Annotated in this window: 42 protein-coding genes, 1 tRNA gene, 4 pseudogenes and 1 riboswitch; of the genes and pseudogenes, 12 read left to right on the top strand and 35 right to left on the bottom strand. The window is 74.1% G+C overall.

Features of this window, described 5'->3' with window-relative positions:
• Nucleotides 1-480: 480 nt before the first annotated feature.
• The 6 genes from C2142_RS15295 to C2142_RS15325 all read right to left on the bottom strand — a co-directional run bounded on the left by C2142_RS15295 (nucleotide 481) and on the right by C2142_RS15325 (nucleotide 6,845).
• Nucleotides 481-1,422, bottom strand: coding sequence for a Ppx/GppA phosphatase family protein (locus C2142_RS15295; RefSeq protein ID WP_148643157.1), 942 nt, complete (start codon nucleotides 1,420-1,422; stop codon nucleotides 481-483).
• A complete protein-coding gene (locus tag C2142_RS15300; protein WP_148643158.1) occupies nucleotides 1,419-2,066 on the bottom strand; it encodes a DUF501 domain-containing protein in 648 nt (215 codons plus the stop codon). The genes C2142_RS15295 and C2142_RS15300 overlap by 4 nt, the downstream gene beginning before the upstream one ends.
• On the bottom strand, nucleotides 2,056-2,529 hold the full coding sequence (locus C2142_RS15305; protein WP_241002596.1) for a septum formation initiator family protein: 474 nt from the start codon (nucleotides 2,527-2,529) through the stop codon (nucleotides 2,056-2,058). Before C2142_RS15305 ends, C2142_RS15300 begins: the two co-directional genes overlap by 11 nt.
• A 168-nt stretch (nucleotides 2,530-2,697) precedes the next feature.
• Nucleotides 2,698-3,981, bottom strand: a complete 1,284-nt coding sequence (eno, locus tag C2142_RS15310; protein WP_148643160.1) for a phosphopyruvate hydratase — start codon at nucleotides 3,979-3,981, stop codon at nucleotides 2,698-2,700.
• A gap of 247 nt (nucleotides 3,982-4,228) precedes the next feature.
• Nucleotides 4,229-5,125 (bottom strand): transglycosylase family protein, encoded by an 897-nt coding sequence (locus C2142_RS41570; protein WP_162002477.1) that lies wholly within the window; start codon nucleotides 5,123-5,125, stop codon nucleotides 4,229-4,231.
• A 5-nt stretch (nucleotides 5,126-5,130) separates the two neighbouring features.
• Nucleotides 5,131-5,302, bottom strand: a riboswitch (cyclic di-AMP (ydaO/yuaA leader).
• 226 nt (nucleotides 5,303-5,528) lie between these two features.
• Entirely contained in the window at nucleotides 5,529-6,845 is a 1,317-nt protein-coding gene (locus tag C2142_RS15325) for a cytochrome P450 (protein WP_148643161.1), read from the bottom strand.
• Nucleotides 6,846-7,172: 327 nt separating this feature from the next.
• Between C2142_RS15325 and C2142_RS15330 the strand changes: the two genes are divergently transcribed.
• Complete coding sequence (locus tag C2142_RS15330; RefSeq protein WP_148643162.1) at nucleotides 7,173-7,598, top strand: SDR family NAD(P)-dependent oxidoreductase; 426 nt, start codon at nucleotides 7,173-7,175, stop codon at nucleotides 7,596-7,598.
• 115 nt (nucleotides 7,599-7,713) lie between these two features.
• Here C2142_RS15330 and C2142_RS15335 read toward each other — a convergent pair whose 3' ends face one another.
• Both C2142_RS15335 and C2142_RS15340 read right to left on the bottom strand, forming a co-directional pair.
• Complete coding sequence (locus C2142_RS15335; protein ID WP_148643163.1) at nucleotides 7,714-8,748, bottom strand: MazG family protein; 1,035 nt, start codon at nucleotides 8,746-8,748, stop codon at nucleotides 7,714-7,716.
• 138 nt (nucleotides 8,749-8,886) lie between these two features.
• Complete coding sequence (locus C2142_RS15340) at nucleotides 8,887-9,483, bottom strand: hypothetical protein (protein WP_148643164.1); 597 nt, start codon at nucleotides 9,481-9,483, stop codon at nucleotides 8,887-8,889.
• 214 nt (nucleotides 9,484-9,697) lie between these two features.
• On the opposite strand from C2142_RS15340, the pseudogene C2142_RS15345 reads away from it, so the two are divergent.
• Nucleotides 9,698-10,306, top strand: a pseudogene (locus tag C2142_RS15345) (phosphatase PAP2 family protein); the annotation flags it as partial.
• Between the two features lie 159 nt (nucleotides 10,307-10,465).
• Here C2142_RS15345 and C2142_RS15350 read toward each other — a convergent pair.
• The 5 genes from C2142_RS15350 to C2142_RS15370 form a co-directional block, all read right to left on the bottom strand.
• A complete protein-coding gene (locus C2142_RS15350; RefSeq protein WP_148643165.1) occupies nucleotides 10,466-11,191 on the bottom strand; it encodes a response regulator transcription factor in 726 nt (241 codons plus the stop codon).
• Between the two features lie 7 nt (nucleotides 11,192-11,198).
• Nucleotides 11,199-12,647 carry a histidine kinase gene (locus tag C2142_RS15355; RefSeq protein ID WP_241002597.1) on the bottom strand — a complete coding sequence of 483 codons (1,449 nt, stop codon included), beginning with the start codon at nucleotides 12,645-12,647 and terminating at the stop codon, nucleotides 11,199-11,201.
• A 318-nt stretch (nucleotides 12,648-12,965) separates the two neighbouring features.
• Complete coding sequence (locus C2142_RS15360; protein WP_148643167.1) at nucleotides 12,966-14,711, bottom strand: serine/threonine-protein kinase; 1,746 nt, start codon at nucleotides 14,709-14,711, stop codon at nucleotides 12,966-12,968.
• The gene (locus C2142_RS41575; RefSeq protein ID WP_148643168.1) at nucleotides 14,708-15,493 is read right to left on the bottom strand and encodes an MptD family putative ECF transporter S component; all 786 of its coding nucleotides are present in this window, start codon (nucleotides 15,491-15,493) and stop codon (nucleotides 14,708-14,710) included. Before C2142_RS41575 ends, C2142_RS15360 begins: the two co-directional genes overlap by 4 nt.
• 193 nt (nucleotides 15,494-15,686) lie before the next feature.
• Entirely contained in the window at nucleotides 15,687-17,921 is a 2,235-nt protein-coding gene (locus C2142_RS15370; protein ID WP_241002598.1) for an N-6 DNA methylase, read from the bottom strand.
• A 194-nt stretch (nucleotides 17,922-18,115) separates the two neighbouring features.
• Between C2142_RS15370 and C2142_RS15375 the strand changes: the two genes are divergently transcribed.
• Nucleotides 18,116-18,742 carry a DUF4352 domain-containing protein gene (locus C2142_RS15375; protein ID WP_148643169.1) on the top strand — a complete coding sequence of 209 codons (627 nt, stop codon included), beginning with the start codon at nucleotides 18,116-18,118 and terminating at the stop codon, nucleotides 18,740-18,742.
• A 188-nt stretch (nucleotides 18,743-18,930) separates the two neighbouring features.
• Here the strand turns inward: C2142_RS15375 and mfd are convergent.
• A pseudogene (mfd, locus tag C2142_RS15380) lies at nucleotides 18,931-22,555 on the bottom strand (transcription-repair coupling factor).
• 675 nt (nucleotides 22,556-23,230) lie between these two features.
• Between mfd and C2142_RS15385 the strand changes: the two are divergent.
• The gene (locus C2142_RS15385; protein ID WP_148643170.1) at nucleotides 23,231-24,544 is read left to right on the top strand and encodes a nucleotide sugar dehydrogenase; all 1,314 of its coding nucleotides are present in this window, start codon (nucleotides 23,231-23,233) and stop codon (nucleotides 24,542-24,544) included.
• 81 nt (nucleotides 24,545-24,625) lie between these two features.
• Here the strand turns inward: C2142_RS15385 and C2142_RS15390 are convergent, their stop codons facing one another.
• Nucleotides 24,626-25,027, bottom strand: a complete 402-nt coding sequence (locus C2142_RS15390) for a beta/gamma crystallin domain-containing protein (RefSeq protein WP_162002478.1) — start codon at nucleotides 25,025-25,027, stop codon at nucleotides 24,626-24,628.
• A gap of 387 nt (nucleotides 25,028-25,414) precedes the next feature.
• Between C2142_RS15390 and C2142_RS15395 the strand changes: the two genes are divergently transcribed.
• A complete protein-coding gene (locus C2142_RS15395) occupies nucleotides 25,415-26,083 on the top strand; it encodes a hypothetical protein (RefSeq protein ID WP_148643172.1) in 669 nt (222 codons plus the stop codon).
• Between the two features lie 85 nt (nucleotides 26,084-26,168).
• Here the strand turns inward: C2142_RS15395 and C2142_RS15400 are convergent, their stop codons facing one another.
• The 6 genes and pseudogenes from C2142_RS15400 to C2142_RS15425 form a co-directional block, all read right to left on the bottom strand.
• A complete protein-coding gene (locus tag C2142_RS15400) occupies nucleotides 26,169-27,575 on the bottom strand; it encodes a hypothetical protein (RefSeq protein WP_148643173.1) in 1,407 nt (468 codons plus the stop codon).
• A gap of 265 nt (nucleotides 27,576-27,840) precedes the next feature.
• Nucleotides 27,841-30,588 (bottom strand): SUKH-4 family immunity protein, encoded by a 2,748-nt coding sequence (locus tag C2142_RS15405; protein WP_148643174.1) that lies wholly within the window; start codon nucleotides 30,586-30,588, stop codon nucleotides 27,841-27,843.
• A gap of 87 nt (nucleotides 30,589-30,675) precedes the next feature.
• Entirely contained in the window at nucleotides 30,676-31,677 is a 1,002-nt protein-coding gene (locus tag C2142_RS15410; RefSeq protein ID WP_148644804.1) for an SMI1/KNR4 family protein, read from the bottom strand.
• 47 nt (nucleotides 31,678-31,724) lie between these two features.
• Complete coding sequence (locus C2142_RS15415) at nucleotides 31,725-32,300, bottom strand: DegT/DnrJ/EryC1/StrS family aminotransferase (protein ID WP_148644805.1); 576 nt, start codon at nucleotides 32,298-32,300, stop codon at nucleotides 31,725-31,727.
• A gap of 40 nt (nucleotides 32,301-32,340) precedes the next feature.
• Nucleotides 32,341-33,087: pseudogene (locus tag C2142_RS15420) on the bottom strand (NAD-dependent epimerase/dehydratase family protein); the annotation flags it as partial.
• Nucleotides 33,084-34,262, bottom strand: a complete 1,179-nt coding sequence (locus C2142_RS15425) for a Gfo/Idh/MocA family oxidoreductase (RefSeq protein ID WP_241002599.1) — start codon at nucleotides 34,260-34,262, stop codon at nucleotides 33,084-33,086. The gene C2142_RS15425 and the pseudogene C2142_RS15420, both read right to left, overlap by 4 nt.
• 376 nt (nucleotides 34,263-34,638) lie before the next feature.
• Between C2142_RS15425 and C2142_RS15430 the strand changes: the two genes are divergently transcribed.
• Both C2142_RS15430 and C2142_RS15435 read left to right on the top strand, forming a co-directional pair.
• Complete coding sequence (locus C2142_RS15430) at nucleotides 34,639-35,094, top strand: YwqJ-related putative deaminase (protein WP_148643175.1); 456 nt, start codon at nucleotides 34,639-34,641, stop codon at nucleotides 35,092-35,094.
• 101 nt (nucleotides 35,095-35,195) lie between these two features.
• On the top strand, nucleotides 35,196-35,687 hold the full coding sequence (locus C2142_RS15435; protein ID WP_241003202.1) for an SUKH-3 domain-containing protein: 492 nt from the start codon (nucleotides 35,196-35,198) through the stop codon (nucleotides 35,685-35,687).
• A gap of 129 nt (nucleotides 35,688-35,816) precedes the next feature.
• Here the strand turns inward: C2142_RS15435 and C2142_RS15440 are convergent, their stop codons facing one another.
• The gene (locus C2142_RS15440) at nucleotides 35,817-37,085 is read right to left on the bottom strand and encodes a histidine kinase (protein ID WP_148643177.1); all 1,269 of its coding nucleotides are present in this window, start codon (nucleotides 37,083-37,085) and stop codon (nucleotides 35,817-35,819) included.
• A 259-nt stretch (nucleotides 37,086-37,344) separates the two neighbouring features.
• Here C2142_RS15440 and ppc point away from each other — a divergent pair, with 259 nt between their 5' ends.
• The gene (gene ppc / locus C2142_RS15445) at nucleotides 37,345-40,158 is read left to right on the top strand and encodes a phosphoenolpyruvate carboxylase (protein WP_162002479.1); all 2,814 of its coding nucleotides are present in this window, start codon (nucleotides 37,345-37,347) and stop codon (nucleotides 40,156-40,158) included.
• 129 nt (nucleotides 40,159-40,287) lie between these two features.
• On the opposite strand, the gene C2142_RS15450 is transcribed toward ppc, so the two are convergent.
• The 6 genes from C2142_RS15450 to C2142_RS15475 all read right to left on the bottom strand — a co-directional run bounded on the left by C2142_RS15450 (nucleotide 40,288) and on the right by C2142_RS15475 (nucleotide 45,194).
• Complete coding sequence (locus C2142_RS15450) at nucleotides 40,288-40,611, bottom strand: hypothetical protein (protein WP_148643178.1); 324 nt, start codon at nucleotides 40,609-40,611, stop codon at nucleotides 40,288-40,290.
• A gap of 144 nt (nucleotides 40,612-40,755) precedes the next feature.
• On the bottom strand, nucleotides 40,756-41,337 hold the full coding sequence (gene pth / locus C2142_RS15455) for an aminoacyl-tRNA hydrolase (RefSeq protein WP_148643179.1): 582 nt from the start codon (nucleotides 41,335-41,337) through the stop codon (nucleotides 40,756-40,758).
• Nucleotides 41,338-41,472: 135 nt separating this feature from the next.
• Nucleotides 41,473-42,063: a 50S ribosomal protein L25/general stress protein Ctc gene (locus C2142_RS15460; RefSeq protein ID WP_148643180.1), complete on the bottom strand. Its 591-nt coding sequence runs from the start codon at nucleotides 42,061-42,063 to the stop codon at nucleotides 41,473-41,475.
• A 282-nt stretch (nucleotides 42,064-42,345) separates the two neighbouring features.
• The gene (locus C2142_RS15465) at nucleotides 42,346-43,323 is read right to left on the bottom strand and encodes a ribose-phosphate diphosphokinase (protein ID WP_148643181.1); all 978 of its coding nucleotides are present in this window, start codon (nucleotides 43,321-43,323) and stop codon (nucleotides 42,346-42,348) included.
• Nucleotides 43,324-43,524: 201 nt separating this feature from the next.
• A complete protein-coding gene (gene glmU / locus C2142_RS15470; RefSeq protein ID WP_148643182.1) occupies nucleotides 43,525-44,982 on the bottom strand; it encodes a bifunctional UDP-N-acetylglucosamine diphosphorylase/glucosamine-1-phosphate N-acetyltransferase GlmU in 1,458 nt (485 codons plus the stop codon).
• A 141-nt stretch (nucleotides 44,983-45,123) separates the two neighbouring features.
• Nucleotides 45,124-45,194: transfer RNA gene (locus tag C2142_RS15475), tRNA-Gln, on the bottom strand.
• Nucleotides 45,195-45,434: 240 nt separating this feature from the next.
• Between C2142_RS15475 and C2142_RS15480 the strand changes: the two genes are divergently transcribed.
• Together C2142_RS15480 and C2142_RS15485 are read left to right on the top strand one after the other, a co-directional pair.
• Entirely contained in the window at nucleotides 45,435-46,406 is a 972-nt protein-coding gene (locus tag C2142_RS15480) for a fatty acid desaturase (protein WP_148643183.1), read from the top strand.
• A 173-nt stretch (nucleotides 46,407-46,579) separates the two neighbouring features.
• Nucleotides 46,580-47,182 carry a TetR/AcrR family transcriptional regulator gene (locus C2142_RS15485; protein ID WP_148643184.1) on the top strand — a complete coding sequence of 201 codons (603 nt, stop codon included), beginning with the start codon at nucleotides 46,580-46,582 and terminating at the stop codon, nucleotides 47,180-47,182.
• 55 nt (nucleotides 47,183-47,237) lie between these two features.
• Here C2142_RS15485 and C2142_RS15490 read toward each other — a convergent pair whose 3' ends face one another.
• Nucleotides 47,238-48,032, bottom strand: coding sequence for a methyltransferase domain-containing protein (locus C2142_RS15490; RefSeq protein WP_148643185.1), 795 nt, complete (start codon nucleotides 48,030-48,032; stop codon nucleotides 47,238-47,240).
• A gap of 111 nt (nucleotides 48,033-48,143) precedes the next feature.
• Here C2142_RS15490 and C2142_RS15495 point away from each other — a divergent pair, with 111 nt between their 5' ends.
• Nucleotides 48,144-48,641 carry a MarR family transcriptional regulator gene (locus C2142_RS15495; protein WP_148643186.1) on the top strand — a complete coding sequence of 166 codons (498 nt, stop codon included), beginning with the start codon at nucleotides 48,144-48,146 and terminating at the stop codon, nucleotides 48,639-48,641.
• A 69-nt stretch (nucleotides 48,642-48,710) separates the two neighbouring features.
• On the opposite strand, the gene C2142_RS39850 is transcribed toward C2142_RS15495, so the two are convergent.
• The 5 genes from C2142_RS39850 to C2142_RS15510 all read right to left on the bottom strand — a co-directional run bounded on the left by C2142_RS39850 (nucleotide 48,711) and on the right by C2142_RS15510 (nucleotide 52,070).
• Nucleotides 48,711-49,673 carry a polysaccharide biosynthesis protein gene (locus tag C2142_RS39850; RefSeq protein WP_346766437.1) on the bottom strand — a complete coding sequence of 321 codons (963 nt, stop codon included), beginning with the start codon at nucleotides 49,671-49,673 and terminating at the stop codon, nucleotides 48,711-48,713.
• Entirely contained in the window at nucleotides 49,592-49,984 is a 393-nt protein-coding gene (locus C2142_RS39855; RefSeq protein ID WP_241002600.1) for a polysaccharide biosynthesis protein, read from the bottom strand. The genes C2142_RS39850 and C2142_RS39855 overlap by 82 nt, the downstream gene beginning before the upstream one ends.
• A complete protein-coding gene (locus C2142_RS39860; protein WP_241002601.1) occupies nucleotides 49,985-50,263 on the bottom strand; it encodes a hypothetical protein in 279 nt (92 codons plus the stop codon).
• 61 nt (nucleotides 50,264-50,324) lie between these two features.
• Entirely contained in the window at nucleotides 50,325-51,224 is a 900-nt protein-coding gene (locus C2142_RS15505) for a response regulator transcription factor (RefSeq protein ID WP_148643187.1), read from the bottom strand.
• A gap of 264 nt (nucleotides 51,225-51,488) precedes the next feature.
• Nucleotides 51,489-52,070, bottom strand: coding sequence for an NAD(P)H-dependent oxidoreductase (locus tag C2142_RS15510; protein WP_148643188.1), 582 nt, complete (start codon nucleotides 52,068-52,070; stop codon nucleotides 51,489-51,491).
• A 121-nt stretch (nucleotides 52,071-52,191) separates the two neighbouring features.
• Between C2142_RS15510 and C2142_RS15515 the strand changes: the two genes are divergently transcribed.
• Nucleotides 52,192-52,848, top strand: a complete 657-nt coding sequence (locus C2142_RS15515; RefSeq protein ID WP_148643189.1) for a TetR/AcrR family transcriptional regulator — start codon at nucleotides 52,192-52,194, stop codon at nucleotides 52,846-52,848.
• Between the two features lie 61 nt (nucleotides 52,849-52,909).
• On the opposite strand, the pseudogene C2142_RS39865 reads toward C2142_RS15515, so the two are convergent.
• Nucleotides 52,910-53,097: pseudogene (locus C2142_RS39865) on the bottom strand (UDP-glucose 4-epimerase GalE); the annotation flags it as partial.

Consider the following 53,097-nt stretch of genomic DNA (forward strand, 5'->3'; position numbering starts at 1 on the left):
CAGGCCGACGTCCGCCGACAATGAGGATGCGAGGACGCTCCGTGGTGCTCATATCCGAAAGTATCCAGCACCGTCCGGAGCAGCATTCGTGAGCCCGCTCACAAGCTTCTGGACACCCTATGCTACACTTCGCGGCCCTTCTCGCGACCCCGGGGTGTCACCTCACAACCCCCGGGACCCCTCCGTGAGCGCAGGCGTTCGGGCGGCCCGGCTGAGCTGCAACGATCCGTGCTGCGCCTGGGTTCCCGTGTGTGATTTCGATTTTCAAACCCGCACGGGGGCCGCGCCTGCGATCCAGCGGTCGCCACGCCGACCGCGCCTTCAGTCCCACATTTCGGACGTTGCGGGCATGCGGACACGACGATTGGATGGATCGTCATGTGAAGAAATTCACGAACTTTCTCGCCCGGCCCCGGCTGCGCCCCGGCCCCGGGCCCCTCCAGGGGGCTCCGGGGCCGGGCGGGTAAGGACCTCAGCAGATCAGGAGGCCATACTCCAGGCGATCCCGTCCAGGATGTCGTGCTCGCTGACGACCACCTCGGCGGCACCGGTCCGCGTCATGATCTCCAGCAGTTCGAGCGCTCCGGCCGCGATCACGTCCACCCGGCCGGGGTGCATCGACGGGATGGCCGCCCGCTGGTCGTGGGTGGCGGCGAGCAGCTCGTCGGCGATCCGGGCCACCTGCTCACGGCTGATCCGCGAGTGGTGGATCGCCTCGGAGTCGTACGCCGGCAGGTCCTGGGCGATCGCCGAGACCGTGGTGACCGTCCCGGCCAGGCCCACCAGGGTGGCCGCGCCGGTCAGCGGGACGACCTCCTCGGCCTTGTCCAGCTCCGCCCGCACGTGCGCCCGGGCCTCGGCGATCTGCTCCTCCGAGGGCAGCTCGGCGCCGCCGAAGTGCCTCTCGGTCAGCCGGACGCAGCCGATGTCCACCGAGCGGGCCGCCTGGACGTCCGCCCCGCCCAGCACGAACTCGGTGGACCCGCCGCCGAGGTCGAAGACCAGGTACGGCGCGGGGAACTGACCGCCGGTGAGCTCCTTGGTGGCGCCGACGAAGGAGAGGTGCGCCTCCTCCTCGCCGCTGACCACCTCGGGCCCGACGCCCAGGATGTCGCGCACGCCCTTGGCGTACTCGTCACTGTTCTCGGCGTCCCGGGAAGCGCTGGTGGCGACGAAACGGATCCGGTCCGGGCCGACCCCGAAGCCGGAGATGACCTCCGCGTACTCGCGGCAGGCCGCGAACGTGCGGGCCAGCGCATCCGGGTGCAGCCGGCCGGTCCGGTCCACGCCCTGGCCCAGCCGGTTGATGATCATCCGGCGGTCGAGGTCGGTGATCTCCCCGGTCTCCGGGTCGAGGTCGGCGACCAGCAGGCGGATCGAGTTGGTGCCGCAGTCGATCGCGGCGACGCGGGTCGTGGTCATTCGCCGGCCTCCTCGGTGTCCTCGGCCGCGGCCCGCTTCGCGGCGCGCTCGGCCGTCTTCTGCTCCTTGGCGGCGATCACCGCCGCGTGGTCCTGCTCCTTGGCCCGGTTGCGCGCGACCCGCTCACCGGCGGCCTCGACCTCGGCCGCGGAGACGCACGGGCCCTTGGCCCACCAGTCCTCCAGCATGCCGATCGCCTCGTCGCCGAGCGGGTTGACGCCCTCTCCGGCCGCCAGCGAGTGGCCGACCAGCACGTGAAGGCACTTCACCCGGTCCGGCATCCCGCCGGCGCTCGGGAAGCCCTCCAGCACCTCGATGGCGTCACGGCGGGCGATGTAGTCCTCATGCGCCTTCTGGTAGGCGGCGGCCAGCTCCGGGTCCTCGGCGAGCCGGGCGGTCTGCTCCTTCATCACGCCGTCCGCCTCCAGGGTGCCGATCAGCGAGGCGGCCTTGGGGCAGGTCAGGTAGTACAGGGTCGGGAACGGCGTGCCGTCCGCGAGGCGGGGAGCCGTCTCCACGACGTCCGGGTTCCCGCAGGGGCAGCGGTGCGCCACGCCGCGCAGACCGCGCGGGACCCGTCCGAGCTGGGCGGCGATGGCCGCGACGTCGGCGTCGGGAACGGAGGGGTGGTTCTCAGTGGTCATGGGGGGAGCTTGCTCCAGCGGGGGCGGGGGCGGGTGAAGAGGGAGGGGCGAGCGCTGCGGTGTCGGCGGCGTCCACCGAGTCCCAGACGCTGGCGTACCAGGGCTTGGCGGCCTTCGCCGGGGCGGCGGCCGTGCCGTCGGACGGGGCGGGCGAGGACGCGGAGGACTTGGCGGCGCCCTGGCCGGCCGGGTCCACCGCGATGTACGGGGTCTCCCCCGGCATCGCGTAGTGCAGCCGGGAGCGGGCCTGCGCCTTGACGTACTCCGGGTCCTGCCAGCGCGTCTTCTCCCGGCGCAGCTGCTCGACCTGCTGCCGGGCGTGCTCGGCCTTCGCCCGCTGGGCGGAGATCTCGGAGCGCTGGGAGATGAACTGCCGGGTCGGGTAGGCCAGGATCGCCGCCAGTGAGCAGAGCACCAGGACGAGGACGGTCGCCCGGCTCGTGAAGCGAGGCCGGGCCGCCAAGCCCGGAATCCTCCAGCCTGCCATCTCCCGTATCCCCTCCTGGTCGCGACGGTGCCCCGCCGTCCACCCTACGGGGTGAACGGCGGGGCACCGGTCAGACTTGCGCCGGCGGGCGCGGTCAGCCCTCGGACGTACGGCGTTCACCGGTCCCGAGGGCGACCGTGCGCGTCACTCCGAGCGGAAGCGCGGGAAGGCGCCGCGGCCGGCGTACTCGGCGGCGTCGTCGAGGATCTCCTCGATGCGCAGCAGCTGGTTGTACTTGGCGACGCGCTCGGAGCGGGCCGGGGCACCGGTCTTGATCTGGCCGCAGTTGGTGGCGACGGCCAGGTCGGCGATGGTGACGTCCTCGGTCTCGCCGGAGCGGTGCGACATCATGCAGCGGTAGCCGTTGCGCTGGGCCAGCTCGACGGCGTCCAGGGTCTCGGTCAGCGAACCGATCTGGTTCACCTTGACCAGCAGGGCGTTGGCGGTGCCGGTCTCGATGCCCTTGGCCAGGCGGGCCGGGTTGGTGACGAACAGGTCGTCGCCGACCAGCTGGACCTTGTCGCCCAGCTTGACGGTCATGGCCTTCCAGCCGTCCCAGTCCGACTCGTCCAGCGGGTCCTCGATGGAGACCAGCGGGTACGAGGCGACCAGGTCGGCGTAGTACTCGATGAGCTCGGTGGAGGTGAGCGCCTTGCCCTCGAACTGGTAGGCGCCGTCCTCGTAGAACTCGGAGGCGGCGACGTCCAGCGCCAGCGCGATGTCGCGGCCGGGCACGTAACCGGCCTTCTGGATGGCCTCGGTGATGAGGTCCAGGGCCTCGCGGTTGCTGTCCAGGTTCGGCGCGAAGCCGCCCTCGTCGCCGAGGCCGGTGGAGAGGCCGCGCTCCTTCAGGACGCCCTTGAGGGTGTGGTAGACCTCGACGCCCCAGCGGACGGCCTCGGAGAAGGACTCCGCGCCGATCGGGGCGATCATGAACTCCTGGATGTCGACGTTGGAGTCCGCGTGCGAGCCGCCGTTGAGGATGTTCATCATCGGGACCGGCAGGACGTGCGCGTTCGGGCCGCCCAGGTAGCGGAACAGCGGCAGGTCGCTGGCCTCGGAGGCGGCGTGCGCGACGGCCAGGGAGACGCCCAGGATGGCGTTGGCACCCAGCGAGGACTTGTCCGGGGTGGCGTCCAGGTCGAGCATGGCCTGGTCGATCAGGCGCTGCTCGGTGGCGTCGTAGCCGACCAGCTCCGGGCCGATCTGCTCGATGACGGCCAGGACGGCCTTCTCGACGCCCTTGCCGAAGTAGCGGTTCTTGTCACCGTCGCGCAGCTCCAGGGCCTCGAAGGCACCGGTGGAGGCACCCGACGGGACAGCGGCACGGCCGGTGCTGCCGTCGTCGAGGCCGACCTCGACCTCGACCGTGGGGTTGCCACGCGAGTCGAGAATCTCACGGGCTACGACGACATCGATGGACGGCACGAGGCATCTCCTAGCGGAAGCAGGTTCGACTGACGGTGGGTGCTGTCGGACGAACGATTGCGGAGTCGTTACGACCAGAGCCTAACCGCACGGGCTCCCGGGGCCACGCTGACCTCGGTCCCGTCTCAGCGTGTGGCCCTGCTACCCCCCGGTAGTTCACCTGGTTGCCCGACGGAAGCCGACCAGATGCTGACGAAGGGGGCCAAATCCGGCCCCCTTCGCCGAGTCACCGTGAGAGAGGGGGCGCTCAGCCGAGGTTGAGCACCTGTCCGGGCATGATCAGGTCCGGGTCGGCGCCGACGGTGCCGCGGTTGCCGTCGTACAGCGCCTGCCAGCCCCCGGAGAGGCCCTGGGTGGTGGCGATGCCGGCCAGCGTGTCGCCGGACTGGACGGTGTAGCCGTGGCCGGCGTGCTGCTGGGCCGCGGGGGCGCTCTGCGCGACCGGGGCGGCCTGCGCGGCGCGGGCGTCCTGGCCCGCACCCTGGCCGGCGTACTGCTGGTAGACGCTCTGGTGGCTGGTCCAGTACCAGGCGCCGTTGCTCTGGTACCAGTACACCTTCGCCTCGGCGTCCCAGCCGCCGTGGCCGGAGAAGTCCGGGGCCGTGTCCTGCTGCTGGGCGTACGGCTGGGCCTGCTGCGCGTGCTGCTGGGCGGCGGGCTTCTGGGCCGGCTTCGGCTGGGCGGGCTTCTGGGCCGGCTTCGGCGCGGCGGGCTGCTGCGCGGCGGGCTTGGCGTCCGAGGCGGTGTCGACCGAGGCCGGGGCGCCGCCCTTGCTCAGGCCGGCCTTCTGCGAGCAGACCGGCCAGGCACCCGGGCCCTGCGAGGCGAGGACCTTCTCCGCGACCGAGATCTGCTGGCCCTTGCTGGCCTGGCTGGCCTGCGGCGCGTAGGACGTGCCGCCGTACGCCTTCCAGGTGCCGGAGGTGAACTGCAGGCCGCCGTAGAAGCCGTTGCCCGTGTTGATGCTCCAGTTGCCGCCGCTCTCGCACTGGGCGACCGCGTCCCAGGTCGAGACGGGGGCCGCCGAGGCGCCGGCGGCGGTGAGGATCGGCATCGCGAGTCCGACGCCGGCCACACCGGCGACTGCGATGGCCTTCTCGGCCTGGGTGCGACGACGGTGACGGCCAGTTCCAACGAACAGCATGAATGGGTCCCTCTCCGCACGCCTGCGAGGTGAGCTGTCGGGTTCGGACCGGGAGGTGGCCCGGCCGCGTCGCGCGGAAGGCTTTCTGCCCGCGCGGGCGGCTTCACCCCAAGCCGTGGGGGACGGCAACAAACCTGGTTCCCCCGCCCCTGCCCAGGGGTCTGGTCGGTTTCCCGTGACGCGGCGGGCAGGATTCGGCGTTCCGCGCACGAGGTCCGCAGCTGCGAACTTCAGGGAGGGTAGGCAGATCCTCTTACCAATCACAAGCTCATATCGCCGATATCACACAGAAATTACGGTGAGTGGCCGATCGTCTACCAACGAAGGCGGTATGTCCGCTTTGATGGTGATTCAACCCCCGTGTTTCGGCGTGTCGGAGACGTCCCGTCAGCGTGTTGAGACCTCAATCCGTGACGCCAGATGGCCCGGCCGAGGGCTCGTCAGCAGGGACGACGGGCTTCTTCTCGGGAGTGAATTCGACCGGAAGTTCACGAAGTCCACGCATGATCAGACCACCTCGCCAGCGCAGGTCCTCCGGACTCTCGGCGAGCCGCAGGTCGGGCAGCCGGGAGAGCAGGGTGGCCAGCGCCGCCCGCCCCTCCAGCCGCGCCAGCGGGGCGCCGATGCAGTAGTGGATGCCGTGCCCGAAGCCCAGGTGCGGGTTGTCCGCCCGGGCCAGGTCGAGGGTGTTCTCGTCGGCGAACCTCGCCGGGTCCCGGTCCGCCGCCGCGAGCACCACCAGCACCGGATCGCCGACCGGGATCGCCACTCCGCCGATGGTCAGCGGGCTGGTCGCGAACCGCCAGGTGGCCAGCTCCACCGGCCCGTCGTAGCGCAGGAGTTCCTCGATCCCGGTCTCCAGCAGGGCGCTCTCCCCACGGGCGATCGAATCCTGCAGCAGCGCCCGCTGGTCCGGGTTGCGCAGCAGCGCGTAGGTGCCGTTGCCGATCAGGTTGACGGTCGTCTCGAACCCGGCGAAGAGCAGGATGAAGGCCATCGCCGCGGCCTCGTTCTCGGTCAGGTGCTCGCCGTGGTCGCTGGCCCGGATCAGACCGGAGATCAGGTCGTCTCCGAGGTCCGCCCGCTTGCGGTGGATCAGCTCCGCCAGGTAGGCGCGGATCCGCTTCACCGCCCGCCCCACACCACCGCGCTGGCCCCCGCCCTGGCCCGGCCTGGTGTGCCGCACCATCATGCCCGCCCAGTCCCGGAAGTCGTCCTGGTCCTCCGCGGGCACGCCGAGCAGGTCGCAGATCGCGTAGATGGGGAGGGGGAAGGCGAACTCGTGGATCAGGTCGGCGCTGCCGCGCTCCGCGAAACCGTCGATCAGCCGGTCGGTGAGCTGCTGCACCCTCGGCTCGAACTCGGCCACCCGGCGGGGCGTGAACGCCTTCGAGACCAGCCGGCGCAGCCGGGTGTGGTCCGGCGGGTCGATGTTCAGCAGATGCGTCATCAGGTTGGCCTGGCGTTCGCCCGGGATGCCGACCCGGCCCGTGCTGTGGGCGTGCGTGCTGTGGTGGAGCGGGTTCTTGGAGAGCCGGCTGTCGGCGAGGGCCTGCCGGGCGTCCGCGTACCTGGTCACCAGCCAGGCCTCGACCCCGCTCGGCAAGGTGGTGCGATGCACCGGCTCGTGCTCCCGCAGCCACGCGTACGCCGGGTACGGGTCGGCGGCGAAGTCCCAGGTGAAGAGCGGCGGACGGGCGGAATCGGGCTGAACTGGCATGGGTCGACGGTATCCGGTGGGATCCCCCGGGGGCCGGGGGCGGTTCCCGGACGTGCGGGGGCGTCGGCGGGGCGTCGGTCCGGCGGGGGGGCGGGGGCGGTTCCCCGGGGTGTCGGCGAGGCGTCGCGGGACGTCGGTGGGACGCCGGCGGGGCGTCGCGGGGCACCGGTTCGCGGGGCCCTGCCGACGGGTTCCCGGGCGTGGCAGGCGTGAGCCTGGTCACCTGAGGGGTAATCCCTGTTGCGGAGGGTCAGGACAAGCCTACGATCCTCCCGCAAAGCAACACGTGGGCGCCGGTGCGGAGCCGCCCACAGGGAGGAGCGCACCATGCGGGTCACCGGGGCAGTCGTGGTCATCGCCGTACTCGACGGCGGGTCGGGTGCCGATCTCGCACGCCGCTTCACCGCCGCCGGCGCCGTCGGGGTGCTCATCGCCGACCAGCGGGAGGGCATCGCCGAGGACCTCGCCACCGAGCTCGACCGGCCCGGGTGCCCGGTCGTCGGCGTCTGCGGCGACATCCGCCGCCCCAGCGACGTCGCCGCCCTCGTCGACACCGCCGAGAAGCACCTCGGACCGATCGACCTGTTCTGCGTGGCCGGCCCGGACGGCGAGCGCATCGTCTCCCTCGCCGAGCTGCCCGACCACCTGGACCTGGAGCGGCTCGCCGAGCTGCTCGCACTGGTCGGCGAGGCCATCGGCGAGGTCGTGGTGCCGCAGCAGCGCCGTCCGGTGGAGGACGCCGCCACGGTCTGACCCGTCCTGCCCGGACGTCGTCCCCCGGGGGCCGGGAGCCGTCCGAGCCGGGAGCCGTCAGGGCGAGGACTCATCAGGGCCGGGAGCCGTCAGGGGGCCGGGCGGTGCCCGGGGTTCAGTCCTTCGGCTTGAGCCCCTCCGCGGCGCGGACGGCGTCCCGGTAGCCGCGCGCGGCCGCCCGCAACGCGGCGTCCACGTCCACACCCGCGTCGTGCGCCCGCTGCGCCACGGCCAGCAGCAGCGTGCCCGCCGACTCCGCGGTGAGCTCGGCCGGCAGCTCGTACGGCGCGTCGGGCACTCCCGCCACCCCGGCCCGGCGCACCCGCGACACCAGCTTCGCCGTGTACGCCAGCGACGGCAGCCCGGCCGGCACGCCGTCCAGCACCGACTCGCGGTCCGACTTCTCGGCCGCCTTCAGCGCCTCCCAGTTCGCCTCCACCTCGGCGGCGCCCTCGGCCTCGGTGTCCCCGAACACGTGCGGGTGGCGGTACATCAGCTTCTCGACGATGTCCCCCGCCACGTCGTCGATCGAGAACGCGTCGGTGGGGTGCTCCTCGGCGATCCGGGAGTGGAAGAAGACCTGGAGCAGGACGTCGCCCAGCTCCTCCCGGAGCGTCTCGCGGTCCCCCTCCTCGATCGCCTCGACCAGCTCGAAGGCCTCCTCCACCAGGTACTTCACCAGGCTGGCGTGGGTCTGCTCGGCATCCCAGGGACAGCCGCCCGGCGAGCGCAGGCGGTCCATCACCGAGACCAGGTCCAGCAGGCGCGCACCCGGCAGGTCGTACGAGCCCGGCAGCACCTCGATCTCGGGCACCTCACCCGCGTGCTCCACCGCGAGGCGCGCCAGCGCGTCGGTCAGCCCCGGGTCACCGTCCGGGCTGCCCAGCCAGACCGTCGGGCCCGCTCCGGCCGGCAGGTCGGCCGGCAGGTCGGTCAGCAGGCGTGCCAGGGCCGGCGCCGAGCCCGGCGGCACGACCTCCACCTCGACACCGGCCTGCCGCACCGCCGCCAGTTGCGGGTTCCCGGCGTCCCCCGCCAGTACCCGCCCTGCCGAGCGCAGCGCCTCCCATGCCGGCCACGCCAGCAGGCCGGGGGCCACCCGGTGGGTGGTGGTGAGCAGGATCAACTTGGCGCCCGGAGAATTCGTCACACCCCGAACCTACCCGCCCCTGCCGACGCCCCACCTCCGCGCTTCCCGGGGCAACACCCGCCCCGCGCGCACCTCGCCGGCCCCGTGCACCGGAAGTCGGCCCCTCCGACTTCCCGTGTGCGGCCCCTTTCGCTCCGGTCAGGGGGCCAGCCAGGGCGGGGCATCGGGGAGGAGGGCGACCTGGTCCGGGTTCCAGCTGCCGTAGCGGGGGTTGACGTGCACGTGGAGGGCGGTGGCCGCGGCGGCCAGGGCGCGGCGGACGGTGGCGTCGCCCGCCGGGGTGTCGGCGTCCTGGCCGGCTGCGGCGGCGAGGCGGGTGATGCCCAGCCTGCGGCGGTAGTAGTCGTCGATGCCGCTGCCCGGGACGCCCCGGGCCGCCAGTGCCCGGGCGAGCGCTCCGGCCCCGCCGTACCGCTCCTCGTCCGCCGTGCGGGCCGCCGTCACCTCGGCGGTGCCGATGGCCGGCCCCCGCTCCGCCACCGCACGGGCGACCACCGCGTCGAGCACCAGGTCGGAGACGGCCCGCCGGGCCAGCCCGTCCGGCTCCTCCCGGGCGTCCGCCGAGGCGCCGCCTGCCGTGTGCCGCAGTTCCGCGACCCGCGCCTCGACCGTGCCCACCGGGATCCGCCGGCCGTCCAGCACCGCCGCCGTGCCCGGCGTGAGCCCGCCGCCCCCGCACGCGGCCAGCGCCGATGCGGCGAGCAGGACGCCTGCGACGGCGGTCCGACGGTGCATGGCTGGTCTCCGGGGTGACGGCGGCGCGACGGAGGTCCGGTGAGGGGCCGGCGTTGTCCCGAGGGTAGGGCGGACGGGGCCGGGTCGCGCGGACCGTGACCCGAACGGGTCATCCGCGCGGAGCACACCGACTGTCAACCCTGACGATCGTCCAGGTCTCCCCCTGACTTTCGGGTCGGGCGGCCGCCCGGCCGTCGCTCCTACCGTCCTGGTCATGAGGAACACGGGCAGGAGAGAAGCGGTAGGGAGCACCGGCCGTCGGGTGGCCGTCGCCGTGGCGCTGCTAGCGGCGGGCACTGGCGTGGTCGGGTGGCTGGCGCCGGCGCGCGGTGGCACGGGCGCGCCGGTCAGGGTGGTGGACGGCCCGTCCGCCGCCGGCTACCGGTGGGTGGCGGACGCCGTCGCCGACGCCCCGCACTGGCTGTCCTCGCTGCTGGAGCCCGTGACCGAGGCCGGCCTGCTGGTACTGGGCCTGCTGCTGGCGCTCTGCTGGTGGAGGGCGCGCGGGCGGCGGGCCGCCGGGCTGGTCGCAGGAGTCGCGCTCACCGGCCTCGGCACGGTGCTCGCGTACGCGGTGAGCGAGGTGCTGAAGATGGTGATCGACGAGGAGCGCCCCTGCCGGGCACTGCCCGGCGCGGCCGCCGCACGGCGGGCGGTCGCCGAATGCCCGCCGCCGGGCGACTGGTCGTTCCCGAGCAACCACGCGACGCTGGCCGTCGCCCTGGCGACCGGCCTGGTGCTGCTGCGCCCGCGCCGGGCCCTGCTGGTCATCCCGGTCGGCGGTGCGACGGCCGCGCTGCGGGTGGCGGCGGGCGTGCACTACCCGCACGACGTGGTCGCCGGCGCCGCCCTGGGCGGAGCGGTCACGGCCGCGGTGGTCGTGGCCCTGCTGCCGCTCGCCACGGCAGCGGTGACCGCACTGGCCGGCGTGCGCGTCCTGGGGCCCCTGCTGTTGGGGCCCCCGCCGCTCATACCCGCCGGCTCAGGTGCGCGGGCCGCCCGCGCACGTTCCGCCGAGGGTCAGGCCGGCCTCGTGCGCGAGGACGGCGGCGGCCGCCCGGTTGGGCACGCCGAGCCGTACCAGGATGGAGCTCACATGGGCTTTCACCGTCCCCTCCACCACCCCGATCCGGCGGGCGATCTGGCCGTTGGAGAGCCCGGCGGCGACCAGCGTCAGCACGTCCCGTTCCCGGATGGTGAGGGCGGCCACCTGTTCCCTGGCGGAGGCGCGCCGGTCGGCCGGCCCGCCGGCCCCGGCGGAGGCCAGGTGGGCGACCACCCGCGCGGCCACCTTGGGTGAGAGGTAGGCGGCACCGTCCGCCACCGCCCGGACACCGGCGATCAGCTCCTCCGGCTCGCCGGACTTGATCAGGAAGCCGTTGGCACCGCCGCCGAGGGCCCGCAGGATGTAGTCGTCCTCGCCGAAGGTCGTCAACATCAGGATCCCGGTGGCGGCGCCGGTCCGGCGGATCTCGGCAGCGGCACTGATGCCGTCCGCGCCGGGCATCCGGATGTCCAGCACGGCGACGTCCGGCCGGTGGCGGCGGACCAGTTCGACGGCGTCCCGGCCGTCCCCGGTCTCGGCGACGATCTCGATGCCCGGGTCGGTGGCGAGCACCGCGCGGATACCGGCGCGCACCATCGGCTCGTCGTCGGCGATCAGCACACGGATCGGCGCGGCGGCCGCGTCTCCCTCCCCGCCGCTCATCCGGCACTCACGCGATCAGGGCGTCCAGGGAGATCAGCACGTCGCCCTGGAAGCAGAGCCGGTACGCGTCTCCGGAGCGGTCGTCGTTGAACGGCTGGGCCGTGATGGCGTAGTACTCGCACGTCACACCTTCTCCCCGGGGTGGCGGGTTCCCTGCGGACGGATGGTACGGAAACTGATGCTCCGGCAGAAATCGCTGTACCGTCGCGCGGTCCTGGCCGACCCGCAGCAACGCGTAGTCCGCCGGGTCCAGCACGGCGCGGCCGGCGGTGTAGACCGCCCATCCTCGCAGGACGGTGGTGAGCACCAGCACGGTGGCCAGCGGCACCAGGACGACCGCCACCATCATCCGGCCCACGCGGCGGCGGGCGTGGTGCAGTTCGCGGGCCGGCGAGACGGTGACGGGCACGGCGGCGGCGACGGGGGCGCCGGAACGCGGAAGGTACGCGGAGACCTCGAAACCGCCACCGTCGGCGCGGGGCCCGTGGCTGAAGGTGCCGCCCGCCAGCCTGACCCGCTCGGCCAGGCCGATCAGGCCCCGGCCGCCACCGCCCGCCCCGGCCGCCGGACCCACCGCTGACGGGCCCACCGTTGACGGGCTCACCGGCGACGGGCCGTTGACCACCCGGACGCGGGCACCGTCCGGTGTGTGGGCCACCCGTACGGTGACCGCCGCCCGCGGGGCGTGCTTGGCCGCGTTGGTCAGCGCCTCCTGGACCACCCGGAAGGCGGCGTGCTCGGCTGCGCGCGGCAGGCCGTCCGCCTCGCCGGTGACGGTCAGCCCGACGTCCAGGCCGGCCGCGGCCGCCTCCTCGACCAACTGGGCGACGCCCGCGTCGGCCGGGCCCCGGGCGGACGACCCGTCCGCGTCGTCCCGCAGGATTCCGATCACCTCCGCCAGCCGCTCCACGGCCGCCCCGGCGCCGGCCCGGATCTCCTGGGCCGCCTCCCGGTGCGGCCCGGCCAGGTCGGGTGCCAGCTTCAGGGCGCCGGCCCGCAGGGCGATCAGGCTCAGGTCATGGCCGAGCGCATCGTGCATGTCCTGCGCGATCCGGGCCCGCTCGCGCAACCGGGCCTGCTCGGCCACCAGTTGCTGCTCCCGTTCCAACCGCTCCGCCCGCTCCCACCCGGCCCGCACCAGCTCCTGCGACTGCCGCCAGAACCGGCCCACCATCCAGGGCCCCATGCCGGCACAGATCACCAGGGACAGGACCGACGTCCCCGGCACCATCCACCCCGGCACCATCAGCGCCGCCGGTACCCCGACGGCCACCAGGACGACCAGGAGCACCACCGCCGGCCGCGCCCGCTCCATCCGCCACCCGGCCAGGAACGCCGCACCGACCGCCGGCGCAGCCCACCAGATGCTCGTCACACTCAGCCCGATCGCCGCCGAAGCCCCCACCAGCAGCCCGCCGTCGACCCGCCCGCCCCACCGCTGTCCATTGGTCCGCACGGTGACGACCCTACGGAGGCCCGGTGCTGCACCGGATCTGTCGAAAGTCATACCCCCGCGCAGGAACACCGGCGCGGGCGGGCACGGCGAACCCCGGGCGCCGGAGCGCTCTGAGTACCCGGAACGCTCGGAGTGAGGACGCTACGCCCGGTACCGGACGTCGGACCGACCCGACTTCCTGCCCCTCGGGGCCCGGGGTGAGCGGGACGGGTACTGGGGCTCCGCGGGGGTCGCCCGGCCCGCGGGAGGCGTGGGTCCGGGCCGGCCCGGGTGCGGTGCGGGCGGGTGCGGTGCGGTGCGGTGCGGGCGGGCGCGGTGTCAGCGCCAGGGGGTGGTGCGGGGGTCGGGGTTGTTGGTGCTGCGGTGGGCCTGCAGAGTGTCGAGGTTCTGGCGGAGGCGGCGGACGGCCGGGTGGTGCGGGCCGTCACGGCGTTCGCGGTCGAAGAGGAGTTGGAGCAGCCACTGCCAGGCGGCCTCGGCGTCGCCGCCCGCCGTAAGCAGGGTTCCGATCCGTTCGCGGATGTCGAAGGCCCGGTCCGGCTCGGGACCCGGGTCGGCGGCGAGCAGCGCGCGGTATTCGGTGAGCGCCTCTGCGCCCCGGCCGAGCCGCTCCAAGCACTCGGCGGCCCGGTACCGGTGCTCCAGCCCCTGCGGGCCGTGCGGGCCGCCGTCCGCGGTGGCGGCGAGCGACCGGTACTCGGGGAGCGCGTGCTGGTAGCGGCGCTCCTGGTGGAGGGTGCGGGCGTAGATGGTCCGGACGGTGCGGACGAGCGGTGCGCCGTCGCCGAGTTCGGCCTGGGCGCGGGGCAGCAGCGTGGCGGCGAGGTCGAGCACTTCGGCGCGCCGGCCGGCGTCGACCAGGTCCGAGAGCCGGGCGCAGGCGGCCGCCAGGTCCGACTCGCGCGCGGGCACCGCGGACATCAGGAACGGGTGCGGTTCCCCCCGCGGGGCCGGCGGTACGGCGGTCGGCGGTACAGCGGGGGGCGGTACAGCGGGGTGCGGTGCAACCGTCGACGGTACGGCGACCGTCGGCACGGCGGCCGGCGCCGCTGCCGACTCCCCCGGCCGGGGCTGCGGCTGGTGGGGGTGACGGTACGGGCGGGTGGGGTCGGGCAACGGCCCGTACCGGGGTTGCGGGGCCGGGACGGCCGCGGGGAGCAGCGGGAGCAGCCGCGCGTACACCTGCTGGGCGTGGGCCGGGCGGTCGGCGGGCTGCTTGGCGAGGAGGTCGAGGACCAGCCGTTCGAGCGGTTCCGGGACGTCGGGCCGGATCTCGCGCAGCGGTACCGGCGGTTCGTCGACGTGGCGGCGCAGCACGCCGAGCGCGGTGGGTGCGCGGAACGGCTCCTCGCCGGTGAGCATCGCGTGCAGGAGGCACCCGAGCGCGTACAGGTCGCTGCGCGGGTCGATGACGGCGGCGAGCGCCTGCTCGGGGGCCATGTACGAAGGGCTCCCGATGGGGACGCCGGTGAGGGTGAGGCGGGTGGCCTCGGTGTCGAGCGCGGTGGCGATGCCGAGGTCGAGCAGGACGGTCCGGCCGTCGTCGCGGACCATCACGTTGCTGGGCTTGAGGTCGCGATGGACCACCGGCACGGCGTGGACGGCGGCCAGCGCCGCACAGAGCTGGGCGGCGACGGCGACCGCGCGCTCGACCGGGAACGGCGAGTCCTCGGCGATCAGGTCGGCCAGGCTGACGCCCGGAACGCGCTGCATCACGAGGTAGAGCTCGCCGTCGTCCTCGCCCGCGTCGAAGACGGTGACCAGGCCGGGGTGGTCGAGGGCCGCGGTGATCCGGCACTCGCGCAGGAAGCGGCGGTGGAGCTCGTCGCCGTGGCGCAGGCGATCGGTGGCGCCCCCGGCATCCCCGGAGGCCCCGCCGCCGGCGGCGCGACCGCCGCCGCTGGAGGACGGGCCGACGCCGAGGAGGTGGTCGGTGCGGAGCAGCTTGACGGCGACCGGGCGGTCCAGCCGCTCGTCGTAGCCGCCCCAGACCTGGCCCATACCGCCGTGGCCGATCTTCTCGGCCAGTCGGTACCGGCCGCCGATCACCCGGTCCGCGGTCATGGCCGGCCGCCCTCGCGGGCCTGACGGCGCAGCAGTTCACCCAGCTCGCGCAGCTCGTCACCGGTCGCGGGAGCAGGCCCGGCAGCAGGCGCGGGCCCGGCAGCGGGGGGCGCGTACCCGGGGGAGGGCGCGGGCGCCGGGGGCGCGTACCCGGCCGCCGGGCCCTGCCCGTACGGTCCGTACGGCGCCGCGGGCATGGTCGGCGCTGCGTGCGACGCGGCGGGCGGCGCGTAGTAGGCCGCGGGGGCGGGAGGCTTCGGTCGGCCCGCGTTCCACACCACCTGCAGGTCCATCACCAGGAAGTGCAGCGGCGCGCCGAACCACATCAGCACCATCGCCACCATGCCGATGGTGTCCGCGGTGGGCGCCTTGGTGCCGCCGGCGACGCCCGCGCAGACCAGGTACGTGAGGAACAGCGCGACGAAGACCACCGCGCCGGCGATGTCGTACGCCCGCCGCCGGCGGATCGCCAGCAACAGCGAGGGGATCGCGCCGAGCAGACCGACCGTCACCAGCGGGACCAGGGCCCACAGCACACGCCCGAGCACGCCGAACGGGCCGGCGGCCATCGCGGGGCGCAGCGCCGGGACGGGCTGGGTCGGCGGAACGGGGTAGGCCGGAGCGGGGTACGGCTGGGCGGAATACGGCTGGGCGGAGTAGGGCTGGGCCGGGTACGGCTGGGCACCGTACGGGGCCCCGCCCGGTATGCCCCCGGCGGGCGCGCCGCCCGGGAACGCGCCGCCGGACGGTGGTCCGAACTGCCCGGGGTACTGCCCTGACATGTGCGCTCCTGAGCGGGTGAGGACGGCGGTCGCCCGCGGTACGGACGAACCCCGGACACCGTACCGCCCGCCACCGGCCAACCGGGGGGCCTCCCGCACCTCGGACCCCGGTGCAACGGCACCCGGGCCCTGTCCGGACCGGCGCCCGGGTCCGGACTTCACCGGCTCGGGCCGCACCCCGGCCGACGGGAGGTCAGGAGCCCGCCGGTGGCTGGAGCGTGCCGGTCGCCAGGGCGTCGGTGAGGGCCTGGGTCAGGGTGCGGGCGAGCACGGCGGCCTGCTGGAGGGTGGTGTCGAAGGTGGCGAGGCCGGCGAAGGCGGCGCCGAGGGCGCGCTGCTCGGCGAGCGGGAGACGCGGGAGTTCGACGCGGCGGATGTCGAGGCGGGCGGTGGTGGAGGCGTGGCTGGCGGCGCGGCGGGTGGAGGCCGTGGACCGCAACTGGCCGGCCAGGAAGTCGGGGTCGAGCGCGGCCGGGTCGGGGCGCAGCAGGTGGAGCTGGCGGCCGAGCGCGGCGCCCGTGAGCGGGCTGCCGGGTGGCACGACCCGGGCCACCCCACCCCCGAGCGCGGGGACGAGGACGTCGCCGGGACGGACGCGGACGTCCCCGGCCGCGCCCGTCGTGCCGGTCGTGCCGGTCGTGCCGGTCGGGCGCGCCGTGTCGAGGACCGCGCTGGGCGGGTTGCCCGCGATGAGGTCCTGATCCGTCAGCACGGGGGTGCCGACGGGGCCGGCGCCCGCCGGGCGGGCCGGTGCGCCGGAACCGGAGGAGTACACCTCCAACACCCCGCCACGGACCAGTTCCCCCACGGAAACCACGGACACCACGGAGAGCACGGGAGCCACCGCACCCGCCGCCCCCGCCGTACCCGCCCCGGCCATGCCGCCCCCGGAACCGCCCGGCTCCGGCAGCAGTGCGGCCGGGTCCGCGAGCCCGCCCAGCAGCTCGCTCAACCGGCCGGTCAGGTGGGCGAGTTCGGCGGCCCCGCCGACCGGTGAGGCGGGCGGGACGTGCCGGGTGGGCGAGAGGTCGGTCTCGTCGTCGAGCAGGTCGATCGCGGCCATCGTCCGGTGGACGCCCGGCCGGTCCTCCGGCAGCGGCAGGCCCTCGCGGGCCGCGAGGTCGAAGGCGCGCCACGCGTCCAGGACCGTCCGGCGCAGCTCGGCCCAGCGGACCCTGTCGCGCCCGCCCTCCCCCGTCTCCGCTGCGGACGGCGACGCGGCGAGCGAGGCGGAGGACGCGGAGGACGCGTCGAGCATCAGCACCTGCCGGAAGTCGTCGCCCGGCCGGGGCGCACGCAGTACCCAGAGGTGGAGCGGCACCCCGTACGGCGGGGCGGCGCCGGCCGGCAGGGCGACGACGGCGCGCAGGGCGCCCGAGCGCAGCAGCTCGGCGCGGACCCGGCGGCCGGCCCGGCGGCCGGCGACGGTTGGGGGCAGCAGCAGGGCGGCGAGGCCGCCGGGGCGGGTGTGGGCGAGGCAGTGCAGCACCCAGGCGAGTTCGGACTCGCCGCGCGGCGGGACGAGACCGCCCGGCCAGCGGGTGTCGAACTGCAACTCGTCGTGGCCCCAGTCCCGTTCGTTGTAGGGCGGCTGGCAGAGCACCGCCTCGAAGGTGTCGCCCGGATAGCCGTCGGCCCGCAGGGCGTCGCCGGCCCGGATCTCGGCCGGGAGCGGCCCGGGTTCGGCTGCGGGCGTGTGCAGGGCGAGCCGCAGGGCGGCGAGCGCGCCGGTGACCTGGTCGGCGTCCTGGCCGTAGCGGCCGGTGGTGGACGGGAGGGCGAGCAGCAGGGCGCCGAGGCCGGAGGCCGGGTCGAGCACGGTGGCGGGAACGCCGGCGACGGCGGCGAGCAGCTCGGCGGCCTCGGGCGGGGTGGGGCTGAGCTGGCGGCTGTTGGCCTCGGTGTACCGGGTGAGCAGTTGCTCGTACGCGCCGGGGGCGCCGGCGGCGGAGGCGAGGTCGGCGAGCAGGCGGGCCAGGTCCAGCTGGGTGGAGCCGAGCAGGCCGGGGAGGCGGAGGGCGGCGGCGCCGCCCAGGGTCCGGCCGGCGACGTCGGCGAGCGCGCGCGGCAGGGCGGTGGCGAGCCGGGTGTCGGGTTCCGCGGCGAGGGCGGGCCAGCGCCCGGGCTCGCGGTGCAGCAGCAGGAGGACGGCCCCGGCCTGGAGGAGCGGCGCGGCGGGGTGGCCGGCGGGGTCGCGGAGGGTCTCCAGCAACTGCCAGACGCGTTCCAGCAGCGGCAGTTCGGCGATCTTGCCCTGGCCGCGGAGCCAGTCCGCCACCTCGTCGAGCGCGAAGGTCGGGCTGCTGTCGGTGCCGCCGACCGGGCGGGGGAAGTCCGCGTGGCGGCGGCGCCAGTTGCTGACGGCGGCCCGTCCGACCCCGGCCAGCCGGGCGATCTCGACGGCGGTCACCTCGGGACGGTCCGGCATGGGGGGCTCCTTCGGCGGCACGCGGGCTGGGGTGTGACCACACAGCATAGCCAGCACGCCCCATCCCGAAGTTCACACGTGAACAGAGACGTTTGGCGAATGGCCGTTGACATCGTTCACAGCAGATGATGTGATCCTCCTGTCGACAGCGCAGCAGCGCCGACAACCCAGGACCGAGAACCAGGAGCACCTCAATGGCCGTCGCCACCACCCCCCGCCGCAACGCCGCCCTGCTGCTGGGCGCCGCACTGGTCGCCCTCACCGCGACCGCCTGCAACTCCACCGGCTCCAGCGTCTCCACCGAGCCGAAGCAGACCGCTGCCGCCTCGACCCCCGCCGGCGCGGCCGGCTCCACCGGTGCCGCCGCGCCCGCCGAGAGCAAGCCGGCCGACGCCCCCAAGGGCGCGGCCAAGCTGGGGGACACCATCGCGCTCAAGGGCAACGACCCGGCCGACACCGCCGACGTGACCCTGGTGAAGGTCGTGGACAACACCGAGGGCGAGGACGAGTTCACCCACCCGGCCGACGGCAAGCGCTTCGTCTCGATCCAGTTCCGGATCAAGGCGAGCGGCAAGAAGGCCTACAGCGACGTCCCCGCCAACAGCGCCAAGGTGCTGGACGCCCAGGGCCAGGCCTTCGGTACGACGGTCGCCAACACCAAGGCGGGCCCGGGCTTCCAGATCCCCGCCAACATCGCCCCCGGCGAGAGCGCGCTCGGCTTCGTCACCTTCGAGGTGCCGAAGGACGCCAAGCTCGACAAGGCCCAGTTCGGCCTCGACAGCGGCTTCGCCCCGCAGACCGGCCAGTGGAAGCTCGGCTGACCCGGGGCAGCACCCGGCGGACGCACGACGGCGGCCTCAGGCACCTGACCCGAGACCGCCGCAAGGCCCGACCGGCGGCGCCCCGCCCCACCGCAGCCGGCGACAACACCGGCCGCAACCGGCAGACCCGCGCCGCCGAAGCCGCGCCAGGCCCGCCCCGCCGAAGCGGCGCGCGAACCTCCCCGCCGCTACTTCTTCGCCCCCGCCAGGTCGTCGAACATCGCCGACAGGAACTCCCGGCACCACCCCAGCAGTTCACGCCCGACCAGCGGCTTGCCGCCGATCCGGCCGGTGCTCGGCCGGGGCACCAGCAGCTGCTGGGCGGCCGCCTTCACCTGGCTGCGCGGGTAGAGCCGGTTCAGCCGCAACTGCTGCGACTCCCGCAGCTCGACCGGCCCGAACCGGACGTTGGAGCCCTGCAGCGTGATGTCCGAGATCCCGCAGCGCCGCGCGTACAGCCGCAGCGCCGCCACCAGGAGCAGGTTCTCCACCGGCTCCGGCAGCTTGCCGTACCGGTCGACGAGCTCGTCCCGGACCTGCTTGATGTCGTCCTCGGAGTTGACCGCCGCGATCGAGCGGTACGCCTGGAGCCGCAGCCGCTCGCCCGGGGCGTAGTCGTGCGGCACGTGGGCGTCGACCGGCAGCTCGATCTTGACCTCCAGCGGCTCCTCCTCCGGCTCGCCGCCGCCGGCCAGCGACTCCCGGAACTCGGCCACCGCCTCGCCGACCATCCGCATGTAGAGGTCGAAGCCGACGCCCGCGATGTGGCCGGACTGCTCGCCACCGAGCAGGTTGCCGGCGCCGCGGATCTCCAGGTCCTTCATCGCCACGTACATACCGGCGCCCATCTCGGTGTGCTGGGCGATGGTGGCCAGCCGCTCGTGGGCGGTCTCGGTCAGCGGCTTCTCCGGCGGGTACAGCATGTACGCGTAGCCGCGCTCGCGGCCACGGCCGACCCGGCCGCGCAGCTGGTGCAGCTGGGAGAGCCCGAAGGTGTCGCCGCGCTCGACGATCAGGGTGTTGGCGTTGGAGATGTCGATGCCCGACTCCACGATCGTGGTGGAGACCAGGACGTCGAACTCCTTCTCCCAGAAGTCGACGACGACCTTCTCCAGCGCCGTCTCCCCCATCTGCCCGTGGGCGGTGGCGATCCGCGCCTCGGGGACGAGGTCCTTCAGCCGGGCCGCCGCCTTGTCGATCGACTCGACCCGGTTGTGGATGTAGAACACCTGGCCCTCGCGCAGGAGTTCACGCCGGACGGCGGCCGAGATCTGCTTCTCGTCGTACGGGCCGACGAAGGTCAGCACCGGGTGCCGCTCCTCCGGCGGGGTGGTGATGGTGGACATCTCGCGGATGCCGGTGACCGCCATCTCCGCGCGGGATCGGGGTGGCGGACATGGTCAGCACGTCCACGTTGGCGCGGAGCTTCTTCAGCTGCTCCTTGTGCTCGACGCCGAAACGCTGCTCCTCGTCGACGATCACCAGACCGAGGTCCTTGAACCGGGTCTCGGAGGAGAACAGCCGGTGGGTGCCGATGACGACGTCCACCGAGCCCTCGAAGAGCCCCTCCAGCACGGCCTTCGCCTCGCTGTCGGTCTGGAAGCGGGACAGCGCCTTCACCGTCACCGGGAAGTTGGCGTACCGCTCGGCGAAGGTGGAGAAGTGCTGCTGCACCAGCAGCGTGGTCGGTACCAGCACCGCCACCTGCTTGCCGTCCTGCACGGCCTTGAAGGCGGCCCGGACGGCGATCTCGGTCTTGCCGTAGCCGACGTCGCCGCAGATCAGCCGGTCCATCGGGACGGACTTCTCCATGTCGGACTTGACCTCGGCGATGGTGGTCAGCTGGTCGGGCGTCTCCGCGTAGGGGAAGGCGTCCTCCAGCTCGCGCTGCCACGGGGTGTCCGGGCCGAAGGTGTGACCGGGGGCGGCCATCCGGGCGGAGTACAGCTTGATCAGGTCGGCGGCGATCTCCTTGACCGCCTTCTTGGCCCGCTGCTTGGTCTTCGCCCAGTCCGCGCCGCCCAGGCGGTGCAGCGTCGGGGCCTCGCCGCCGACGTACTTGGTGACCTGGTCCAGCTGGTCGGTCGGCACGAAGAGCCGGTCGCCGGGGTGTCCGCGCTTGGCCGGCGCGTACTCCAGCACCAGGTACTCGCGGGTGGCGCCCTGCACGGTGCGCTGGACCATCTCGACGTACCGGCCGACGCCGTGCGCCTCGTGGACGACGTAGTCGCCGGCCGCCAGCGCCAGCGGGTCGATCGCGTTGCGGCGCCGGGACGGCATCCGCCGCATGTCCTTGGTGGAGGACCGCTGGCCGGAGAGGTCGGTCTCGGTGATGACGGTCAGCTTGAGCGTCTCGTCGACGAAGCCGTGCTCGATCGAGCCGCAGGAGACGTACACGACGTCCCGGGTCGGCGCCTCGGCGAGGTCGGCGACCAGCCGGGCCGGGATGCCCTCGTTGCCGAGCACCTCGGCGAGCCGGGAGGCCGGGCCGTGGCCCTCCGTCACCATGACGACCCGCCAGTCGGCGGCCAGCCGCTCCTTGGCGTCGGCGATCGCGCGGGCGGTGTCGCCCCGGTAGGCCTCGACGGCGTGCATGCCGAGGGTGAGCGTGTCGGCGTCGAACTCCAGGATCCCGTGGACGGCCGACCCGCTCGTCGCGAACGGGCTGACCGACCACCAGGGCAGGCCGATCTCGGCGGCGTGCTCGCGCACCTCGGCGAGCGAGCGCAGCGAGGCCGCGGAGACGTCGATCGCCTCCAGGTCGATCGGCCGGTCGCCGCCGGCCGCGGCCGCCACCCAGGAGGCGTGCAGGAACTCCTGGCTGGTCGCCACCAGGTCGGCGGCCCGGGTGCGGACCCGTTCCGGGTCGCAGACCACGGTGACCGAGCCGAGCGGCAGCACGTCGAGCAGCAGCTCCATGTCGTCCACCAGGACGGGCGCCAGCGACTCCATGCCCTCGACCGCGATGCCCTCGGCGATCTTGTCGAGGATCTCGGCCAGGCCCGGGTGCTCGGCGGCGAGCTCGGCGGCCCGTGCCCGCACCTCGTCGGTCAGCAGCAGCTCACGGCAGGGCGGCGCCCAGAGGCCGTGCTCGGCGATCTCCAGCGAACGCTGGTCGGCGACCTTGAAGTAGCGGATCTCCTCGACGTCGTCGCCCCAGAACTCCACCCGCAGCGGGTGCTCCTCGGTCGGCGGGAAGACGTCCAGGATGCCGCCGCGCACGGCGAACTCGCCGCGCTTCTCGACCAGTTCGACCCGGGCGTAGGCGGCTGCGGCGAGCCGACGGGCGACCTCCTCCAGGTCGTGCGACTCGCCCCTGCGGACGGCCACCGGCTCCAGCTCGGCCAGCCCCTTGACCTGCGGCTGGAGCACCGAGCGGACGGGCGCCACAATCACCTGCACCGGCCCGGCCGCCGGGTCGTCCGCCCGCGGGTGCACGATCCGGCGCAGCACGGCGAGGCGGCGGCCGACGGTGTCCGAACGCGGCGAGAGCCGCTCGTGCGGCAGCGTCTCCCAGGCCGGGTACTCGGCGACCGCGTCGGCCGGCAGCAGCGAACGGAGCGAGGCGGCGAGGTCCTCGGCCTCCCGGCCGGTCGCCGTGACGGCGAGCACCGGTCGGCCGCGCTCCCCGGCCGCCTGCCCGGCCATCGCGCGGGCCAGTGCGGCGATGGCGAACGGCCTGGCGGCGGGCGGGCCGACCAGGTCCAGGTGGTGGCGGCCACCGGCCGCGGCACCGGCGGCGGTCGCGGCCTCGATCGCCTCGGCGAGCGCCGCGTCCCGTGCGACGACATCGAGCAGTCCGGTCAGGCTCATCTGGAGTCTCTTCTTCGTCCCGTGGCTGGTGCTGTCCCGGGGCGGCGGAGGCCCGCCGGGGCAACGCGAACGGCCCGGCGCGCCGAACGGCCGGGGGTCTCCAGCCTACGCCGCGGCACCGACACGCACGTGGTGCACGGCCGGGGCACGCACTCGCGCACGCCCGCCCCGCACCCGGACGCGGACGAAGCACCGGCCGCAGGCTGCGACCACGCCTTCGTGATCCGCCACGAACTGGACATACTCCTGTCACTGCCCGTCCATGGAGATCGCGCACCATGGTGAACGTGCCCGCCGCACCCAACCGTGGGGGATGGCTGCGGAAGGCACGGTCGCACACCCGATGGGGGTCGGGAGTGCGAGGCCGGGCGACCCTGGGTGGGGGCGCCCGCCCAAGCGCCGGGAACCGTGGCGCCCTTTCCTGGAGGGCGCCACGGGTCTCGGCCTCTTCGTTCCCGGCACCGGCCCGCTTTTCGTTCCCGGCACCGGTCCGCTCTCGGCCTCTTTCGTTCCCGGCACCGGTCCACAACGCCCGCTCACGGCTCCCGCACATCCGCGCCCTCCATTTGCGCGAACGCGCACCCGGGCCGGACCGCCCTCCCTACCCTGTGGTGGAGACCGTGTGGGGACGCCCGGAGGGGCCAGGGGGCGTCGCGATGGAGGGGGTGCTTCGTCATGCGCGTTGTCATCGCAGGCCAGGGTTACGTGGGGCTGCCGCTGGCGGTCCGGGCGGCCGAGGTGGGGTACCAGGTGGTCGGCTACGACGTGGACGAACGCCGGATCAAACGGCTGGCGGTCGGCGAGTCCTACGTCGAGGACATCCCGGCCGAGCGGCTGCGTCCGTTGCTGGAGAACGGGACGTACCTGCCGTCGGCCGAACCGGCCGACGTGGCGGGCTTCGACATCGCGGTGATCACCGTGCCGACGCCGCTGCGCGACGGCACGCCCGACCTGTCGTACATCGAGGCCTCGGCCGCACTGCTCGCCCAGCACCTGCGGCCGGGGGCGACCGTCGTCCTGGAGTCCACCACCTACCCGGGCACCACCGAGGAACTGCTCGCGCCGCTGCTGGAGGAGGGGTCGGGGCTGGCCGCGGGCCGGGACTTCCACCTCGGCTACAGCCCCGAGCGGATCGACCCGGGCAACCCGACCTGGCGGCTGGAGAACACCCCGAAGGTGGTCTCCGGCATCGACCCGGCGGCGCTGGCGGCGGTCGAGGGGTTCTACGGCCGGCTGGTCGAGCGGACGGTGCCGGTCTCCTCCTGCAAGGAGGCCGAGCTGACCAAGCTGCTGGAGAACACCTTCCGGCACGTGAACATCGCGCTGGTCAACGAGCTGGCGATGTTCGCGCACGACCTCGGCATCGACGTCTGGAAGGCGATCGACGCCGCCTCCACCAAGCCGTTCGGCTACCTCCGCTTCACCCCCGGTCCCGGCGTCGGCGGGCACTGCCTGCCGATCGACCCGTCGTACCTCTCCTGGCGGGTGGAGCGGGCGCTCGGCCAGTCGTTCCGCTTCGTCGAACTGGCCAACGACGTCAACAGCCACATGCCCGACTACGTGGTGCGCCGGCTCGGGGAGGCACTGAACGACCGGCAGCGCTCGGTGAAGGGCTCCCGGGTGCTGCTGCTCGGGCTCGCGTACAAGAAGAACACCGGTGACGCCCGGGAGACCCCGGCCGCCCGGGTCGCCGAGCTGCTGACCCGGATGGGTGCCGAGGTCCGGGCCGCAGACCCGCACGTGGTGGTCGGGGTGCACGTCCCGGAGCCGGTGATCCCCGGGCAGCGGGCGGCCGAGCAGGACCGGCACGGCGACCCGTTCGCCGCCGTCCGCCGGGTCGAGGCGACGCCGGAGGAACTGGCCGCGGCGGACGCGGTGGTGCTGCTCGCCGACCACGACGACTTCGACTACGACACGGTGACCGAGCACGCCCGGTACGTGCTGGACTGCCGCCGCCGGCTCTCCGGCGCGGCCGTCGAGGTGCTCTGATTCGACCCGGTCGCGCCCGGCGGGAACGCGGTGGCCGGGCGACCGCACCCGCCCGGCACCGCGTCGGGGGCCCTGCTCCGGCTACCAGCGGGAGAGGTTGATGTCGTACATCATCACCTCGTGCCCCTGGTGGCCGTTGAAGTCGTACTGCTCCCAGTTGAAGACGGTCCAGGAGCCCAGGCCGCCCCCGAGATAGGTGATGACCCGGTTGTTGCCGGCGTCGATCCGGTCGACGTTGTAGACGCGGACCGCCATCCAGCCGTCGTTCGCGAAGCAGAGCTGTCCGCTGTAGCCGTAGTTGAACACCTTCGCGAAATCGGTGCGGTTCCCGCAATCGACCCGGTTCACCGCGTTCGCGCCGGTGACCGGCAGCAGTGCGGCCGCGGCTGCGGTGAGGACGGCGAGAGCACCGGCCCGGCGGGCCGGGCCATTTTCCGGGCGACGTACTCCACGAGGATTTGCGGGATTTGTGCGGCGAATCATGAAACCCCTCCGTCGGCAGCGGTTGCGACTCCAGAGATTTACACGGAGCCTCGCCGCCGAACAGTTGATTTCAGGCCAAGACAGCCCTTGCGAGCGCCCGTCCGAACGAGCCGAACCGGAATGCGCTAGGGTCCGAACCACCTTGCCACGCCTGAGGATCGGAGCGGGAGCTTGGCACGTCCACCACATTTCGGGCGATTCGCCGCCATCACCCTGGCGGCCTCTTTATCGGCCTTTTCCACGGGTTGTGCCAGCTCACCCGGAAGTGGCCCGGCAGAATCCCCGCCGACCCCGCCGCCGATCGGCACACCGAAAGCCCCGGAATCCGGGCGCGCCGGAATGACCGGACTTCCGCTCTCCGCTTATCAGGCCAATGACCAGGTGGCCGTGAAAGAGATTCAGGCGAGAAATGCGCTGATCGTCTCCTGCATGCGGAAGGCCGGGTACACCGGCTTCGGCGGCGACGGCCTGCAGGCCGCGCAGGCCCCCGACAACGCGACGGCCCTGCCGGCCGGCGCCTGGGGGTACCTCGGGACGGCGGTCGCGGGCGTGCAGGGCTTCCACCCGCCGAAGCGGGCCCTCCCCCGGCCGACCGGGCCGGCGGCCGGTTCCGGAGAGGCCTACGACAGCGCCCGGGTGGACTGCGACCGGCAGGCGGCGGAGCGGATCGGCTCGCCGTCCGACCCGGGCACCGAGCTGGTCGGCCGGCTCTTCGACGAGTCGATCGCGGCGACCGGCCGCGACACCCGGGTGACCGCCGCGACCGGGGAGTGGTCCGCCTGCATGACCGCCGCGGGCTTCAAGGCCGACGCCCCGGCGGCGCTGCCGGACCGGTTCCGGGCCGCCCCGGACGTCACCCCGGCCGAACGCGCGACGGCCCTCGCCGACGCGGACTGCACCGGCCGGAGCAACCTGGCCGGGATCTGGTTCGCCGTCCTGGCCGGCTACCAGCGGCAGCTGATCGACCGCAACGCGCAGGCCCTGACCGCCCAGAAGGAGGCGGTCAGGGCCCAGGACGCAAAACTCGCGCGGCTGCTGGCGGGAGACGGCTCGTGACCGCCACCGGGCGGGCCGGTGCCGGCCGGCCGACGGCCAGGCGTCAGACGTCAGGCGTCAGCCGTCAGCCGTCAGCCGTCAGCCGTCAGCGCCGGTTGTAGCCGACGGTGTTCGGGGTGGCGTATTCGGCGCCGTCGTCCACGATCACGATCTTCGGGATGATCCGGGTCTCCTCCTCCTGGCGCCCCGGCGCCCCCGCGGCACCGGAGGGGGCGCAACCGACCGCGGTCGCCCCGCTCGGCGGCGAGGACGGGCGCGGCGGCACCCCGGCCGGAGCGGCCGTCGCAGCGGCGGGAACCACCGGCCCGGGCGTGACCCTGCCCGGGGTGACCGGCAGGACCGTCGTGGCCGCCTCCACCGGGGCGGCCGGCCGGCCGGCACCCGCGGCGACGTCCTTGCGCAGGTCGGCGACCGCGATCTCGCCGGTGTCCGCCTCCGAGTCCACCTCCGACACGGCCACCCCCGACGCAGCCACCTCCGACACGGCCGCCTCGGACCCGGCCACCACTGACCCGGCCGCCTCGGACCCGGCCGCCTCAGACTCCGGCGGAGCACCCGGCGCGGCCTGCGGCGGCACGGCCTGCGGTGCCGGGGCCTCCTCGGCGGGCTCGACCGCACCCACCGCCGCGCCGGTGAGCGAGGCGAGGGTGGCCTTGATGTGGTCCAGGTGCTGCTGCACCGTCTCGTACCGGGCCGAGAACTCGCGCTGCTCGCGCTCGCTGGCCGCGTTGATCCGCTCGGCCTCGCGGCGGGCCTGCTCGATCAGCTCGTCCGCCCGGGCCTGCGCCTCGGCGTCCGACTGCTTGATCTGCCCGAGCACGGTCTCCCGGTGCTGCTCGGCCTCCTTGAGCCGGCGCTCGGCGGTCGCGGAGACCTCGGCGTCCTCGGCGTCGGCCCTGGCCTCGGCCGCGGCGAAGGTCTCGTCGGCCTTGCGGCGCAGGGTGGCCAGCTCGGCCTCGGCCTGCTCGGACGCCTCGGCGGCGGCGACCCGCACCTTGGCGGCGTGGGCGGTGGCGGAGTCGCGCAGGGTCCGGTTGTCCCGGTCGGTGTCGGCCCGGATCGTCTCGGCCTCGGCCCTGGTCCGCTCGTCGGTGCGCCGGGCGGCCAGGTCGGCCTCGGCGCGGGTGGTGACGGCGTACTCCTTGGCGGCCTGGCCGAGGGCCTGGCCGGCCTCGTAGACCTCGTCGCGCAGGTCCTCGGCGAACCGCTCGGCGGCCTCCCGGACGGCGCGGGACTCGTTCTCGGCCATCCGGGCCAGGCCGGCGGCCTGCTCGCTGAGGACCAGGTAGTCGGGTTCCGGGGCGTCGGCCGCCGCCTGTTGGATGTCGGCCAGGCGGCGCTCCATCTCCCGGATTCCGGCGCCGAGCACGCTCAGCCGTTCCCACGCCTCGTCGCGGTGGACGGTGAGAGCGGCCAGCGCTCGGTCGACCTGCTCGGGCGCGTAACCACGCCGGGCAGCGGTGAAGCCGTACTGGGGGACGGCGTCGCTCATGGGCTCTTCCCCTCGGGTCGCGGGCTGCGGAGCCCATGATCGGACGGATCGGACGGATCGGGAACCGGATCGAGGACCCGGTCTCCATATCGACGGGGTACTGATCGGAACGTGTCGAGGACCGGACGAGTGGACCGATCCTCTTGACCTATTTTGCGCAGATCAGGGCGAAACCCCAACGAGGCAGAGCCGCAGCGGCATGCCGAAGGGGTCGTTCCGGACACCGGAACGACCCCCTCCACCTGCGCGGATCCGCGACGACCTGCTACAACAGGCCGTCCCAGAACTGCTCCAGCAGGACGGCCCACCAGGTGTCCGCCGACTGCAGGGCCGCCGGGTCGATCGCGGCGAGCTGGGCCTGGAAGTCGGTCGTCCAGCGACCGGCCTGGTCCGGCGTCAGCCCGTACCGCAGCCGCCACATCCTGCCCAGCAGGGCCAGGGCGCGGACGAACTCCGGTACACCGCTGTTGACGAACCGGGGTGGCTCCCCGGTTCCGTCCATGTCCACCGCGACCACGTGCGCCGTGCCGTACTGCACACAGAGCTGGCGGCCGTAGTCGTTGCCGAGCACCAGGTAGCCGCCGAAGTCCGGGCCGCCCGCCAGGCCGCGCTCGGCGGCCAGCTCGGCGAGCGTCGGGATCGGCCGGCCCTCCTGGGCCTGGGCCCAGAAGAACGGGCCGAACTCGCGCGGCAGGCCCGCCCACATCAGGGTCTGCGCCACCGGCTCGGGGACGCCCTGACGCGAGACGGCGCGCTGCTCGAAGCGGAACACGTTCTGGGCGAAGGCGTGGCCGAGCTCCTGGGCGAGCTGCTGCGGTGCGATCGGCGGCAGCGGCGGGACCGTCCCCGGGGCGGGCAGCGGCACCCGGAACGGGCGGACCCGCTGGGCGCCGGAGGCCAGCTGGTGCAGTTCGTCCAGGTGGTCGAGCAGCTGGGCCATCCCGGCCTGCCGGGAGTGGTGGTCACGGCCGTAGTCGGCGGTGTGGGTGAGCCTGACGTTCGGCCAGGACGCCGCGATCATCCGGTTGCAGTAGCCGCCCGGGAGGTCGCAGGACTCCAGCTCGGTGTAGAGCTCCAGCACCTGCTCCGGCGGGACGTTCAGCCGGCGCAGGTCCTGGAGGATCTTCCACTCCGGGTGCGGGGTGCCGGGCTCGCTGCGGTGCAGCAGCTTCTGCTCGGAGCCGTCCGGGCCCCGGTAGCTGAGCGCGGCGAAGTAGCCCGGGCCGACGGCGGGCACGCCCGGCGGCACCGGGGCGCCCTGCGGCGGGCCCGGGACGGGCGCCGGGGGGACGGCGGCCGCCGGGGCCGGGGCGGCGGGCGAGGCCGCTCCCGGGTAGCCGTAGCCGGCCGCGGGCGCGCCGGGGCCGGGGCCACCGGGCGGCGGCGGTACGGCCGGGCCGCCGGACGGCGGGGTCCCGGGGTCGGCGGGCGCGCCGAGCAGCGCCGGGTCGATCGCGCCGGCCAGCTGGGTGCGCTCGTACGCCACCCCTGCACCGGGCGTGGCGCCGGCGGGCGGAGCGGGCGGCCCGGCCGGCGCGTCCGTGCCGCGCAGGCCCGCCGGGGGCGGGGGCGGCGGGGCACCGCCCGCGCCGCGGCCGCCCGGGCTCGCGGCGGGGGTGCCGGAGCCGGGGGTGTTCCGCAGCTCGCCCGGCGGGGGCGGCGGCGGGGCCGAGCCGGTGCTGCGGCCGAGCGAGACGGGGGCGCCGACCGGGCCGGGCGCGCCGCCGCGCAGGCCCGCCGGGGGCGGGGGCGGCGGGGCACCGCCCGCGCCGCGGCCGAGGGCGCCCTGCGGCGCGTCTCCGGCGGGCGGGGCGACGGGCGCGCCGGGGCCGGGAGCGCCCGGCAGACCGGCCAGACCCGGCAGCCCGTCCGGCGAGGCCAGCATGGTCGCCGCGTACTCCACGGGCGCACCCGGGCCGCCGGCACCCGGCGCACCGGGACCGGCAGGAACACCCGGCGCACCCGGCGCACCCGGCAGGCCGGCCAGACCCGGCAGCCCGTCCGGCGGCGCCAGCATGGTCGCCGCGTACTCCACGGGCGCACCCGGGCCGCCGACACCCGGCGCACCGGGACCGGCAGGAACACCCGGCGCACCCGGCGCACCCGGCGCACCCGGCAGGCCCTCCGGCGGCGCCAGCAGGGTGCGCGCGGGCTCGGCGGCCGGCCCCCCGACCGGGGCCGGGGGCATGTCGTAGCCGCTCACGGGCAGCAGTTCGGTGGCCGCCTCGGCACCGGGCCGGGGCTCGCCGGGCAGGCCGGCCCCGTTGGTCCGCAGCCCGTCGGGCAGCAGCACGGTCGCCGCCTCGACCCCCGGGGAGCCGGCCGGCGGCGCCGGCGGCACGGCCGGGCCGGCCGGCGCGACGGGCGCGGGCGGCGGGAAGGGGAAGGCCGGCTCGTCGTGGCCGGGCGGCGGCGCGAGCATGGTCGGCGCGTCCCCGGCCGGGCGCTCGGAGACCGGCGGCGTGGTCAGCACGGCGGGCGCCGGCACGGGCTCGGAGGCCGCAGCCGGGGCGGGAACGGCAGGGGCGGGCGCAGCCGGCGCAGGGGCGGGAGCGGGCTCCGGCGTCCCCAGCCGCTCGGCCTCGGCCGCGATCGCCGCGGCGCCGGCCTCCTGGAGCCACTGCGGCGGGCTGAGCAGGAAGGACGTCGCCTCGACCGGCCCGGGGGCGGGCCTCGCCGCCCCGGCCGGGTTGGCCGCCACCGGCCGGCCGTAGACCTCCTCGTACTGGCGGACCACCTCGTTGACGGGCAGGGCGGGCCAGAGCGTGCTGGCGCCGGAGTCCCGGGCGATCACCAGCCGCACCTCACCGGCCGAACCCCCGGAGGCGGCCGGACCGCCGACGCCGTCGGCACCCGCCTCGCCCGGGGTCTGGGCGCCGTCGCCGGGCTGGACCGCCCAGCAGACGAAGCCCAGGTCGAACTCCCGGACCCGCACCTCGCGCTGCTGTGAACGCGGCACCCCGCCGTTGATCCACTCGTCGGCGAGCTCCTGCGCCTGCGCATACGTCACCACGCCCGGTTCACTCCTGTCCCCTTCATCCCCGCTTGCTGCTTCGTCCCGGCTTCTCGGGCACCCTTGACCACCGCCGTCGGGGCCATGTCAGCCCACCGGCACGACGCGGGCGAACCCACCGTCCACCATCAGTTCCGCCACCGTCTCCAGCTCCGGCGGGCTGCCGGCCAGCCGGAGCAGGAAGGCGTCGAAGTCCTCGCCGCAGGGCAGCAGCAGCCGGGCGACGCGGTCCTCGGGCGCCTCGGGCGCGCCGCCGTCGCGGGCGTCGTCGTAGAGGCAGAACCAGACCGAGCCGGTCCGTTCGCCGCGCACCTTGAGCGCCACGATGCCGCCCTGGGCGTAGGCGATGCCCAGGAAGTCCTTGGTGAGGTGGTCGCGCAGGCACTTGTTGGCGTAGACGACGTCCTCGGTGCCGTACTCCTCGCTGAGGGTCAGGAACGGCTGGTCGAGCAGCAGCCCGAGCTCGGGGTCGAGCGCCACGCCGACGGGGGCGCGGCCGCCGCCGAGCTTGAGGAAGGTCCGGTAGGCGCCGGGCAGCCGGTAGCCGAGGCGCTCCTCGGCGCGCTGGACGAGGTCCTCGGTGACGCCGATCGGGTCGCCGCCGTCCTTGGCGAGCGAGAAGTGCGCGGGGCGGCGTTCCTGCAGCGGGCGGGTGCCGCGGCGGCCGTGGTCGGCGCTGGAGGTGGCCAGGCCGCCGTGGTGCCGCAGCAGCGCCTTGACCTCGACCGGGACCAGCTCCATCCGGCGCCAGCCGGGCGCGGCCCGGCCGACCGCGTGGTGCCAGGTCCAGCCGGGCGGCGTGGCGACGGCGGTCTCCAGGTCGGCCCAGAGCGGGTGGCCCTGGGTGAACTGCGCGGCGTTGGCCGAGACGTAGTCGGTCAGGCGCAGCTCGTCGACGCCGAAGCCCTCCGGCGGGTCCGCGACCTCGGCCGCGGCGGCGGCGTAGGGGCCGAAGTCCGGGAAGCCGTACTCGTCCACCCGGACCCCGGCCGGGTGCCGCTCCGCGCGGACCGGGTCCGGGAACTGCACCACCTGACCTGCGTACGCCGCGTTCGGTGCGGCGGCGACGCCGGGCCGACCTGTCGTCATCTGGGAGCCCCCACTGGCTGCTGCAAATACTCCGGTGCGCTTGCTGGCTACCAGCGTAGGGGGTCGGCCCCGGACCCGGACCCCCGCCCGGGGGGCGGGGCCTCGGCGAGGTGCTCGGCGACGCGCCACCGCCGGCCCTGGGCGAGCGCCTTGGCGAGGGCCTCGGCGACGCGCTCCTGCCGGCCCCCGGTGATCTGCGGGTAGAGCGGCAGGGTGAGCAGCTCCCGGGCGGCCCGCTCGGCGACCGGGAACGCCCCCTCGCCGTGGCCGAGGTGACGGAACGCGGGCTGGAGGTGGACCGGCACGGGGTAGTGGACGCCCGCGTCGACGCCGGCCGCGTGCAGGGCGGCGAGCACGGCGTCCCGGTCCCGGCCGGGCCCGATCCGGACCGCGTACAGGTGCCAGACGTGCTCGTTGCCGGGCGCGGTCCGGGGCGTGGTGACGCCGTCGAGCCCGGCCAGCAGGAGGTCGTACCGGCCGGCGGCGGCCCGGCGGGCGTCGTTCCAGGCGGGCAGCCGGCGCAGCTTGGCCCGCAGGACGACGGCCTGGAGGGCGTCCAGCCGGGAGTTGAAGCCGAGCCGCTCGTGCTCGTACTTGCGGCCGGAGCCGTGGTCGCCGATCAGCCGGACGCAGCGAGACCTCGGTGGAGCCGGCGATGTTGTAGACCCGGTCGGTGACGGGCGCGGCGGCGGCCAGCAGGTTGGCCCGGGCGATGTCCTCGGTGTAGACGAAGTCCATGGTCTGCGCGCCGTCGCCGAAGATCAGCGGCGGCTGCCCGGCGGCGATCCGCTCCATCCAGCGGATGAACACCTCGGTGTACCTGCCGTGCACGTCCATCCGGGGGCCGTACACGTTGAAGTACCGCAGCGCGACGTAGTCCAGCCCGTGCATGGCGTGGAAGGAGCGCAGCAGGCCCTCGTTGAAGACCTTGGCGGCGCCGTACAGGGTGTCGTTGTTGTAGGGGTGCTGGGTCTCGGGCGTGGGGAACGTGTCGGCGAGGCCGTAGACGGAGGCGGTGGAGGAGGCGATCACCTTGCCGACACCCTTCTCGGCGGCGGCCTCGACCACGTCGAAGGTGCCGTCGACCATGATCTCCAGGGCGAGCCGGGGCTCGGTGGCGCACTGGGTGATCCGGATCGCGGCCAGGTGGAAGAGCAGGTCGGTGCCCGGGTCCAGCAGTTCGCGCAGCAGCGCGCGGTCGCGGATGTCCCCGTCCACCACCCGCAGCTGTCCGGGGGCGGCGCTCTTCCGGGCGCGGGCCAGGTTGGCCGCTCGGCCGCGGACGAAGTTGTCGAGCACGACCACCTCGCGGGCGCCCGCCTCGATCAGCTGGTCGACCACGGTGGAGCCGATGGTGCCGGCCCCGCCCGTGACCAGGCAGCGGGAGCCCTCGATCTGTACAGCGTTCACCGCGCGGCGGCCCTTTCGTGTGCGTCGGACATTCGGTCGACCGGCACGGTGTCGTCGAGACCGGCACCCACCGGGATGGTGGCGCCGCCGAGTTCGAGGCTCAGCGAGGCGGCCTCCAGCAGTTGCAGCACGCGCAGCCCGGCCCGGCCGTCGGTGAGCGGCGCCCGGCCCTCGGTGATGGCGGCGGCGAACTCGGCCATCACGTTGCGCAGCGCCTCCTGCTCGACCAGCGCGGGCGCGACCATCTCGCCGACCCGGTAGGAGATCAGCGCCTGGTGGCAGATCGCGTCGGTCAGCTCGTCGGGCGGGGTGAGGTCCACGCCGCGGTCGTGCACCGCGAGCCGGGCCTGCAGGTTGAGGTCGTCCCAGACCAGGGTGCGCCGCGAGCCGCCGATCAGCGTCGTGCGGACCTTGGTCGGGGAGAGCCAGTTGACGTGGCAGTGCGCCAGCGCGCCGTTGCTCAGCCGGACGGTCAGGTAGGCGACACAGGACCGGCCGGCGCCGATCGGGTCGGCTCCCTGGGCGGAGACCCCGACCGGTTCGACGCCCGGCGGCAGCACGAAGTCGAGGATCGAGAGGTCGTGCGGGGCGAGGTCCCAGAGCACGTCGACGTCCGGCTGGACCAGCCCGAGGTTGATCCGCACCGAGTCGAAGAACTGCACGTCGCCGATCTCGCCGCCGTGCACCAGCTCGCGGATCCGGCGCACCACCGGGGTGTAGCAGAAGGTGTGGTCGCACATCAGCACCAGCCCGCGCTCCTCGGCGAGCCCCACCAGTTCGGCGGCCTCCGCGGCGGAGGTGGTGATCGGCTTCTCCACCAGGACGTGCTTGCCCGCCTCCAGCGCAGCCCGGACCAGCCGGTAGTGCGCGGCGGCGGGCGTGGCCACGGCGACCGCGCCGACCCGCTCGTCGGCGAGCACCTGCTCGAACGAGGTGGTGGACCGGACGGTGCTGTACTCCCCCAGCACCCGGCGCGACCGGCTCTCGTCCAGGTCGCAGAGCCAGTGCAGGCGCAGCGCCGGCGTCTGCTGCGCGTTGCGGACCAGGTTCGGGCCCCAGTAGCCGGCCCCGACCACGGCGATCCCGATCGGGTGCGCGGGCGTGGGCTGCGGCGGCACCCCCGGTGTGGGCACGTGCTCGCCGGGTGCCTCGTTGGCGGTTTCCGTCCCCGTCATCGCAAGACCCCCCTTGCTCGACCCGGGGCCCCCTTACCCCGGCGGCGTCAACGGCCAGAGCGGGCAGAGGAGTTGTCATGCCACGCCGGAAACCCTCCTCCGGCCGGCCACCCCTGGGCCCACTGCTGGAACGCTGCCGGCCACCGCCTGCGACCGGGGGTGGGTTCGGGAAACCTGGGGACGGGTCGTGACGACGGCGTGCGGATCCGGCCGGTGTCCCGTGCTCGTCCGGCCTGCCGCCGGGACCGGTCGTCCGCCCTCGTACCCCGGTTGTGCGGATGTCGGTGACATTTGACAGTCTTGCCCCGGGCCAACCCTGCCGGCCGTGCCGTCGGCGGGAAGAGGAACGGGAAGAGGAAGAGGAGGAGGAGGACGCATGACCACCGGGGAACCGGCCGGGCCGCCCCTGTTGCGCCACCACCGCGACAGCCTGCTGCCCGCCGTCGCCGCCGCCCTGTCGCTGAAGGGCGGGGAGGTGCACACGCTGGCCGGTGACAAGCCCGCCCGGCGGCCGCTGCTGCACCCACTGGTCGGCGACTTCCTGGACGCGCTGCCGCTGGAGCACCGCGAGCGGTTCACCGGCCGCTGCCCGGAGGCCGTCCTGCTCTCCCAGTACCTGGCCACGGTGGACGCCCGGCGCTCCAAGCGCGCCTCCCGCAAGCCGATGAGCGTTCAGGACGCCCGCAAGGCGCTCAAGGGCTCCCGGCTGACCACCGTCCGGATCCGCGAGGAGCACGACCCGGCGCACGGCACCCACGCGCCGCCCTGCCGCTCCTGCGCGCCGCTGCTGGAGCACTTCACCGTGCAGAGCGTGGCCGTCGGCCCGCGCTGACCCGGCACCCCCGCACGCCCCCTGCCCCCGAGCCACCGGAGCCCGCCCTGAACCCGCCCAGCCCGCCCCAGCCCCCGCCGACCACGCTCGGCGGGCCCGCCCTGCGGACCCGCCCGCGCTTCCCCGCCGATGTCGCCGCCGAGCTGAAGGCGGCCGGCTGGCACCCCGGCCGCTGGGAGATCCGGCAGGCCGAGGAGTGGGCCGACGCCCTGGTGGGGTACGGCAGCCCGGCCGGCGTCCAGCACACGGTGTTCCCCGCGGCGGTGGAGGCCTGGGCCGAGTTCGGCGGCCTCGCCTTCGACCTCGCCGGCCCGGGGCGGCAGCTGGCCCGCACGCCGTTCCTGGTCGACCCGCTCTGCGGGCTCCACCAGCCGCGCACCCTGGCCGACCTCGGCCGCGCCCTGGACACCCGGCTGGCCCCGCTCGGCGAGGAGGCGTACGGGCAGGCACTGCTCGCCGTCGACGAGGAGGGCCGGGTCTTCAGCCTCGACCACACCGGCGAGTGGTTCCTCGGCCACGACATCGACCAGGCGATCACCGCGCTGGTCCTCGGCACCGCCCCGGAACGGCTGCGCACCGCCGACGAGACGTAGCCGCCGCGCACCCCGGGCCGCCCAGGCCCCGGGCGGCCGCGGTCCAGGCCGGCCAGCTGGTTCAGGCCGGTCGCAGTCAAGGCCGGCCAGCTGGTTCAGGCCGGTCGCAGTCAAGGCCGGCCGGCCGGTTCAGGCCAGCCGGTCGGTCCGGACCGCCAGCCGGGAGGGCAGTACGGCCTCCACCCGGAACCCGCCGTCACGCTCGGACCCGGCCGAGAAGGTGCCGCCCAGCGCAACCACCCGCTCGCGCATCCCGACCAGCCCGTTGCCGCCGCTGGGCAACGCCGCCGCGCCGCGCTCGCCGTCCGGGCAGGCGTTCACCACACTCACCCGCACGCCGTTCGGCGCGTACGCCAGCAGCACGGACACCTCCGCGCCGCCGGCGTGCTTGTGCGCGTTGGTCAGGCCCTCCTGCACCACCCGGTACGCGGTCTGCTCGGCGTCGGTGGTGAACTCCTGGCGGCTGCCGCTGACGGTGAGGGTGACGGCCATCCCCGCCGCCCGGGACTGGTCGACCAGCCGGGGCAGCGCGGTCAGCGAGTCCGGCTCCGGCGCGGCCTCGTCCGACATCCGCAGCACCCCGAGGATCTCGCGCAGCTCGTTCAGCGCCTGCCGGCCGACCTCGCCCATCAGCTTGGCGCTCTGCGCGGCCTTCTGCGGGTCCTTGGCCACGATCCGCTCCAGCGCCCCGGCGTGCACCACCATCAGCGACACCCGGTGCGCCACCACGTCGTGCATCTCCCGGGCGATCCTGGTCCGCTCCTCCAGGCGGGCGCGGCGGGCGCGCTCGCGGGCCTGCTCGGCCAACAGGTCCAGCTCGGTCTCCAGGCCGTGCGCGCGGTCCTTGAGCGACTCGATCAACCGCCGCCGCGCGCCCATGTAGAGGCCGGTCACCACCGGCGGCACGGTCAGGCCGACGGCCACCAGCACCGCCAGCAGCACCTGACCCCAGAGCGGCGGCTGCTCGACCGACGTGTCGGAGGGCGTCAGCATCGACACCAGCATCACGGCGACCGCCTCGGCGAAGGCCAGCGCCGACAGCGCCACCACCCGCCGCCGCCGGGAGGGCCACTCCCAGGTCTCCGCCAGCGTGTACAGCGACACCACCAGCAGCACCACGCCGAGCATCCCGGGCATCGCCACCAGGGCCACCAGCACCGGGACCGCCGGCCAACGCCGCCTCAGCACCAGGCTGGCCCCGGCCATCGCGCCGAACAGTGCGACGCCGACGATCGCGAGCGCCCCCATGTGAACCCGGGGCGCCAGGAAGGCGACCGCGCTGGCCGCGCACTCCAGGGCCGCCAGCGCGGCCAGCCCGATGTCCAGGAGAGCGCTGCGGCGCCGCTCCCACCACCAGAACGACCGGTCCTGCGCGCGCTCCCCAGGCGACTTGCTCATAACCCCACAGCCTAAGCGTCAACCTCACCCCCTCCCCACCCGGTGTCGTTCCGACACCCTTTCGGGCGGCCAAGTGGTCCAGACCACTTCCGGAGAACGTGATCTTGTCCGCCATCCGGCCACCTCGCGGACACCACCCCTCCCGACACCTATGCTGGTCGCGTCGGACAGCGCGGTCCGCACGCGTCACACGCGCCACACGCGCGCGGAACTGTGGCGATGAGCCGTTGCCGAACCCCACCACCACAGGGAGCCAGCCGTGACCGCTCCGGTCCCCAACCCGGCGGACAACCCCAGCCGTGTCAGCGCATCCGGCGCCGAGGCTGACAACACAGCCCTGCGCGCGGACATCCGCCGCCTCGGCGACCTCCTCGGCGAGACGCTCGTCCGCCAGGAGGGCCCCCAGCTGCTGGGCCTGGTCGAACAGGTCCGCCTGCTCAGCCGCACCGACGGCGAGGCCACCGCCGAGCTGCTCTCCGACATCGACCTGGAGACCGCCGCCAAGCTCGTCCGCGCCTTCTCCACCTACTTCCACCTCGCCAACGTCACCGAACAGGTGCACCGCGGACGCGAGTTCGCCACCCGCCGGGCCCGCGAGGGCTCCCTGCTCGCGCAGACCGCCGACCAACTGGCCGAGGCGGACCCCAAGCACCTCGCGGACACCCTCGCCCACCTGGCCGTCCGCCCGGTCTTCACGGCCCACCCCACCGAGGCCGCCCGCCGCAGCGTCCTCAACAAGCTCCGCCGCATCGGCGAGCTCCTCGACCGGATCCACCGCGAGCAGCTCGCCTCCGGCCTCGCCGCGGCGGACCCCGCCCGGACCACCTCCGCCAAGCGCCAGGCCGACCGCCGCCTCGCCGAGGTCATCGACCTGCTCTGGCAGACCGACGAACTGCGGATCGCCCGCCCGGAGCCCACCGACGAGGCCCGCAACGCCGTCTACTACCTGGACGAGCTCTACCGCGAGGCCGTCCCCGAGGCCCTGGAAGAGCTCCACGAGGAGCTCGCCCGGGTCGGCCTCACCCTGCCCGACGGCGTCCGCCCGCTCACCTTCGGCACCTGGATCGGCGGCGACCGCGACGGCAACCCGAACGTCACCCCGCAGGTCACCTGGGACGTCCTCAACCTCCAGCACGAGTACGGCATCAAGGACGCCCTCGCCGCCGTCGACGACCTGCGCAGCTCCCTCTCCACCTCCGAGCGGCTGGCCGGCGCCTCGGTCGAGCTGCTCGCCTCGCTCAACACCGACCTGCACCTCCTCCCCGAACTCAGCCCGCGCTACAAGCGGATGAACGCCGAGGAGCCCTACCGCCTCAAGGCCACCTGCGTCCGGCTCAAGCTGGAGAACACCCGCGAGCGGCTCGCCCACGGCACCCCGCACACCGCCGGCCGCGACTACCTCGGCACCCGCGAGCTGATCGCCGACCTGCGCCTCATCCAGGACTCCCTGCGCGCCCACCGCGGCGGCCTGATCGCCGACGGCCGGCTCGCCCGCGCCATCCGCACCATCGAGGCGTTCGGCCTCCAGCTCGCCACCATGGACGTCCGCGAGCACGCCGAGGCCCACCACCACGCCCTCGGCCAGCTCTTCGACCGGCTCGGCGAGGAGGCCTGGCGCTACGCCGACATGCCCCGCGAGTACCGGCAGAAGCTGCTCGCCAAGGAACTCCGCTCACGCCGGCCACTCGCCCCCACCCCGGCCCCCCTGGACGCCGCCGGCACCAAGACCCTCGGCGTCTTCAACACCATCCGCGAGGGCTTCGAGCGCTTCGGCGACGAGATCGTCGAGAGCTACATCATCTCGATGTGCCAGGGCGCCGACGACGTCTTCGCCGCCACCGTCCTCGCCCGCGAGGCCGGCCTGATCGACCTGCACGCCGGGATCGCCAAGATCGGCATCGTGCCGCTGCTGGAGACCACCGACGAACTCCAGGAGGCCGACCGGATCCTGGACGAGATGCTCTCCGACCCCTCCTACCGGCTGCTCGTGTCGCTGCGCGGGGACGTCCAGGAGGTCATGCTCGGCTACTCCGACTCCTCCAAGTTCGGCGGCATCACCACCTCCCAGTGGGAGATCCACCGCGCCCAGCGCCGGCTGCGCGACGTCGCCCACCGCTACGGCATCCGGCTGCGCCTCTTCCACGGCCGCGGCGGCACCGTCGGCCGCGGCGGCGGCCCCTCGCACGAGGCCATCCTGGCCCAGCCCTGGGGCACCCTGGAGGGCGAGATCAAGGTCACCGAGCAGGGCGAGGTCATCTCCGACAAGTACCTGCTGCCCTCGCTGGCCCGGGAGAACCTCGAACTGACCCTCTCGGCCACCCTCTCCGCCTCCGCGCTGCACACCGCCCCGCGCCAGGCCCCCGAGGAGCTGGCCCGCTGGGACGCCGCCATGGACCAGGTCTCCGAGGCCGCCCACACCGCGTACCGGGCCCTCGTCGAGCAGGAGGACCTGCCGAAGTACTTCTTCGCCGCCACCCCGGTCGACCAGCTCGCCTCGCTGCACCTGGGCTCCCGCCCGTCCCGCCGCCCCGACTCCGGCGCCGGCCTGGACGGCCTGCGGGCCATCCCGTGGGTCTTCGGCTGGACCCAGTCCCGCCAGATCGTCCCCGGCTGGTACGGCGTCGGCTCCGGCCTCGCCGCCGCCCGCGAGGCCGGCCTGGGCGACGTGCTCGACGAGATGCACGGCTCCTGGCACTTCTTCCAGAACTTCCTGTCCAACGTCGCCATGACGCTGGCCAAGACCGACCTGCGGATCGCCCGCCACTACGTCGAGCAGCTGGTGCCGGCCGAACTGCACCACGTCTTCGACCAGATCACCGCCGAGCACGACCGCACCCTGCGCGAGGTGCTCCGGCTCACCGGCGAGAGCGAGCTGCTGGAGCACAACCCGGTACTCAAGCAGACCTTCACCGTCCGCGACGCCTACCTCGACCCGATCTCCTACCTCCAGGTGGCGCTGCTGCGCCGCCAGCGCGAGGAGGCCGCCGCCGGCCGCCACGAGGACCCGCTGCGCGCCCGCGCGCTGCTGCTGACCGTCAACGGCATCGCGGCCGGCCTGCGCAACACCGGCTGACCCCGGCCACCGCACACGGAAGGGCCCCGCACCGCGGGGCCCTTCCCCGTTCCCGGGCGGAGGACCGGCACCGGAGAACGCCGCAGGGGCCGGCGCCCGGTTACCCCGGACCCGGCCCCTGCGGCCTCGTCACTCCCCCAGGTCGCCCGCGCGCCGGCGCTTCACCCACAGGGCCGCACCGCCCGCCGCCACGACCAGACCGCCGCCGACGGCCAGCAGGCCCGCGTCACCGCCGACCGAGCCGCCCAGCACCGGGCCGAACTGCGCCGACGCCGGATCCGAGGACACCACACCCGGATCGGGCTCCGCCACCGCGTCGGCGTGCGCCACGCCACCGGTGAGCAGCACCCCGGCCGCTCCCAGCGCACCGGCCGTACCCACCCGTCGTCCGAGCTGCCGCAGCCGGACCACCCGGACCCGACGAAGGCGCCGGACCGGCCGAAAACTCCGCATCGAGAACTCCCCAGAACCCGTTCGCGTACTCGCCCGACGCTATCGGATCCCGCACACGGTTCTCACACCTATTCAGGTTTGGACGGCCAAGCGTTGTACGACTGTTGCGTACACCCACGCGGCGCCTGACGGTCAGTCACCGGCTCAGGAGTTGTACGTCCCCTGCGCCCGCTCCAGCCCCTCCGTCAGCAGCGCCTCGACCGCGTCCGCCGACCGGTCGACGAACCAGTCCAGCTCCTTGCGCTCGGCGCCGGAGAAGTCCTTCAGGACGAAGTCCGCGACCTCCATCCGGCCCGGCGGGCGGCCGATCCCGCAGCGCACCCGGTGGTAGTCCGGGCCCAGCGACTTGGTGATCGACTTCAGCCCGTTGTGGCCGTTGTCCCCGCCGCCCAGCTTCAGCCGCAGCGCCGCGTAGTCGATGTCCAGCTCGTCGTGGACCGCCACCACCGCCGAGGCCGGCACCTTGTAGAAGTCCCGCAGCGCCGTCACCGGGCCGCCGGAGAGGTTCATGAACGACATCGGCTTGGCCAGCACCACCCGGCGGCCCCCCAGCCGGCCCTCGGCGGTCTGGGCCCGGCTCTTGTGCGCCTTGAACTTCGCCCCCATCCGCTGGGCCAGCAGGTCCACCACCATGAACCCGATGTTGTGCCGGTTCCGGGCGTACTGCTCACCCGGGTTGCCCAGGCCCACCACCAGCCAGGGGCCCTCGTACACGTCCTCGCTCATGCGCCCGCCTCGCTCCGCTCACTCATCCCGCGCTCCTCGTACTCGACCCTCGTCGTCATCATCCCGGACATGCCGCTGCCCCGGCCGCTCCCAGTACGGGAGCGACCGGGGCAGCGGTCAGGCTGTACGCGGGGCTCAGGCCTCGGCGCCGGCCTCGGCCTCGGTGGCCTCCTCCTCGGCCGGGGCGGCCTGGGCACCGATGACCTGCAGCACGACGGCGTCGGCGTCGACGGCCAGCGAGGTGCCCTTGGGCAGCTCGATGTCACCGGCGGTGATCGAGGCACCGGCCTCCAGGCCCTCGACCGAGACGGTCACGGACTCGGGCAGGTGGGTGGCCTCGGCCTCGATCGGCAGGGCGTTGAGCACGTGCTCCAGCAGGTTGCCGCCGGGGGCCAGCTCGCCCTCGGTGTGCACCGGGATCTCGACGGTGACCTTCTCGCCGCGCTTCACGAGGAGCAGGTCGACGTGCTCGATGGTGCGCTTGATGGCCTCACGCTGGACGGCCTTCGGCAGGACGTACTCGTCCTTGCCCTCGATCGGGACGACCAGCAGGGCGTTCGGGGTCTTGAGGGCCATCATCAGGTCGTGGCCGGGCAGGTTCAGGTGAACCGGGGCGTGGCCGTGGCCGTAGACGACACCGGGGACGAAGCCGGCACGGCGGGCGCGACGGGCGGCACCCTTGCCGAACTCGGTACGGCTCTCAGCGGCAAGGCGAATCTCGGACACGACTGCACTCCTCGTGAAGATGGCGCGGGGGTGCAGGCAACGCGAAAAACCGCCGGGACCACACCCTCAGTACGTTCGGGGGTCACTCGGCGGCGTACGACCTCTGCCGACAGCCGGGGTTCCGGCAACGGCAGCGCGTCGATCACGGAGCGGGCACCCGTCGAGCAGGCACACGGCATCCCTCGCCGAGCAGTTTCACGAGTCTAACCGCACCGGCGGCCTCCCGCGAAATCGGCGGCGGCCCCGGCCCTTCCGGACCGGGGCCGCCTGCACGGGACTTCGTCAGTGCACACCCTCGAAGAGGCTGGTCACCGAACCGTCCTCGAACACCTCGCGGATCGCGGCCGCGATCGACGGGGCGATCGACAGCGTCGTGATCTTGTCGAGCTGGAGCTCGGCCGGGGTCGGCAGCGTGTTGGTGAACACGAACTCGCTGACCCGGGAGTTCTTCAGACGGTCGGCCGCCGGGCCGGAGAGCACACCGTGGGTCGCGGCCACGATCACGTCCGCCGCACCGTTCTCGAACAGCGCGTCGGCCGCGGCGCAGATGGTGCCCGCGGTGTCGATCATGTCGTCGACCAGCACGCAGACCCGGTCCTTGACGTCACCGACCACCTCGGCGGAGAGGATGGTGTTGGCCTGCGTCATGTCGCGGCGCTTGTGGATGATCGCCAGCGGCGCGCCCAGACGGTCCGACCACTGGTCGGCGACCTTCACCCGGCCGGCGTCCGGCGAGACGATGGTCAGCCGGTCACGGTCGACCTTCTCGCCCAGGTAGTCGGCCAGCAGCGGCAGCGCGAACAGGTGGTCGACCGGGCCGTCGAAGAAGCCCTGGATCTGCGCGGTGTGCAGATCCACCGCCATCAGGCGGTCGGCGCCCGCCTGACGCAGCAGGTCCGCGATCAGACGGGCGGAGATCGGCTCCCGGCCCAGGTGCTTCTTGTCCTGACGGGCGTAACCGTAGAACGGCAGGATCGCGGTGATGCTCCGGGCGGAAGCCCGCTTCAGAGCATCGATCATGATCAGCTGCTCCATGATCCACTGGTTGATGGGAGCCGTGTGGCTCTGCATCACGAAGCAGTCCGCGCCGCGCGCCGACTCCAGGAAGCGGACGTAGATCTCACCGTTGGCGAAGTCCAGGGCCTTGGTCGGGACCAGCTCGGTCCCCAGCGAAGCAGCCACCTCCCTCGCCAGCTCAGGATGGGCACGGCCGGAGAAGAGCTTCAGTTTCTTCTCACCCGACGTCGTGATCCCGCTCACTGCACCGTCTCCTCGCGTAATGACGCTGAACCCGTCCGCACCGCAGGCAGGCACGAGCCCGCTGGCGATAGGGGTCGGGGGAATGTCGGTACGCCTGAACACGGGCGGTAAGCCCAATGGCGCACGTATGTCCCCAAGGTTACGCGCCCGCGCAGAAACCGTCCGCCCCGGTACCGCCCTCGGACTCCCGCCCGGCCCCGGTCAGGCCTCCGCAGCCCCTTCCGACGCGGCGGCCGCGGCCTGCGCCGATGCGGTCCCGGAGCGCTTGCGCTCCACCCAGCCCTCGATGTTGCGCTGCTGCGCCCGGGCCACGCCCAGCGCGCCGGGCGGCACGTCGGTGGCGATCACCGAGCCGGCCGCGGTGTAGGCGCCGTCACCGACGGTGACCGGGGCGATGAACATGTTGTCGGACCCGGTACGGCAGTGCGCCCCGATCACCGTGCGGTGCTTGTTCACCCCGTCGTAGTTCACCGTGACGGACGCGGCGCCGATGTTGGTGCCCTCACCGATGGTGGCGTCCCCGATGTAGGAGAGGTGCGGCACCTTGGCGCCCTCGCCCAGCTCCGAGTTCTTCACCTCGACGTACGTGCCGACCTTCGCCTTGCGGGCCAGCTTCGCCCCCGGCCGCAGGTACGCGTACGGGCCGGCGGAGGCGAAGTCGCCCACCTCGGCACCGTTCGCCGTGGTGTTGCTCACATGGGCGCCGGCGCCGATCCGGGTGTCCTTCAGCGTCGAGTTCGGGCCCACCTCGCAACCCTCGCCCAGGTGGGTGCGGCCCTGCAGCTGGGTGCCCGGCAGCACCACCGCGTCGGGCTCGTACGACACCTGGACGTCGATCCAGGTGGTCGCCGGGTCCACCACGGTGACGCCCGCGCGCATCGCCTTTTCCAGCAGGCGGTCGTTCAGCAGCCGCCGGGCCTGCGCCAGCTGCACCCGGTCGTTGATGCCCAGGATGTCCCGGTAGTCCACGGCCACCACCGCGCCGACCCGGTGGCCGGCCGTCCGCAGGATCTCCAGGGTGTCGGTGAGGTACTCCTCGCCCTGCACGTTGTCGGTGGTCACCCGGGACAGCGCCTCGGCCAGCAGCTTGGCGTCGAAGGCGAAGACCCCGGAGTTGATCTCGGCGATCGCCCGCTGGGCGTCCGAGGCGTCCTTCTCCTCGACGATCGCCGCGACCGCGCCGTCCGCCCCGTCCCGCAGGATCCGCCCGTAACCGAACGGGTCCGGCACCACGGCCGTCAGCACGGTGACACCGTTGCCCTGGTCGGCGTGGGCCCCGGCGAGCGCCGCCAGCGTCGACCCGGTCAGCAGCGGCGCGTCCCCGGTGGTGACGATCACCGTGCCGTCCAGCTCCACACCGTCCGCCGCCAGCGCCTCCAGCGCCGTCCGCACGGCGTGCCCGGTGCCCTTCTGCTCCTCCTGCACCACGGCGCGCGCCGCCGGGTGGTGCGCCGCCAAGTGCTCCTGCACCTTCTCGCGCATGTGCCCGATCACCACGACCAGCTGCTGCGGCATCAACTCCTCGGCCGCCGCCACCGCGTGGCCCACCAGCGACCGTCCGCACACCTCGTGCAGCACCTTGGGCAGGCTGTTCGACTTCATCCTGGTCCCGCCACCGGCGGCAAGCACGACAACGGCGGCAGGCGAATTGGCACTCACTGGTGGAGGCTCCTCAGTCGGTTCACAGAGAGGGCAGTGCAGCCCGGCCAGGACCCAGGCCGGTCGCCTTCGCACAGTCTGCCGAGCAGGCCCGACAATACCGGCGGTGGGGTGAAAGGCCCGAAAAACGGGCGCCCGTTGCTCCGCCGCTAGGATTCGAACCCAGACAAAGGCCTCCAAAGGGCCCTGTGCTGCCATTACACCACGGCGGATCGATCATCAACTCGCAGCGCCCGGGGCGCTCCGACACAGACTACGGGTTGCGGCCTCGGACCTCCACCACCATTGCGCGACCGGCCGCGCCCGCGCGGGCCTCCCGGAGCTCCGTCCCCCCAGTCGAGTGAAATGCACCCACTCGCCCCCGTCGGCGTATTCCCCCCGTAACCAGGCACAACCTACGATGCCGTAGGTTACGCCAACGTAGCCTCCGCCCCCTCCCCCAAGGGACGCCCATGACCATCCAGGCCGGCGAGGCGCGCGCCGATACCGCGCACTCCATCGATCCCGCCCCGACACAGCTGTCCGCCACACGTGGCGGGGAGAAGCAGGGGCTCGCCGAGCGGGTCGCGCTCGGGCTGTTCATCGCCGTACCGTTCGCCGCGCTGCTGGCCGCCGTACCGGTGGCCTGGGGGTGGGGACTGGGCTGGACGGACGTCGCGATCGCCGGCGCCATGTACTTCCTCACCTGCCACGGGATCACCGTCGGCTACCACCGCTACTTCACCCATGGCGCCTTCAAGGCCAACCGCACCCTGCGGGTCGCCCTCGCGATCGCCGGGTCGCTGGCGATCGAGGGCCCGCTGGTGCGCTGGGTGGCCGACCACCGCAAGCACCACCGGTACAGCGACAAGGACGGCGACCCGCACTCGCCCTGGCGCTACGGCGAGACCGTCCCGGCCCTGCTCAAGGGCCTCTGGTGGGCGCACATGGGCTGGCTCTTCGACGAGGAGCAGACCCCCCAGCTGAAGTACGCGCCCGACCTGGTGCGCGACCCGGCCATAAGAGCGGTCTCCCGGCTGTTCTGGCTCTGGACGACGCTCTCGATGCTGGTGCCGCCGCTGGTCGGCGGGCTGGTCACGCTCTCCTGGCAGGGCGCGCTCTCCGCGTTCTTCTGGGGCTCGCTGGTCCGGGTGGCGCTGCTGCACCACGTCACCTGGTCGATCAACTCGATCTGCCACGCGGTGGGCGCGCACCCGTTCCGCTCCCGGGACCGCTCCGGCAACGTGTGGTGGCTGGCGGTGCTCTCCTGCGGCGAGTCCTGGCACAACCTGCACCACGCGGACCCGACCTCGGCCCGGCACGGCGTGCTGCGCGGGCAGGTCGACTCCTCGGCCCGGCTGATCCGCTGGTTCGAGCTGGCCGGCTGGGCCCGGGACGTCCGCTGGCCGGACGCGCAGCGGATCGCCGCCCGCCGCGCCGCATGAGGGCGCGCCTGCAGCATGATGTAGGGGTGAACGGGAGCAGCGCAGACAGCACAGGCGGCCACGAGAGCACGCGGACGGAGGCCGCGTCCGGTGCGGCGCAGGCCCGTCCGCGTGCCGCTGCCCCGGTGGACGGGGCTGCGCCGGCGGGGCGCCGGCGGGGCGGCCGGGTGCGGATGACCGGGAAGCAGCGGCGGGAGCAGCTGCTGGAGATCGGCCGGTCGGTGTTCGCCGAGCGCGGCTACGACGGCACGTCGGTGGAGGAGATCGCCGAGCGGGCGGGCGTCTCCAAGCCGGTGGTGTACGAGCACTTCGGGGGCAAGGAGGGGCTGTACGCGGTGGTGGTGGACCGCGAGATGCAGTTGCTGCTGGACATGGTGACGGGGGCGCTGACCGGCGGGCACTCGCGGGAGTTGCTGGAGCAGGCGGCGTTCGCGTTGATGGACTACATCGACACGTCGACGGACGGCTTCAAGATCCTGGTCCGGGATTCGCCGGTCGCCCAGTCGACGGGCACCTTCGCCTCGCTGATCAGCGACATCGCGACGCAGGTCGAGGACATCCTGGGCCTGGAGTTCAAGGCGCGGGGCTTCGACGCGCGGCTGGCCCCGATGTACTCGCAGATGCTGGTCGGGATGGTGGCGCTCACCGGCCAGTGGTGGCTGGAGGTGCGCAAGCCGCAGAAGGCCGAGGTGGCCGCCCATCTGGTCAATCTGGCCTGGCACGGCCTGGAGGGGATGGAGCGGCACCCGAAGCTGGTCGGCGAGCGGAAGGCGTAGGGCCCGGGCCGGGGCCTTCCCCGTAGGGCCCGGCCCGGGGCCTGCCCTGTCAGGCCTACCTCTTCCTGACCCCGACGGCGAAGATCCGGCGGAACGGGAAGACGGTGCCGTGCGGTCCGGCCGGGTAGGCCTCGCGGAGCAGGGCGCCGTACTCGGCGAGGAAGGCGTCGCGGTCGGCGGGGTCGGTGAGCCGGGTGAGGACGGGCCGCAGTGCGGTGCCCTTGACCCATTCCAGGACGGGGTCGGGTCCGGTGAGCAGGGTGCTGCAGGTGGTCTCCCAGACGTCGGCGGTGCAGCCGGCGTCGGCGAGGGCCTGGAGGTACTCGCCGGGCTCGTGGACGCCGGCCCGGGCGGTGTCCTCGCCGACGGCCCCGCGCCAGCGGGGGCTGCGGCGCAGTTCGGCGAGCGCGGTGTGGCTGGGCGAGCCGAAGTTGCCGGGTACCTGGAAGGCGATCACGCCGCCGGGTTCCAGTGCGGCGGCCCAGCGCGGCAGCAGTCCGATGTGGCCGTCGATCCACTGCAGGGCGGCGTTCGAGACGATCAGGTCGGGCTTCGCGTCCGCCGGGTCGTACGTGCCCGCGTCGGCGAGCAGGTAGCCGGCGGTGGGTTCGCCGGTGGTGCGGGCGGTGGCGAGCATCTCGGCGGAGTTGTCGATGCCGGTGATCCGGGCGCCGGGCCAGCGCTCGCGCAGGACGGCGGTGGAGTTGCCGGGGCCGCAGCCGATGTCGAGGACGGTGGCGGCGGGTTCGTGCGGGACGGCGGGGACGCGGGCGAGCAGGTCGCGGAGCGGGCGGGTCCGTTCGTCGGCGAAGCGCAGGTACTGTTCCGGGTCCCAGACGGGGGTGGTCATGGTGGGCCTCACAAGTATCTCGACATCAAGATATCCAGACGCAGCTTCCACGTTACATTTCTCGACGTCAAGAGACTTCACATCGACACATCCCCCGATACACTGATCGTCATGGAGGACGAGGTCGACCGCCTGGTCGCAGCATGGCGCCGAGAGCGCCCCGACCTCGACGTGGAACCGCTTGAGGTGCTCAGCCGGGTCAGCCGGCTCGCCCGGCACCTCGACCGCGCCCGCCGGACGGCCTTCGCCGAGCACGGCCTGGAGCCCTGGGAGTTCGACGTGCTGACGGCTCTGCGACGGGCCGGCTCCCCGTACCAGCTCTCCCCCGGCCAGCTGCTGACCCAGACGCTGGTCACCTCCGGCACGATGACCAACCGGATCGACCGGCTCACCGGCAAGGGCCTGGTGAAGCGCCTGCCCGACCCGGACGACCGGCGCGGCGTGCTGGTCCGGCTGACCGAGGACGGCCGCGACCGCGCCGACCAGGCACTCGCCGGGCTGCTCGCGCACGAACGCGAGCTGCTCGCCCAGCTCACCGGTACGCAGCAGGGCGAGCTCGCCGGGCTGCTGCGGCAGCTGGTCGCCCCCTTCGACAACATCCCGGGCTGAACCACCCCCCGGGCCTGAGCACGGAACCCCTGCGGCCCTGCGGCACTGCGGCACAGCGACGGCCGCGCGCTAGAAACCGTCCGGGTAGGGGGCGCTGAGCGCGGGCACCGGGGCCGGCTCCGGCTCGGCCGTCCGGTAGCCGGGCAGCAGCTCCGCCAGCCACCGCCGCACCTCCTCGTCGCTGTTGCCCGCCGCCGCCTCGTGCAGGCCGGTCAGCCCGCCCGCGAGGTCCTCGGGGCCGGCGGCGGACTCGGCCACCGTGGCGTAGATCCGGGCGTGCGCGGTGGGCAGCCGCTCCTCGCCCTCCGAGAAGAGCGCCTCGTTCAGCTTCTCGCCCGCCCGCAGGCCCGTGTAGCGGATCTCCACCTCGTCGCGTCCGAGCTGGACCTGCTCGGCGAAGTTGTGCACCAGGTCGACGATCCGCACCGGCTCGCCCATGTCCAGCACGAACACCTCGCCGCCATGGGCCATCCGGCCGGACTCCAGCACCAGGCCGACGGCCTCCTCGATGGTCATGAAGAACCGGGTCACGTCCGGGTGTGTGATGGTCACCGGGCCGCCGCTGCGCAGCTGCTCGGCGAGGACCGAGAGCAGCGAGCCGCGCGAGCCCAGCACGTTGCCGAAGCGGACCGCCGAGAACACCCCGGTGCCGAGGTTGCGGGCGTCGCGGGCGTTGGCCTGCACGATCAGCTCGGCCAGCCGCTTGCTGGCGCCGAGCACGGACGTCGGGTCGGCCGCCTTGTCGGTGGAGATCAGGACGAACCGCTCGACGCCGGCGGCCAGCGCGGCCTCCACCAGGTGGTCGGTGCCGAGCACGTTGGACTTGACCGCCTCGCTGGGGTGGCGCTCCAGCAGCGGCAGGTGCTTGTGGGCGGCGGCGTGGAAGACCACCTCGGGCTTGAGGTCGCGGAAGATCTGCTGGATCCGCGGGCGGTCGCGGATGTCGGCGATCACCAGCGAGTCGTCGGTGAGCAGCGCCTCACCCCAGATCTCCAGCTGGAGCCGGTGCAGGTTGGACTCGTCGTGGTCCAGCTGTAGAGCGCGCCCGGGTTGAACGCGTGGACCTGGCGGCAGAGTTCGCTGCCGATCGAGCCGCCGGCGCCGGTCACCAGGACACGCCGGCCCTCGATCACGTCCCGGACGTCGGCCGAGACCACGTGCACCTCGTGCCGGCCGATCAGCCGGTTGACGTCGAGGCTGCGCATGTCAGAGCCGACCACCTCGCGGCGCAGCGCGGCCAGGAACGACGGCAGGTAGCGGACGGCGGCGCCGGCCGCGGCGGCGGCGGTGGCCAGGGCGCGGACGCGCTGCGGGGCGAGGCCGGGGATGGCCAGCGCGACCACCTAGGCGCGGTGCCGGACGGCGAGTCCGGTGAGCTCCGCGAGGGGGCCGAGGACGGGGACGGCGCCGACGGACCGGCCGGCCTTGGCCGGGTCGTCGTCGAGCAGGCCGATCGGTGCGAGGCCGAAGTCGGGTGTCCGGCCGAGGTCGCGGACCAGGGCGGTGCCGGCCGCGCCGGCGCCGACGACCAGGGTGCGCAGGCCCGTCGGTGGTGCGCTCCGGTCCGTTCCCGGGCTGTCGTGGGCTGTATGCGGGCGCGCGGAAGTGCTGTGCGGCGACATCTGTCCTCCGGATTTCCCCGACCTGACCGGCCTGGGCCGGTACCTGGGTGTTACGGGCGGATCAGCCGGCGCCGGGGGCCGTGGTGGTGACGACGGACGGTGCGGCTGTGGGCGCGGCCGGTTCGGTCGGGCTGATGCCGGCCCGGCGCGCGACCGCGACGGCGGCCAGGGTGGAGTGCACCCCGAGCTTGCCGAGAACGTTCTGCATGTGGGTGCGCACGGTGTGCGGGGAGAGGTAGAGCCGTTCGGCGACGGCCTGCCGGCCGAGGCCGGCGACCATGCAGCGCAGGATCTGCTTCTCCCGGGGGGTGAGCGTGTCGACGAGGCGTTCGCTCTCGGTGCGGTCCCGCCGGGCGGTGGTGAGCTCCCGGATGACGCCGGTGAGCAGTGCGGGCGGCAGGTGCGTCTCGTCGCGCAGGACCCCGCGGATCACGGACAGCAGGCGGGCCAGCGAACTCTCCTTGGCCACCCAGCCGGTGGCGCCGGCGTGCAGCGCGCGGGCGGCGCGGTGCGGGTCGTCGGCGGTGGCCAGGACGACCGCCCGCAGCCCGGGGTGGTTGCGGCGGATGCGGGCGAGCAGTGTGATGCCGTCGGGGGCCGGGGCGGCGCCGTACTGCGGGGCCGCCGGGTGCACGGCTGCGGGCGGGGCCCCCGCCGGGGCGGGGGCCGGGCGGCGGGGCGCGGGCACGACGGCCGGGGGGCGGCGGGCGGCGTCCAGCGGGTCCGCGGCGGGCCGTGCCGTTCTGCGGGCCCCGGCGGCGGACTCGGCGCCGAGGTCGGCGTCGATCAGGATGACGTCGAAGGCCCGGCCCTCGACGGCGGCGCGTTCCAGCGCGCGCTCGGCGGCGGCGGCGCTGCCGGCCGCGCCGACCTCCACGTCGGATTCGGCGGCGAGCGCCGCGGCCAGTGCCTCGGCGAAGATCCGGTGGTCGTCGACCACCAGGACGCGGATCCGCCCCATCGTCACTTCCCCCCCTGCTCAGACCGGGCCGGGCCCCGGGCCGAGAGCCCGGTTCCGCCGCCTTGGCCTGGGCACTCGTCCGCCGCCCACCCCCCGGATTGCCGGGAGGACCGAAGGCGCCGACCCCCACCGGTACCGAAATCAGCGTACGGGGGTGGGGGTCGGCCCGGTGGGGGTTTGGTGAAGTTTCGTCAGGAGGTGCGCAGTTGGCGTTACTTGGCGCCCGTGACGGCGGGGTCCGCCGGCATGGCGCCCGGGAGTGGTTCAGGCACCGTACGGGCGGGCGGTGCGGGCGTCCCGCAGCGCGTGCGCCCACCAGGCGAGCTGGTCGAGCATGCCCTTGGCGGCGCCGTTCTGGACGGTCGCGTCGACCGGCTCGCCGTCCTCGCCGAAGAGGCTCCAGACGTTGTGGAAGCTGACGGTGTCGCGGACGGTGGCGGCGTGCAGTTCGGCGAAGACCAGCCGGAGCTGCTCGACCGCGCGCAGGCCGCCGCCGAGCCCGCCGTAGGAGACGAAGCCGACGGGCTTGGCCCGCCACTCGGCGCCGTGCAGGTCTATGGCGTTCTTGAGGGCGGCCGGGAAGCTGTGGTTGTACTCCGGGGTGATCACCACGAAGGCGTCGGCGGCGGCCAGCCGGGGCGAGAGCGCGGCGTGCCGCTCGGCCTGCTCGGCGGTGGGCTCCTCGCCCACGTGGGCCAGCGGGTGCTCGGCCAGGTCGATGACGTCGATGTCGAGGTCCGTGCGCTGCCCCGCGGTGCGGACGAACCAGTTGGCGACGGTGGGCGCGAAGCGGCCCTGCCGGGTGCTGGCGATGATGACGGCCAGGCGGAACGGGGTCTCGGACATGCGTGCCTCCAGGGATGCGCTGCTGTTCGTCACCGCCGGATCGGACGGCACGTCAGGTAAAGTACAACGTGTATGGCAACTAGTACAACGGTCGCTGTACCCTGCTTTCGAGGGAGGCCCCATGACCAGCCCGCAGGAAACCCCGGACCGCCCCCGTCGGGGGCTCGCCGAGAAGCGCCAGGCCATCGTGCGGGCCGCCCGCACGGTCTTCGGGCGGGACGGCTACACCCGCGCCAGCATCGACGCCATCGCGGCGGAGGCCGGGGTGTCCACCCGGACCATCTACAACCACTTCGCGGGCAAGGAGCTGCTCTTCCGGACCGTCGTCCGGGAGAGCTCGGCGCAGGTCGGCGAAGCCCAGCTGGACATCATCGACCGCCGGCTCGGGAAGGTCACCGACCTGGAGGCGGACCTCACCGCCTTCGCACTGGCCTGGCTGACCCCGCTGGCCGAGTTCGCGGACCACTTCGGACTGGTCCGCCAGATCAACGCCGAGGCCCGGCACCTGCCCAAGTCCGCCCTGGACGCCTGGCAGGAGGCCGGGCCGCGCCGGGTGCTCGCCGCGCTCGGGCAGCGGTTCGGCGAGCTGGCCGGGCAGGGGTGGCTGGAGACGCCCGACCCCGGGCGGGCGGCCGCCCACTTCGTGCTGCTGACCACGACCGAGGTCGCCCAGCGCTCGTACTTCGGCGCCTACCCGCTCGCCCGGGCGGAGACGGAGGAGATCGTCGTCGCCGGCGTCCGGGCCTTCCTGCGCGCCTACGCGGCGCCCCGCAGGTGACCTCGCGCGGGCGACCTCGCGCGGCCGCACGCCCCGGACGCGGGAGCGCCGCCGTCCGGGCCTACAGGCCGTTCTTCTCCAGGGTGAACTTCCAGGCGTCGGCGACGATGTCGTCCAGGTTCGGGCGGCGCGGGGTCCAGCCCAGCGCCTGGTGGGCGCGCTCGGCGGAGGCCACCAGCACCGCCGGGTCGCCCGCACGGCGGCCGACGGTCCGCACCGGGATCTCCCGGCCGGTGACGCGCCGGACCG

Origin of the sequence: Streptomyces sp. CB01881 (assembly GCF_002953255.1) — a bacterium.
GTDB lineage: Bacteria > Actinomycetota > Actinomycetes > Streptomycetales > Streptomycetaceae > Kitasatospora.

Excerpts from the sequence above, each read along its gene's own strand:
- C2142_RS15295 (WP_148643157.1), bottom strand. The coding sequence starts at position 1,422 with ATGACCACGACCCGCGTCGCCGCGATCGACTGCGGCACCAACTCGATC.
- C2142_RS15300 (WP_148643158.1), bottom strand. The coding sequence starts at position 2,066 with ATGACCACTGAGAACCACCCCTCCGTTCCCGACGCCGACGTCGCGGCC.
- C2142_RS41570 (WP_162002477.1), bottom strand. The coding sequence starts at position 5,125 with ATGCTGTTCGTTGGAACTGGCCGTCACCGTCGTCGCACCCAGGCCGAG.
- C2142_RS15325 (WP_148643161.1), bottom strand. The coding sequence starts at position 6,845 with ATGCCAGTTCAGCCCGATTCCGCCCGTCCGCCGCTCTTCACCTGGGAC.
- C2142_RS15330 (WP_148643162.1), top strand. The coding sequence starts at position 7,173 with ATGCGGGTCACCGGGGCAGTCGTGGTCATCGCCGTACTCGACGGCGGG.
- C2142_RS15340 (WP_148643164.1), bottom strand. The coding sequence starts at position 9,483 with ATGCACCGTCGGACCGCCGTCGCAGGCGTCCTGCTCGCCGCATCGGCG.
- C2142_RS15350 (WP_148643165.1), bottom strand. The coding sequence starts at position 11,191 with ATGAGCGGCGGGGAGGGAGACGCGGCCGCCGCGCCGATCCGTGTGCTG.
- C2142_RS15360 (WP_148643167.1), bottom strand. The coding sequence starts at position 14,711 with ATGACCGCGGACCGGGTGATCGGCGGCCGGTACCGACTGGCCGAGAAG.
- C2142_RS41575 (WP_148643168.1), bottom strand. The coding sequence starts at position 15,493 with ATGTCAGGGCAGTACCCCGGGCAGTTCGGACCACCGTCCGGCGGCGCG.
- C2142_RS15370 (WP_241002598.1), bottom strand. The coding sequence starts at position 17,921 with ATGCCGGACCGTCCCGAGGTGACCGCCGTCGAGATCGCCCGGCTGGCC.
- C2142_RS15375 (WP_148643169.1), top strand. The coding sequence starts at position 18,116 with ATGGCCGTCGCCACCACCCCCCGCCGCAACGCCGCCCTGCTGCTGGGC.
- C2142_RS15385 (WP_148643170.1), top strand. The coding sequence starts at position 23,231 with ATGCGCGTTGTCATCGCAGGCCAGGGTTACGTGGGGCTGCCGCTGGCG.
- C2142_RS15390 (WP_162002478.1), bottom strand. The coding sequence starts at position 25,027 with ATGATTCGCCGCACAAATCCCGCAAATCCTCGTGGAGTACGTCGCCCG.
- C2142_RS15400 (WP_148643173.1), bottom strand. The coding sequence starts at position 27,575 with ATGAGCGACGCCGTCCCCCAGTACGGCTTCACCGCTGCCCGGCGTGGT.
- C2142_RS15410 (WP_148644804.1), bottom strand. The coding sequence starts at position 31,677 with ATGACGACAGGTCGGCCCGGCGTCGCCGCCGCACCGAACGCGGCGTAC.
- C2142_RS15425 (WP_241002599.1), bottom strand. The coding sequence starts at position 34,262 with ATGACGGGGACGGAAACCGCCAACGAGGCACCCGGCGAGCACGTGCCC.
- C2142_RS15430 (WP_148643175.1), top strand. The coding sequence starts at position 34,639 with ATGACCACCGGGGAACCGGCCGGGCCGCCCCTGTTGCGCCACCACCGC.
- C2142_RS15440 (WP_148643177.1), bottom strand. The coding sequence starts at position 37,085 with ATGAGCAAGTCGCCTGGGGAGCGCGCGCAGGACCGGTCGTTCTGGTGG.
- C2142_RS15450 (WP_148643178.1), bottom strand. The coding sequence starts at position 40,611 with ATGCGGAGTTTTCGGCCGGTCCGGCGCCTTCGTCGGGTCCGGGTGGTC.
- pth (WP_148643179.1), bottom strand. The coding sequence starts at position 41,337 with ATGAGCGAGGACGTGTACGAGGGCCCCTGGCTGGTGGTGGGCCTGGGC.
- C2142_RS15480 (WP_148643183.1), top strand. The coding sequence starts at position 45,435 with ATGACCATCCAGGCCGGCGAGGCGCGCGCCGATACCGCGCACTCCATC.
- C2142_RS15485 (WP_148643184.1), top strand. The coding sequence starts at position 46,580 with ATGACCGGGAAGCAGCGGCGGGAGCAGCTGCTGGAGATCGGCCGGTCG.
- C2142_RS15490 (WP_148643185.1), bottom strand. The coding sequence starts at position 48,032 with ATGACCACCCCCGTCTGGGACCCGGAACAGTACCTGCGCTTCGCCGAC.
- C2142_RS15495 (WP_148643186.1), top strand. The coding sequence starts at position 48,144 with ATGGAGGACGAGGTCGACCGCCTGGTCGCAGCATGGCGCCGAGAGCGC.
- C2142_RS39860 (WP_241002601.1), bottom strand. The coding sequence starts at position 50,263 with ATGTCGCCGCACAGCACTTCCGCGCGCCCGCATACAGCCCACGACAGC.
- C2142_RS15505 (WP_148643187.1), bottom strand. The coding sequence starts at position 51,224 with ATGGGGCGGATCCGCGTCCTGGTGGTCGACGACCACCGGATCTTCGCC.
- C2142_RS15510 (WP_148643188.1), bottom strand. The coding sequence starts at position 52,070 with ATGTCCGAGACCCCGTTCCGCCTGGCCGTCATCATCGCCAGCACCCGG.
- C2142_RS15515 (WP_148643189.1), top strand. The coding sequence starts at position 52,192 with ATGACCAGCCCGCAGGAAACCCCGGACCGCCCCCGTCGGGGGCTCGCC.